Below are 57671 nucleotides of genomic sequence, written 5' to 3' on the forward strand. Positions count from 1 at the left end.
CCGTATTCCGGCAGTTCGAGATCGGCGAGCAGCCGGTCGAGGTCGACGGCCTCCGGGGACAGGCCGAGCCGCCCGAGGGATTCGATCAGGCTCTCGATGGTCGGGCGGAGACGCTTGCGCGCCATGCGGTCACCTTCGGCAGAAGCGTCTCACGCAAACCCTGACGCGGTCGGGGGCGTTCCGGATCCGATCCATGCGCGGAACCGCGCCCGGACGCCACTCCGAAACCGTCCTTGCGAGCGCAGCGAAGCAATCCAGCGGCGCCACGAGCCCCAACGTTGCGCGACACTGGGTTGCTTCGCTGCGCTCGCAAAGACGGGATCTCACGGTTGCCGGGCCGCCTCGGCGAGCCAGCCGCAGAAGGCCCGCACCGCCGGATCCTCCGCCCGGGGCTCCGGGACGTAGGTGTAGTAGCTCCGTGCCGGCAGAGACGGGCCCGCGAAGGGCAGGGTCAGGCGGCCGGCCGCGACGTCGTCGGCGATCAGCCGCTCGGGCCCCATGGCGATCCCGAGCCCGTCGAGGGCGGCCTGGAGGGTCAGGTAGAAATGCTCCAGCGTCACCGAGGCCTGCGGCTCCAGATCGGGCACACCGGCCGCCCGCAGCCAGTCCGGCCAGACCCGCGGGAGCGTCGCCGCGTGCAGCAGGGTGTGCTGCCGGAGCTGCTCGGGCTCTGCGAGGTGGAGGCGCTGCAGCAGGGCCGGGCTGCAGACGGGGATACGGCGTTCGGACAGGAACGGCTCCGCGCGATGGCCCGGGCGCGTCTCCGGACCGCCGCGGATCGCGACATCGAACGGCTCCGCGAGCTGCGCCAGGGGCACGTTGGAGGTCGTCAGCCGGACCTCGATCGCCGGGTTGGCCACCTGGAAGCCGGACAGGCGCGGGATCAGCCAGCGCAGGGTGAAGGTGGCGAGCGCATTCACGTGCAGCAGGCGGGGCCGCCCGCGCTCGACCTGGCGGGCCGTGGCCAGGGCGATCCGGTCGAGGGCGGCGCCGATCTCGGTGGCGTAGGCGACCCCCGCCTCGGTGAGGACCACGCGCCGGTTGTGGCGCGTGAACAGCGGCAGGCCGAGCCAGCCCTCCAGCATCTGCACGTGCCGGCTCACCGCGCCGTGGGTGACCCGCAGCTCGTCCGCGGCCCGGGTGAAGCTCCCGTGCCGCGCGGCCGCCTCGAAGGCCTTCAGGGCGTTCAGGGGCGGCAGGCGACGATGCACGGGTCAGGTTTCCTCACGCGAGCGTCAGCATAAGGCGTTTGTCAGCCCCCCGCCAGACCGCCATCCTGGATCGGAACCACGAAGGATGGCTGGATGTCCGTCGCGTCCGTTCCGACCGCGTCTTCCGAAACCGCGTCCCCGCCGGAGGCGCGGCGCACCCTCCTGGCCACCGGGGTCAACCACGCCCTGCACGACGGCTACACGGACCTGATCTACGTGCTGCTGCCGGTCTGGCAGGCGGAGTTCGGCCTCGATTACGTCGCCCTGGCCTTCCTCCGGTCGCTCTACAACGGCGCGCTGGCGGCGCTGCAGATGCCGGCGAGCCGCCTTGCCCAGGCCTGGGGCGCCCGGATCGTGCTGGTGCTCGGCACCGGGCTCAGCGCGGCGGGCTACGCGATCGCCGGCGCCTCGGGCGGCCTCGTCGGGCTCGGGGTCGGTCTCCTGCTCGGCGGCGCCGGCAGCAGCACCCAGCATCCCCTGGCCTCGGCAGTGATCGCCCGGGCCTACGGCGCGGCGGCGCGGGGGCCCCTCGGCACCTACAATTTCACCGGCGACCTCGGGAAGGCGGCGGTCCCGCCCCTGGTCGGGCTGCTGCTGACCCTGTCGGGCTGGCGCCACGCCCTCTGGGTGATCGCCGGCGGAGGCGTCCTCGTGGCGGTGCTGGTCGGGCGCCTGCTTCCGCGTGAGCCGCAGTCACGCAGCGCCCAGGCGGCCGCCAAGCGGGCGACCCGCCGGGTCGCGGGCGCATCGCCGCCCGGCGCGGGGTTCGGGCTCCTCGTCGCCATCGGCATGCTCGACAACGCCGCGCGGCCGGCCTTCCTGCTCTACCTGCCGTTCCTGCTGCAGGAGAAGGGTGCGGCGCTGACCACGGTGGGCCTCGCGCTCTCGCTGGTCTTCATCGGGGGCGCCCTCGGCAAGGCGGTGTGCGGGCGCCTCGGGGAACGCCTCGGCGTGACCCGGACCGTGATCCTCACCGAGACCGGGACGGCGCTCGCGATCCTGGCGGTGATCGTCCTGCCCCTGGCCCCCGGGCTGATCCTGCTGCCGCTCCTCGGCGTGATGCTGAACGGCACCTCGTCGGTCCTCTACGGGACGGTGCCGGAACTGGCCCCGGGCGGCCGGGTCGAGCGGGCCTTCGCGGTGTTCTACACCTGGACGCTCGGCGGCAGCGCGCTGGCGGCGCCGCTGCTCTACGGACGGCTCGGCGACGCGGCCGGCCCGCACTGGGCGGCGGTGGCGGCGGCCGGGACGGCGCTCGCCGTGGTGCCGCTGATGCTGGCCCTGGCGCCGCGCCTCGGGGCGGCGGACCGGCAACGGGCCTGAGGCGTGGCGGCGGGGCCGGGGGCATGGGAACAGGAGCACGGGGACAGGATCTGCCCGCGGGGACGGCCCGCGCGTCCCGCCCGGACGCCGCCTCAGAGGCGGCCCAGGGTGTTGACCCGGACGGCCTCGGACCGGCCGTCCACCGCGACGTCCCGGATCTGCGCCGGCGCCACGCGGGCCGCCTGATAGACCGCCTCCGACACCACGGCCACGCAGCCGAGGGTCTTGGTCAGGCCCTGGAGGCGGGCGGCGACGTTGACGGTGTCGCCCAGCGCCGTGAAGCGGGCATCGGTGGCGTCGCCCATCTCGCCGACGATGGCGAGGCCCGCATGCACGCCGATCCCGTACCGGAGCGTGTGTTCCAGATCGGCCGCCAGCAGCCGGTTCAGGGTGTCGACGGCGTCGGCGATGAGGTCGATCGCCCGCAGGGCGTCCTGGGCGGCCTGCCCGGGCTCGGTCTCCAGGCCGAACAGGGCGAGCAGACCGTCGCCGAGGAACTGGTTGGTCGAGCCGCCGGCCTCCCGCACGGCGTCGCCGACCGCGCCGAGGAAGCGGTTGATGATGAACACCGTGTCGTAGGGCAGGCGCTCCTCGGCGAGCCGGGTCGAGCCGCGCAGGTCGACGAACATCGCCACGATGAAGCGCTCCTCGCCGGATTGCGCCCGGTCGAGCAGGTCGGCCTGGCGCATCCGCGGCTGCGGCGGCAGCAGCGGCACCACGGCCATGTCGGTCTCGGGCCGGAACTGGCAGGCGAGGCGCACCCCCGGACCGGCGGCGATGCGCTCCAGGACCGACCGCTCGGTGCGGCCGGGACTGGGCGCGCCGTCGCTGCCATCCGTCACCCGGATGCGGCAGGTGGAGCATCGGCCGCGGCCGCCGCAGACGCTGGCATGGGGGATCCGGTTGCGCCGGCTCGCCTCCAGCACGCTGGTGCCCCGGGGGACCCGCACCACCCGCCCGTCCGGATAGCTGAGCCGGATCGTGCCGCGCTTGACCTCGGCGAGGGTCCGCACGCCGCGCGCTGCGACCACCGCCGCCACCAGGCCCGCATAGGTCCCGAGCAGCCCGTCCCGGATGGCCGCGAGCCGCGCGACCTGATCGGGCAGCCCGACATGGACCGGCTGGAGGGCCACCGCCCGCCACGCCGGATCCTGCGCCAGGGTGAGGATCATGCGGCCGCCCTGCGCGAAGCCCAGCAGCGACAGGACCGGGACCAGGACCGCGAGCGCCAGCAGCCAGGGCGCCATGCGCCCGAAGGCGGGCTTCAGCCGCAGCCAGAAATACAGGCCCATGCAGCCGTGGATCCAGGCCAGGACCAGGACCGTGATCTGCAGCAGGCCGAGCGTCGGCGAGGCGATCCAGAAGGCGTAGAGTTCCTGCGCGTAGCCCTTGTCGAGCCCCTCGGTGACGAAGGAGATCCGGGTCGCCGTGATGTGGCTGATGAGGAGCGTCGGGATCAGCAGGCCCGAGACCAGCTGCAGGGCCTCGGAGGGCCGCCAATGGAAGAAGCGGGCCGCGTAGAGCGCCTGGAGCCCGAGCAGCAGATGGAGCACCAGGGCGCCGTAGAGCAGCGTCAGGCCGACGGGATTGAGCCAGACGGCCGTGACGACGTCGAGGCCGTCCTCCATGGCGTCGAGGGAGATGTTGCCCAGGGCGTGGTTGAGCAGGTGGGTCAGCACGTAGCCGAACAGGACCAGGCCGCTGGCCAGCCGGAGGCGCCGCAGGTTCAGGCGGATCCGCGCGGCTTGCGTGGCGGATCGGGGTTGCGCGCCCGCATCGGCGGATCGAAGCGTCGCGATCGAGGCTGTGCGCACCATGCTGGGAGGTCCGAGGAGATCGGTTCTGGGCCCGCCATTCACGGTCCCTCGTACCAGCAAGACTTCCGCCGCGTCCGATTTATTTCCAATCGCCGGCGATCCGTGGAGTCCCGGACGTGAGGATCGCGCGTATCGACCGCGCCGGAGACCCGATGCTGGACACCTTCTTCGCCCGCAGCGCCGCCGCGGTGGCCTTCGACCTGATCGGCGCCCGCCTGTTCGTCGGCGCGGCCGGCGGGATCATCGTCGAGACCGAGGCCTACGACAGCACCGATCCGGCCTCCCACAGCTTCCGCGGCCCCACCCGGCGCAACGCCAGCATGTTCGGGCCGCCGGCCCATGCCTACGTGTATCGCTCCTACGGGATGCACTGGTGCCTGAACCTCGTCTGCGAGCCCGGCAGCGCCGTGCTGCTCCGGGCCCTCGCGCCCACCGAGGGGCTTCCCGCCATGCGGGCGCGCCGCGGCGTGGAGGAGCCGCGCCTGCTCTGCGCCGGGCCGGGCCGCCTCTGCCAGGCCCTCGGCGTCACCGACGCGCTGGACGGCGCGCCCCTCGCGGGGGCGCCGTTCCGGTTCGAGCCCCGCGCCGCGGGCGATCCCGGGGCCGTCGAGGTGGTCAGCGACCGGCGCATCGGGATCACCCGCGGCGCCGAGACACCCTGGCGGTTCCTGCTCGCCGGCTCCCGCTTCGTCAGCCGGCCGGTGCGGCGGGCCGAACCGGGGGCCGGGACCGCCTGAGGATCGCAGCGGCCGGAGCGGGATGTCCGGTCGCGGATCCGGGACGAGCCCGCGCGACCGGGCCGACGCTTCCGCAGGGGGGCGTCCGTCGGGTAGGACGGGGCCGAGGCGCGGGCGATCCGCCGGGCCTGGGCGCGCGCGGGGAGGGGCCATGGCGGCCAAGGATGAAGCGACGTGGCGGGTCGGCGTCCTGTTCTCCCGCAGCGGGGTGAGCGGCATCACCGAGACCGAGCACTTCCTCGGCACCGCACTCGCGATCGAGGAGATCAACCAGGCCGGCGGCGTGCTGGGCCGCCCGATCGAGCCGGTCTGCTACGACCCCGCCGGCGAGACCGACGCCTACCGCACCCTGGCCCGGCGAATGCTTGCCGAGGACGGGGTCGAGGTGGTGTTCGGCTGCTCGCTCTCGGCGAGCCGGAAGTCGGTGCTGTCCACCATGGAGCGGCACAACGGCCTGCTCTGGTACCCGTCGATCTACGAGGGCTTCGAGTACTCGGAGAACATCATCTACACCGGTGCGACCCTCAACCAGAACGTCTTCGCCCTGGCCGACTACCTCCTGCAGGAGCAGGGGCGGCGGATCTTCCTGATCGGGTCCGACTACATCTACCCGCGGGAATCGAACCGGGTCATGCGCGACCTGATCGAGGCGAAGGGCGGGACCATCGTGGGCGAGCTATACGCGGCCCTCGACGCGGACGACGCGGCCCATGCCGCCATGATCGCGGCGATCCGCGACGCCGCGCCGGACGCGGTCTTCTCCACCGTGGTGGGGCGCGGGGCCGAGCGGCTCTACCGCGCCTACGCGGAATCCGGCATCGACCGCGCCCGCTGCCCGATCGCCAGCCTGACCCTGGCTGAGGGCCAGATCCACGCGATCGGTCCCGAGCACTGCACCGGCCACGTCCTGGCGGCCCCGTATTTCGGGTCCCTTGCGAGCGAGGAGAACCGGCGCTTCGTCGCCGCCTTCCAGGCCCGGTTCGGGCCCGAGCGCCCCACCAGCATGTGGTCGGAGACCGCCTACGCGCAGGTCCATCTCTTCGCCCGGGCGCTCACGGAGGCCGGCACCCTCGACGCCGAGCGCCTCGGCGCGGCGGCCCTGCGCCAGCGCCTCGCGGCGCCGGAGGGCGACCTCGCCTTCGACGGCGAGACGCGGCACATCTGGCTCACGCCGGGCATCGGCGTCGCCCGGGCCGACGGGCAGTTCGACGTGGTCTGGCGGGCGCGCCGGCCCGTGCGGCCCGATCCCTACCTCGCGTGGTCCCGGTTCGAGACGAACTGGCTGGAGGAGGGTCTCGCCGCGTGACCGCCCCCGCCCGCAAGATCCTGGACGACCTGCGGCGCGCCCGCGCCCTCGTCATCCACCCCAAGGACGAGGAGGGCGCCGCGCTGCTGGAGCAGCTCGGTCGCCTCGGCTGCGCGGTCTCCCTGGCGTGGCCGCCGCCCGCCGCCCTGCCCGCCGACATCGACACGCTGTTCATCCAGCTCGACGACGCCCAGGTGATGCACCTGCTGCCGTCGATCGAGGCGCTGGAGCCGGCGGTCATCGCCATCGTGGCCTACGAGAGCCCGACCTCCCTGAAGGCGATCGCCGACGTCAATGCCCACGGCGTGCTCAACAAGCCGCTCCACCCGCGGGGCGTGCTCACCCAGTTCGCCCTGGCCCGCTACCGGCGCGGCTACGAGGGACGGCTCACCAGCAAGATCAACCGGCTGGAGGAGACCATGAAGGGCCGCCGCACCGTCGAGAAGGCGGTCCGGCTGCTCGTGGACCTGAACCGGATCGACGAGGACGCCGCCTACAAGATGCTCCGGGACCGGGCCACCGCCGCCCGCGTGCCGATGGCCAGCGTGGCCGAGAGCGTGGTCTCGGCCCACGAGGCGATGAGCGGTCTCGGCCTGCGCATCGCGTTGGCGGAAAAGACCTGATCGCAGCAGCCTGCCGCATTTATGGTCTTGCGGTCCGGTTCGGGGCGCGTATCGTAGTCTAACCGGGCAAGGTTGCCCCGCAGCAAGATTGCTGCATGACATCTCGGCTTTGAAGCCTCTGGTTCGCGGATGATCTTGTCCGCGCCCAGGGGCTTTTTGCGTTTTGGAGCTTTCATGATCCAAGCGAACGGTCCTGCGCGCCCGCCGATACGGGTGTCGTGCATCCAGTTCGCGCCGGACTTCGGCGCGGTCGACGCGAATCTGGCGCGGGCCTCCGATCTCGTCCGCGCGGCCGCCGCCGCGGGCAGCCGGCTGATCGTGCTGCCGGAACTCGCCAGCACCGGCTACGTGTTCGAATCCGCCGCGGAGGCCGCCGCCCTGGCCGAGCCGGTGCCGGAGGGCCCGACCACCCAGGCCTGGGCGGCGCTGGCCGCGGAACTCGGCGTGCACATCGTGGCGGGGATCGCCGAATCCGCCGGCGACGTCCTCTACAACGCCGCCGTGATCGTCGGGCCGGAGGGCTATATCGGCACCTACCGCAAGGCGCATCTCTGGGACCAGGAGAACGTGTTCTTCGCCAGGGGCGACCTCGGCTTCCCGGTCTTCGACACGGCGCTGGGCAAGGTCGGCGTCGCCATCTGCTACGACGGCTGGTTCCCCGAGACCTTCCGGCAACTGGCGCTCGGCGGCGCCGAGATCGTCTGCATCCCGACCAACTGGGTGCCGATGCCCGACCAGCCCGCGGGCGAGGCCGCCATGGCCAACACCCTGCACCGGGCCGCCGCCCATGTGAACGGCCTCTTCATCGCCTGCGCCGACCGGGTCGGCACCGAGCGCGGCCAGCCCTTCGAGGGGCAGAGCCTGATCGTCGGCCCCAAGGGCTGGCCGCTCGCCGGCCCGGCGAGCCGCGACCGGACCGAGACCCTCTCGGCGCTGGTCGATCTCGACGCGGCCGGCCGCAAGGACCTGAACCGGTTCAATTCGCTCCTGCGCGACCGCCGCACCGACATCTACGGCTGAGCCGAGATCCGTAACCCTTCCCGTCCGTCCCAAGGAGTTCGTTCATGGTGAAATGGTCCCTCGCCGGCGCCGCGGCGCTCGCCCTCGCCGCCACGGCCGCGCAGGCCGCCGACGGCAAGCCGATCGTCATCGGCATCCCGATCGGCCTGTCGGGCGCCAACAGCGTCGTCGCCCCCTCGGTGGTGCAGTCGGCCGAACTCGCCGTGGAGGAGATCAACGCCAAGGGCGGCGTGCTCGGCCGCAAGCTCGTCCTCGAGGTCGCCGACGACGCCTCCGGGGCGGCCGGCGCCCAGAAGGCCTTCGACAGCCTGATCTACCAGAAGAAGGTCGACGTCCTGATCTCCATGGAGACGAGCGCGGCGCGCAATGCCGGCCTGCCCGCCGTCACCAAGGGGAAGGTGCCGTACATCTACACCTCGTTCTACGAGGGCCATTCCTGCAACAAGAACATGTTCGTGGACGCCTGGGTGCCGGAGCAGCAGGTTCCGCCGGTGGTGGACGCCTTCAAGGCGCAGGGTGCCAAGACCTACTTCCTGATCGGCAGCGACTACGCCTTCGGCCGCGGCATGCTGGGCTTCGCCAAGAGCTACGTCGAGAAGACCGGCGGCAAGGTTCTCGGCGAGGAATACCTGCCGATGGACGGCAGCGACTGGACCGCGATCATCTCCAAGCTGAAGGAGGCCAAGGCCGACGCGCTGATCACCTCGACGGCGGGCGGCGCGCCGAACGTGACGCTGACGAAGCAGCTGCGCGGCGCCGGCGTGACGCTGCCCTTCGCCAACCTCGCGCTGGACGAAGGCACCGCCAAGAGCATGGGCGCGGACGCCGAGGGCGTCTACCTCTCGGCCTCCTACGTCACCGGGATCGACAGCGCGGAGAACAAGGCGTTCCTGGCGGCGATGCAGAAGAAGTTCGGCGCCGAGCTGCGCACCCCGAACGACCTCTCGGTGCCGGAATACGAGGCGATCTACCTCTACAAGGCCGCGGTCGAGAAGGCGGGCGGGACCGAGACCGCCAAGGTGCTGGAGGCGCTGCCGACGGTAAGCTTCACCGGGCCGCGGGGCACGATCACCATGAGCAAGCAGCACCACGCGCCGCTGACCATGTATCTCGGCCAGATCCAGAAGGACGGCACCGTGAAGGTCGCCGGCACCTTCAAGGACGTCGATCCCGGCGAGCAGTGCCCGAAGCTGCAATGAGGGGCGGGGCGCGACGCCTCCCTCTCCCCGCCCGGCGACGATGGCCGCCCGTCCGAGGCGGACACCGACGCCGCTGAACGAGCGCGACGCGCCCCCTCTCCCGTGCGGGAGAGGGTTGGGGTGAGGGATCGGAGGTTTCGGGATCGCGCGCCCCATCGCCGCGCGGTCAAGGTCGAGACTCTCTTGGAGAGGCCGCATCCCTCACCCTGTCCCTCTCCCGCACGGGAGAGGGGACCCGCGCCCGATCCTGAATCCGCGTTGCCAAAGCAGATGCGTGGATCGGCAGGCCCGCACAGGGGCGCTCATTGCGCCGGGCCTCTGCCGCTTTCGCCTCGTGATGACGGTCCTTCAACCGGAACTCCCCGATGCTGCTCACCCTCGACATCCTGACCACCGCGGCGATCCTGTTCATCGTCTCGATCGGCCTCCTGGCGATCTTCGGCGTGCTCAAGATCATCAACTTCGCCCACGGGGCGTGGCTGACGGTCGGCGCCTATTGCGCGGTGGTGACCGCCAAGCTCGGGCTGAATCCCTGGCTGGCGCTGCCGCTGGCCTTCGCGGTCGGCGCGGCGCTCGGCGGTCTCGCCGAGCACTTCATCATCCGCCCGCTCTACCGGCGGCCGCTCGACGCGATCCTGGCCACCTGGGGGCTCGGCATCGTGGTCGGGCAGCTCATCACCCTGGCCTTCGGCCGGGACGTCCAGCTCACCCCGAACCTGCTGGCGGGCACCGTCGAGATCCTCGGCGTCGACTATTCCGCCTACCGCCTCGTGGCTCTGGGCATCGCGCTGGCGATCGGCACCCTGTTCGCGCTGACGATCGAGCGGACCCGGCTCGGGCTCTCGGCCCGGGCGGTGATCATGAACGAGACCCTGGCGCGCAGCCTCGGCATCGACACGGGGCGCGTGCGCCTCGTCGTGTTCATGATCGGCGCGGGGTTCGCGGCGCTCGCCGGCGTCCTGCTGACGCCGCTCACCAGCGTCGACCCGAACATGGGCGTCGCCTGGCTGATCGGCGCCTTCATGCTGGTGATGGTCGCCGACGCCTCGTACCTGGCGCTCGCGGCGGCCTGCCTCGTCTTCGGGGCCGCGCAGGTCCTGATCAGCACCTTCGTGAGCCCGATCCTCGGCAGCATCGCCATCGCGGTGCTCGCCGCCCTCGTGCTGCGGATCAGCCCGAAAGGTTTCTCCCGTGCTTGAGACCCTGCCCGTCACCGAGCGCGCCGCCGCGGCCCCCCGCCGGCGGCGCCTGTCCCGCGCGGCGCCCGTCGTGGTCGCAATCCTGGCGGCGCTCGCCCTCTGGATCGCGCCGCTCGTCCTCGACACCTTCGCGGTCAACGTCCTGACCCGGTCGATGATCTACGCGGTGCTGGCCGTCACGGTGGACCTGCTCTGGGGCTTCGCGGGGATCCTGACCTTCGGGCAGGCGGCCTTCTTCGGCGTCGGCGCCTACGCCACCGCGATGATCCTCACCGCCTACGGGGCGACGCCGCTGGGGATCGCCGCGGCGGTCGCGGCGGCGCTCGTCGCGCCGGCCCTGCTCGGCCTCGCGGTGGGCTGGCTGTCCTTCTACCACCGCTCGACCCCGCTCTACGCCTCGGTGATCTCGCTGGTCGTCCCGATCGTCGTGGTGCAGCTGATCTACGCGGGCGGCGAATGGACCGGCTCCAGCAGCGGCCTCGTCGGATTCGACGTGCTGCCCTTCGAGAGCGAGGGCTATTTCCGCCTCGCGGCCCTGTTCCTGATCGTCGTCACCCTGGCGGCCTGGATCCTGGTCCGGGCCGATGCGGGCCGCGCCCTCGTGGCGCTGCGGGACAACGAGGCGCGCTGCGCCTATCTCGGCCTCAACCCGCGGCGCCTGCAGATCCGGCTCACCGCGGCTCTGGCCGCCGTCGCGGGGATCGCGGGCTTCCTGTTCGCCAACGCGTCGGGCGTGGTCGCGCCCGAGAATGCCGGCTTCCTGTTCGGCACCGAGCTGGTGATCTGGGTGGCGCTCGGCGGCCGCGGCACGCTGCTCGGCCCGGTGCTCGGCACCATCGCCATCGACTACCTCGCGGCGAACCTGTCCGGCGACCTGCCGTTCCTCTGGCAGCTCCTCCTGGGCACGGCCTTCGTGGCCATCATCATCCTGCTGCCGGGCGGCCTCGCCGACCTCGTCGGCCGCCTCTGGCGGGCGCTGCCGGCGGGCCGGCGGGAACCCGCGCCGCCGCGCCTCGTCGCGCGGGCGGCCGGGACGGACGCGGCCGCCTCCGCGACCCCCATCCTCACGGTCGAGAACCTCGCCAAGGCCTACGGCGCCCTGACGGTGCTGGAGGGCATCGACCTGGAGATCCGGGCGGGCGAGCTCGTCAGCCTCGTCGGGCCCAACGGCGCCGGCAAGACCACGCTGATGCGCTGCCTCAGCGACGGCACCGAGCCCTTCACGGGGGCGATCGCCATCGGCGGCACCCCGATCACCGGGCTGACGCCGAACCGCATCGTCGGCCTCGGGGTCGGGCGCAAGTTCCAGGTGGCGAGCGTGTTCGAGAGCCTGTCGGTGGCCGATTGCCTCCGGCTCGCCCGGGCATCCCATGACGGCCTGAGCCCGGTCGGGCAGGCGGAGACGCTGGGCCTGCCGCAGGCGGCCCTCGACGTCCTGCGCATGACCGGCCTCGACCGCCTGCTGACCCGGCCGACCCGCCTCCTGTCCCACGGCCAGAAGCAGGCGCTCGAACTCGCCATGGTGGTGGCGCTGGAGCCGCGGCTGATCCTGCTGGACGAGCCCACCGCCGGCCTGACCAAGGCCGAGCGCACCACCATCGGGACCGTGCTCAAGGCGCTCACCGCCGGGGGAAGGATCGCCGCCGTGCTGGTCGAGCACGACCTCGACTTCGTGCGCGAGATCTCGTCGCGGATCGTGGTGCTGCACCAGGGCCGCCTCGTCCTCGACGGCACGGTGGAGGACGTCGTCGGCTCCGAGCTGGTCCGGACCATCTATTCGGGAGGTGCCCATGGCTGAGGCAGCGGGTGAGGCAGCGGCTGAGGCAGTGCGGCGGAGCGAGCCGGCGGGCGCCGCCCTCGCCCTGGAGGGGGTGTCGAGCGGCTACGGAGCGGTCTCGATCGTGAAGGGCGTGTCCCTGTCGGTGGCGCCGGGGGAGATCGTGGCGCTGCTGGGCAAGAACGGCATGGGCAAGACCACGCTGCTCAAGACCATCCTGGGCATGGTCGCCCTGCGGGGCGGCGCGATCACCGTCGGGGGACAGGCGCTCGCCGGCCTGTCGCCCGCCCGGCTCGTGGCGCTCGGCGTCGGCTACGCGCCGCAGGAGCAGCCCCTGTTCCAGGACCTGTCGATCCGCGACAACCTGCGCCTCGCGGTCCCCTCCGACCGGATGCTGCCGGAGGCGCTGGAGCGGCTGTTCCGTCATTTCCCGTTCCTGAAGGACCGGCTGGCCCAGCGGGCCGGCACCCTCTCGGGGGGCGAGCAGAAGATGCTGATCCTCGGGCGCGCCCTGATGCTGCGCCCGCGCCTGCTCCTCATCGACGAGATCTCCGAGGGCGTGCAGCCCTCCATGGTCGAGCGCCTGCGCGGCGTGCTCGACGCCGAGCGGGCGGCGGGCGTGTCCATGCTGGTGGTGGAGCAGCACGTCGCCTTCGCGCTGGCGCTGGCCGACCGCTACGCCGTCCTCAAGCTCGGCGAGATCGTCGACAGCGGCCCCGCCAAGGCGCCGGACGCGCAGGCGCGCGTCATCGGCCATCTGGCGGTGTGAGCCATGAGCGAACTCAACACCTTCTCGATCGCCGCCCGCTGCCCGCGGACCGGGCAGCTCGGCGTCGCGGTGGCGAGCGCCGTCCCGGCGGTGGGCGGGCTCTGCCCCTACATCCGCGCCGGGATCGGGGCCGTCACCACCCAGTCCTGGGTGAACCCCTACCTCGCCGCCCGCATCCTCGACGGGCTGGCCGGCGGGCAGGCCCCCGACGCCGCCCTGGCGGCGGCGCTCGCCATCGACGACCGGCCGGACCTGCGCCAGCTCGGCCTCGTCGATGCGCGCGGGACCGGCGCGGCCTGGACCGGCGCCGGCTGCACGGACGCCGCCGGACACCGCACCGGGGCCGGCTACGCCGTGCAGGGCAACATGCTCGCCGGGACCGGCGTGATCGACGCCATGGCGGAGGCCTTCGCGGGGAGCGCCGCCTGCGACCTCGACGAGCGGCTCATGCGGGCGCTGGAGGCCGGCGATGCGGCCGGCGGCGATAAGCGCGGCAAGCAATCGGCGGCCCTCAGGATCGTCGCCGGCGAGGATTACCCGCTCCTCGACCTGCGGGTCGACGAGCACGCCGAGCCCGTCGCCGAGCTGCGCCGCGTCCTGGCCATCGCCAGGCGGCAGCTCGTGCCGTTCGTGGCCGGCATGCCCCGGAAGGACGGCCCGGCCGGCGCCCTGCCGGACGACGTCGTGGCGATGCTCCTGAAAGCGCCCGCCGAGCGGCCGGGCGCTGCGGCCGATGGCGGGGCTGCCGATGCGCCCGACCTCCTGCGCGACGTCATCGGACTGCGCCAGGAGCCCGGGCGGGTCGCGCACCTGCTGAGGCAGTTCGCGCCGGTGCTCGCCGAGATCGCCCGGCTCCGCGACCTCGACCTCGCGGACATCCATCCGCCGGTCGTCTTCGATCCGACCTTGCCGTACCGCCGGGGGCCCCATGACGACCGCCGTGACTGACGCCCTCTGGCCGTTGCCGATCACCGAGCTCGCGCGGCGGATCGCGGCGCGGGAGCTGTCGAGCGCCGACCTCGTCGGCGCCAGCCTCGACCGGATCGCGCGCCTCGACGGCGCCCTGAACAGCTTCGTCCACCTCTCGTCCGCGGCCCTCGACGCCGCGCGCGCGGCCGATGCCGAGATCGCTCGGTCCGGCCCGCGCGGCCCGCTGCACGGCATCCCGATCGCCATCAAGGACAACTACACCACGGCCGACATGCCGACCCGGGCGGGTACCGCCGTGGAGGCCCTGACCTTCCCGGCGGCCGACAGCCACGCGGTGGCGCGGCTGCGGGCGGCCGGCGCGGTGATCCTCGGCAAGCTGCGCATGCACGAATTCGCCTGGGGCATGGTCACGCCGCCGACCCGCAATCCCTGGGACCTCGACCGGGTGCCCGGCGGCTCCAGCGGCGGCTCCGGCGCCGCGGTCGCGGCCCGCCTCTGCCCGGCCGCCCTCGGCTCGGACACGGGCGGCTCGATCCGGATCCCGGCCGCCCTGTGCGGGGTCGTCGGCCTCAAGCCGACCTACGGCCGGGTCGGCCGGTCGGGGATCGTCCCGCATTCCTGGTCCCTCGACCATGCCGGGCCGCTGACCCTGACGGTGGCCGATTCCGCCCTGATGCTGCAGGCGCTCGCCGGCCCGGATGCCGGCGATCCCGCCGCCAGCGCGGCGCCGGTCCCCGACTACACGGCCGGGCTGGACCGGCCGATCCGGGGCCTGCGCGTCGCGGTGATCCGCAACCACTTCTTCGACGCGGTCGACGAGGACGTCGCCGCCGCAATCGAGGGGGCGCTCCGCTTCCTCGCCGGCCAGGGCTGCACGGTCCGCGACGTCGCGGTGCCGTCCCTGCGCCACGGCCTCGGGGCCATCTACGCCATCGAGCTCGCCTCCTCGACCGCCTATCACGACCGCAGCCTCGCCCAGGGCCACGTGGCGGGCTTTGCCGCCGACGTCCGCGACCTCGTGGAGATGGGCCGGCTCGTGACCGGGCCGGACTACCTGCGCGCCGAGCAGGTGCGGGCCCTGATCATGGACGAGATGGCCGCCGTCCTGGCGGAGGCCGACGTGATCGTCGGCCCGGCCTCGCCGCTGACCGCGTGGCGGACGGACGAGTCCGCGGTGTCGCTCGGCGGGCGCGCGGAGAGCGTGCTGGCGGCCTCCTGGCGGCTGACCTACCCGTTCAACCTCACGGGCCTGCCCGCGATCGCGCTGCCCTGCGGCTTCGACCGGCGCGGCCTGCCGATCAGCCTCCAGATCGCCGGCCGGCCCTTCGCCGAAGCCGAGATCCTGCGCGTGGCGCACCAGTACGAGCGGGCGCACGATTGGTGGCGCCGGGTGCCGCCCCTGGTCGGCTGACGCGGCGGGCCGGTCCTGCGCAGCTGAACCGGCCCGTTGCGATCGATTGCACGCAACCAATACCGCCTCTCATCGCAAATAGCCGCGCGCTGTACAGAGCGATGCGTGTGGAACCCTTTTTCCGTGGTTGCCGTTGCTGGGTTCGATTGAAACCAGGAGGCTACCAATGCGCAACATCATTCTCTCGGGTGCCCTGTTCGCGGCCCTGTGCGGCGCGGCGAGCGCCGAGGAGACCACGGTCATCCGCCGCGACGGGCCCGCCGTCGTCGACCACCGCGACACCGTCGTCGAGAAGCGCGAGGTCACCACCGGCACCGTCGATTGCGGTTCCAAGACCGTCCACAAGGAGGACGGCATGGGCAACTCCAAGACCGTCCACAAGGAAGGCTGCAACTGAGCCTCCGCGGCCCGTAACGCCCTGACGAGCCTGGAGATCTCAGCATGACCAACAAGCTTCTTCTGTCGCTGGCGACGGCCGGCCTCCTCGCCCTTCCGGTGGCCGCCCAGGCGCAGGGCACCCTGCGGGGCGCGGCCGAGGGTGCGGCGGTCGGCGCCGATGCGGCCGGCCCGGTCGGCGGCATCGTCGGCGGCGCCGTGGGCGCGGCCACCGGCACGGTGGGCGGCATCCTCGGTGTCGACGACCGTCCCCGGTTCCGCAGCTACGTCCGCGACCGCGGCGTGCGCTCCTACAGCTGGGGCGGCCCGGTCCGGGTCGGCACCGTGCTGCCGGAGGACAGCGTGACCTACTACGACGTACCCGACGAGTACCGGGTGCGTCCGGGCTACCGCTACACCATCGTGAACGACCAGCCCGTCCTGGTCGATCGCGGCCACCGCATCGTCGAGGTCATCGACTGATCGGAGGGGCGCCGGGATCCCGGCGCTCCATCAGGCAGGACGGCCCGTCCGGCATCGCCGCGGCGGGCCGTTTCGCGTCTGCAGGGCGCGGCCCGAGACGAGAGGACGAGAGATCGCGCGGGCATGGGCACGGGCGCTGGAGACGAGGCGCGACGGACCCCCCCCTCTCCCGAGCGGGAGAGGGCTGGGGTGAGGGACGAGAAGGATCAGGATCGAGCGCCCCGTCGCCGGTCAGCCGAGGTCGAGACTTTCTCGGTAAGGCCGCACCCCTCGCCCTGTCCCTCTCCCGCACGGGCGAGGGGGGGGCCGCCGCGCCTCACCCCCGCGTCAGCGCCAGTTCCGGCAGGTGCAGGGTGATCCGGTAGGCGGACGCGTCGTGGCTGCGCGTCACGGTCGCTTCGAGCTGGCGCAGGGACATCTCCACCAGCAGGGTCCCGAAGCCCCGGCCCGGCCGCGGTTCGGCCACGCGGGCCATGCGCTCGCACCATTCGAGGACGAGCCCCTCTTCCTGGCGGTCCCAGGTGACGGACAGCGCGCCGTCGTCGGACCCGAGCGCGCCGTATTTCACCGAGTTCGTCGCCCATTCGTGCAGGATCATCGCCAGCGACGAGACGTGCCGCCAGTTGATCGCCACGAGGGGCCCCTCGATCACCGTGGGGACGTGGTCGCGGTACGGGCGCAGGGTCGCGCCGATCAGGCCCGCGAGGTCGCTCATGCCCTGGCCGTCGGAGGGATCGGCCAGGGAATGTGCCCGCCCGAGGGCCGAGATGCGGTCGCGCATGTCGGTGGCGAAGACGCCGATCTCCCGGTGCGTGCGGGCCCCCGCCGAGATCATGCCGCCGATGATCGCGAACAGGTTCTTCACCCGGTGGTTCATCTCCCGCAGCATCAGGTCGCGGGTCTCGGCGAGCGCGTATTCGGGCGAGACGTCGATGCAGACGCCGACGATCCGCTTCCGGTCGCCGCTCCGGGTCAGGCGCCCGTAGCTGCGGATGTGCCGCAGCGCGTGATCGGCGGCGCGCACGCGGATGCGCGCCTCGAACTCGTCCAGGCCGTGCGCCGCTTCGGCGAGAGCCGCCTCGAAGCCGGGACGGTCCTCGGGCAGCACGCTGGCCGCCAGGGCGGCGGTGGGGTGCGGCGTGTCGGGAGTCAGGCCGAAGATCGTGCCGGCGGTGCTGTCGACCACGACGGTCCCGGCATCGGGGCTGTATTCCCAGACGCCGATGCCTCCGGCCTTCACGGCCAATTCCAGCCGCTCCCGCTCCGCGGCGAGCTGGCGCTCCAGGGACAAGGCCTCGGTGATGTCGGTGAGCACCAGGGTGGCGCCGTCGACGCTGCCGTTCTGCAGGCGGTAGGGCAGCACCCGCAGGGAGAGCGTCCGGTCCCCATCCCGGGTGGCGACGCGCCGCTGGATCACCGAGCCGCCGGCGCAGACCTCCTGGGCGTCATGCAGGTATTCTAGGCCGGCGAGCCGGCTCGACACGTCGGCGAGGGGACGTCCCCGGTCGGCCGGCTGCAGCGGGAAGATCGCCGTGGCGGCCGTGGTGAAGCTGCGCACCTTCAGGGCGCGGTCCAGCACGACCACGGCGAGATCGGTGGATTCGAAGAAGTTGCGCAGATCGGCATTGGCGATGGTGAGCTGCTCGACCTTGGTCTTCAGCTCGTCGTTGACCGTGGACAGCTCCTCGTTCGTCGACTGGAGCTCCTCGTTCATCGACATCATTTCTTCGTTGGAGCTCTTCAGCTCCTCGTTCGTCGTCTCCAGCTCCTCGACGGTGGAGCGGAGCTTGTAGCGCGTGCGCAGCAGCTCCTCCTCCAGCGCCTCGACGTGGTCGCCGCCGGCATCCATCTCGATCAGGTCGAGATCGTCCGCCGCCTGGAAGGCGCCGGTGTCGCGCAGGACGAGCAGCATCGAGCCGTCGGGCAGGGGATCGCAGATCAGCTCCACCGGCTGGACGCCGTATTCCGAGCGGATCTCCACGTCGCGGACGACCACGCGCTTGCGCGCATCCCGGGTCTGGCGGAGCAGCGGCCCGATCACGTCGCGCAGGCCCGGACGGGCCAGGGTGATCGCGCTGCTGCCGCCGGTCCGCGTGACCGGGAAGTCGAAGTAGCGGCTCAGGCGTCCGTAGGCGGCGATGATGCCGCCATCCTCGTTGAGCACCATGCTGGGCGGGGCGTAGCGCTCCATGACGCGGCGCACCGCGACGGTCTCGTCGGCGATCGAGGGCTCGCCGCGGCGCTCCTCGCGCGCTCCGCGCCGGGTCTCGCCGCGCCGGGCGCTCCCGGGCAGGTCGATCGGGTATTGCGGCGCGCCCGGCGGCCGCTCGAACAGGCGGGCGTGCTGGTCGATGACCGGGAAGAGGTGCTCGAACCGGCTGACGCTTTCCGAGGGCCCGAGGAACAGGTAGCCCCCGGGCCGGACCGCGTAGTGGAACAGCGGCACCACCGATTGCTGGAGGCGCTCGTCGAAATAGATCAGCAGGTTGCGGCAGGACAGGAGGTCGACCCGCGAGAAGGGCGGGTCCTTGACCAGGCTGTGGCTGGAGAAGCGGATCAGGTCGCGGATCTCGGCCGCGATGGTGAAGCGCTCGGCATGGGGGACGACGTAGCGCTCCCGCAGATGCGCCGGGATGTCGGCGAGCGCGGCGGCCGGGTAGGTCGCCTCCCGGGCGATCTGGAGCATGCGCTCGTCGATGTCGGTGGCGAAGATCTGGACCGCCGGCGGCAGGCCGAGGCGGCGGGCGGCGTCGGCGAACAGCATGGCGATGCTGTAGGCCTCCTCGCCGCTGGAGCAGCCCGGGATCCAGACCCGGATGTCCTCCTCGGGGTCGCGGGTGCGCAGCAGGGGCTCCACCGCGCGCTCCCGGAGGAGCTCGAACAGCTCGGCGTCGCGGAAGAAGCGGGTGACGTTGATGAGGAGGTCGCGGAACAGCGCCTCGCACTCGGTCTTGTCCGCCCGGACGCGGCCGAGATAGGCCCGGCCGGACTCGAGCCCGAGGACGTGCATGCGCCGCTCGACCCGCCGGACCAGGGTGGTCCGCTTGTAGCCGGAGAAGTCGTGGCCCACCGTCGCGCGGATGACCCGGCAGAGGTCGTCGATGTGGTCGGCGACGAGGCGGGCCTCGTCGTCGACGGCGTCGGTGCCCCGGCGGCGGAAGAAGCTCGTGAGGCAGTCCACGATCTCCCCCGGCGGCCGCACGAAGTCGACGAGGCTGGTGCCGACCGCCGAGAGCGGCATGCCGTCGTAGCGGGCGGTGTCGGGCTGCTGCACCACGCAGACGCCGCCATGCTCCTTGATGGCCCGCAGGCCGGTCGTGCCGTCGGCCCCCGTGCCCGACAGGATCACGCAGGCGGCGTTGGCCTGCTGGTCGACCGCGAGCGACAGGAAGAAGTCGTCGATCGGCCGGCGCAGGCCCCGCGGCTGGACGAAGTGGGTGAGTTCGAGGACGCCGTTCTGGATGACGAGGCCCCGCCCGGGCGGGATGATGTAGACCTTGTCGCCCGCGATCCGCTCCCCGCCCTCGCACTGGAGCACCTCCAGCTCGGTCTGCCGGTCGAGGAGCTGTGCCAGCATGCTCTCGTGGTTGGGGTCGAGGTGCTGGACGATGACGAAGGCCATGCCGGTCGGCGGCCGGGCGCGCGCCAGCATCTCCCGCAGGGCCTCGAGTCCGCCCGCCGAGGCGCCGATTCCCACGACGGGTCCGGCGAAGGGCGGGGCCGTCACCGTCCCGGCGCCGTCCAGGATCTCCGAGGCCTCGCCTCCGGGGGCGTTATGGAAATCCTGGTGCATCGAGATCCGCGAGCGTGAGCTTGGCCTGCGCGACCGTGGCGACCGTGTTGGCGATCGTCATCAGCGAGCCCTCGATGACGAGCCCACTCTCCGCAAGCGTCGGGGTCAGCCGGCTCAAGGTCCGGCCGAGTTCGGTATCGTAGGCGGAAAGCAACTCGGGTTGCGAGCGGCTGACATCGAATTGGGATGCGAAAAGAAAGCGCACCTCGCCCGAGATCGCCTTCAGTTTGGACATGTACAGCAGATTGACGAAGGGCTTCCCGTCCTTGCGGAAATTCAAGATCGGCGTGCGCACAGAGTCCTGCCGGTCGTTCTCCAGGAAGGCGTGGATCTTGGCCCGCGCCTCCCGGTTGTCGGCGTCGCGCTGGAGGAGGCGGCAATTGCGCCCGACGACCTCCGCGCCCGTATAGCCGGTGAGCTGGTGGAACCGCGCGTTCACCAGGAGCAGGACGTTGTCGTCGGTCGCCGCGGCCAGCGCCAGGGCGATGTGGGATTTCTCGAAGAAGGTGCTGAGTTCGGCCGGGATGGTCTGCGTGTCCACGGTAGCTTCCCTGTCGCCTCCGTTCGGCGCGGCCCGGCCGGTCGCCCCGCGTTCGCGCTGCCGGCCTCGGCGCGGGTCGACATTCCTGACGCGCAACCGCGGCTGCCGCTCTCCAATTCGGGCACCGCGCTGAGGCCGTCCTCATGGGCGCGTCGGATCGGTATGGCAATGACGCCCGACCCCGCCCGCCCGTTCCGCGCGGGCCTGCCGCACCCCGTGTCCGGCGGGGGCACCGACGTTCCGCCGGGCGCCGCCCGGTCCGGCCCGACCGCACCGCCCAGGATGCGGCCGCCTGGCGCCCGACCGCGGCCTCCGGATCTCAGCCCTCGCCCCCGATGATGCCGCGGATGCGGGTGGCCAGCGCCTCCAGGGCGAAGGGCTTCGTCATCACCTGCATGCCGGGGCCGAGATGGCCGTGGTTGAGGGCGGCGTTCTCCGCGTAGCCGGTGATGAACAGGACCTTCAGGTCGGCACGGTGCTGGCGGCCGGCATCGGCCATCTGGCGGCCGTTCATGCCGCCGGGCAGGCCGACATCGGTGATGAGCATGTCGATGCGCACGTCCGACTGGAGCACCTTCAGGCCCGAGGCCCCGTCCGCCGCCTCGATCGCCGCGTAGCCGAGGTCTTCCAGCACCTCGGTCACCAGCATCCGCACGGTGGGCTCGTCGTCCACCACCAGGACCGTCTCGCCCTGCTCGGCGCGGGGGGCGTGGGCGAGGTCGGGCAGGCTCGCCTCGGCCTCCGCCTCGCCGAGATGGCGGGGCAGGTACAGGCAGACCATCGTGCCCTGGTCGATCTCGGAGTAGATCCGGACCTGCCCGCCGGACTGCTTGGCGAAGCCGTAGATCATCGACAGGCCGAGGCCGGTGCCCTCGCCGATCGGCTTGGTGGTGAAGAACGGGTCGAAGGCCTTGGCGACCACGTCGGGGGTCATGCCGGTGCCGTTGTCCGAGACGCAGAGCGTGACGTACTGGCCCGGCTCCAGCTCGCGCTCCTGGGCGGCCCGGTGGTCGAGCCAGCGGTTGGCCGTCTCGATGACGATGCGGCCGCCCTCCGGCATCGCGTCCCGGGCGTTGATGCACAGGTTGAGCAGCGCGTTCTCGAGCTGGCTCGGGTCGACCAGCGTCGGCCACAGGCCGCCGGCCCCCACCGACTCGATCGCCACGGCGGGGCCGACCGTGCGGCGGACGAGGTCCATCATGCCCTCGACCAGACGGTTCACGTCCGTCGGCTTCGGGTCGAGGGTCTGGCGGCGCGAGAAGGCCAGCAGGCGGTGGGTCAGGGCGGCGGCGCGCTTGGCCGCCCCCTGCGCCGCGCCGATGTAGCGGTCGAGGTCGCCGACCCGGCCCTGCAGCATCCGGGTCTGCATCAGCTCCAGCGAGCCGACGATCCCGGCCAGCATGTTGTTGAAGTCGTGGGCGAGCCCGCCGGTGAGCTGGCCGACCGCCTCCATCTTCTGCGACTGGCGCAGGGCCTCCTCGGCGCGCATCAATTCGGCGGAGCGCGCGGCGACCCGCTGCTCCAGGGTCTCGTTGAGGCTGCGCAGCGCCGCGGTGACCCGGTCCCGCTCCGCCTCGACGGCCTTACGCTCGTCCACGTCGATCAGGACCCCGGGGAAGCTCAGGGGCGTGCCGTCCGGCGCATGGTCGACGCGGCCGTTCGCCTCCAGCCAGTAGTAGTTCCCGTCGGCACGGCGGACCCGGTACTGGTGCGCGTAGGCGCCCCCCCGGGCAATCGCGGCCGTGATGGCCTCGGCCAGGCCGTCGCGGTCGTCGGGATGTACGGTCTCCACCACCTGGGCGAGGCTCAGGCCCTCGCGGCCGAGGGCCGGATCGAGGCCGAAGCTGCGGGCGAAGGCCTCGTCGACGGTGAAGCGGTCGCTCGGCAGGTCCCAGAACCACGTGCCGATGATCGCGCCGGCCGCGAGGGCGAGCTGCACGCGCTGGATGTTGGTGCGGGCGAGCGCCTCGCTGGCGCGCAGCGCGTCCTCCGCCTGCCGGCGCGCCGTGACGTCCCGGAACAGCACCGAGACCTGACGCCGTCCCGGCGGCTCGACCCGGGCCGCCGAGACGTCGATGAAGCGGTCGGCCTGCGCGAAGAAGCGTTCGAACCGGATCGGGCGGCCGGTGCGGAGCACCCCGCCGTACAGGTCGAGCCACGCATCCGCGTCCTCGGCCGCGACGAGGCCGCGCAGGGTCCGTCCGACGATGTTGGGAATGCCGGTGTGGCGCTCGTAGCCCGGATTGGCCTCGATGTGGACGTAGTCGCTCAGGGGGCCGTGCGGGCCGTCGAAGAACTCGATGATGCAGAAGCCGTCGTCGATGGCGTCGAACAGCGTCCGGTAGCGCTCCTCGCCGGCGCGCAGGGCGTCCCGGGCCTGCCGCTGCTCGGTGATGTCGCGCGCCACCCCGGAGAACCGCACCGGGCGCCCGTGGACGTCGCGCTCGATCTCGCCCTGCCGCGCGATCCAGCGGATCTCTCCGGTATCCGGCCGCCGGATCCGGTAGGTGACGTCGCGCGGGGCGTCGCCCCGGCGCCGGCTCGCTGCCGTCGAGACGAGAGTCTGGTCCTCCGGCAGGATCAGGGCCTCGACGATCTCGGCCGGGTAGGTGCTGCGCTCCGGCAGGCCGTAGAGCCGGCAGAATTGCGGGGTCGGGTGCAGGAGCCCGTCGTCGACCCCCACGGTGAACAGGCCGATCCCGCCCGCCTCCTGCGCCCGCAGCAGACGGGCCTCGGCCTCCCGGAGCGCCCGGTCGGCGGTGTCGAGGTCCAGGCTGTCCTGGAGCACCGCCACGTAGCCGACATGGGCACCGGCCTTGTCGCGCAGCGGCGTCACCGAGCCGGACATCCGCCGGCGGCCGCCGACGGCGCGCAGGTGCCAGTCCGCGTCCGCGACGTCGCCCTCGTCCAGGGCCCTGCGCAGAGCGGCCGCGGGATGGCCCGCCGCCCGGTCCTCGGGCGTGAACAGCGCCGCGAAGGGCTGGCCGCCCATCGCCTCCGCCGTCCAACCGAGGATGTCCTCGGCGCCGGCGTTCCAGGCGGTGATGCACCCGTCGCGGTCGAGGGCGATGGCGGCGAACCGGGCGGCGCCGTCGGGGATCGGCGGCGCGCCGCCGGTGCCGGTGGTCGCCGCCCGCGCCCGCAATCCGGCGGCCTCCTCCTCCAGCGCGCGGGCGCGCCGCAGGAGCATGTCGGTCCCTGTCGCGTCCACGCTCAGGGTCCGGGCGTCGCGACGGGCTCCGCCGCCGGCCGCGCGGACGCGACGGGGCCGATCTGCGCGAGGCGGTCGGGGCTGGTCGCCGGGGCGGGGAGGGCCGGTGAATCGGGCACGGGACTGGCGCTGTGACAGAGGTGGCGGGTCGTGGGGGCCTTCTGCCGGAAACGGACCTGGGACGCCACGGGAACGCACCATAACGCGCGGAAACCGCCAAGGCTGCGTCGGCCGGCCCGCGAGGACCGGGTCAGTGCGGCTCGGCGAGGCGGCAGGTGGCGCCGCTCGCGCGGGGCCAGCCGTAGTAGATCGTCTCGGCCTGCACGTCGGCGAGGCCCACGACCTCCGGCACCGAGGCCTGCTGCGTGTCGAGCACCGCCCCACCGGCCCCCGTGAAGGTACACAGGACGGTCACGTTCGTCGCCAGGTCCGGACCGGTGTTGCGCAGGTTGACCATCGCCCGCTGCGGCTCGTGGGAATCCGGTGGCGTGTGGAGCCGGGTCTCGCGAAGGACGAGGGCGGCGTCGGCCCGCGTCGGCGTCGCGCACGTGACGATCAGGCCGGCCGCCAAGAAGGCGGCGGCCGGCCGCGACGTCCGAATCCTGCGCATGATCCGTCCCTCCCATCCTCGCGCCGGGGCCCGGCCCCCGCTTCGGTCAAACTTGGGAACCGGCATCCCGGTTCTCCGCGCGGTGCGTCCGGCGCTTCATACCGGGCTCAGTTGCGCAGCGGCTTGGCGTCGATCTGCATCCGGTAGATCGTCGTCGGGAACTTAACCGCCGAGGCCTCGCCGCCGTTCATCGCCGGCGTGCGGTTCATCTGCGCCGCCGGGATCCACAGGCCGCCCTGCTCGTCGATCCACATCGCGTCGACCCAGACGAGCCGCGGGTCCTGCACCAGGGTGCTCATCGTCCCGTCCGGCGCGATCTTGAGGATCCGCAGGCCGTCCGTGTCGCTCGCGTAGATCGTGCCCGCCGCGTCGATGGCGGTGCCGCCCGTCGCCACGGTGGCGGCGTGGAGCTTGACGTGCTTGGCGCGCTCGTCGTCGCTCACGGTCGCGTCGTCGAGATACCGGGTCTCGATGCTGTAGAGCGGCCCGGTGCAGGCCTGATAGTAGAAGGTCTTGCCGTCCGGCGAGACCTCCAGCTGGTCGGCGTGGATGAAGAGCAGCCTGCCCTGGTCGTCCCGGAGCACCCGGCCCTGGCCGGTGAGCGGGCGCTGCGCGATGGTGGACCAATGGCCGTCGAGCACCCGCCGCAGGCCGCCGGTCTCGCGGTCGAGGACGATCAGCCCGGGCTGGCCGGCATCCGTCAGGTAGATGTGGCTGCCGTTGAAGCGGAAATCGTCGATGAAGCTCTTCTCGCCGGTCGCCGCCTGCAGCGGATAGACCTTGCGCACGGCGTTCGTGGCGAGGTCGATCTGCACGAGCTTCGGGCCGCCCGGCAGCGGCGCCGCGCCCATGCCCGGCGCGCCCTTGTCGACCACCCAGAGGTCCCCGTCCGGCCCGATCCGGATGGCGTTGACCGCCACGAAGGCCTTGGCCGGATCGTCGCCCGGCTTCCAGGCGTTCCAGGCCGCGTCGGGGAACGGGACCGCCTTGCCGTCCCGCCACTCGCCGAGTTCGAGGCCCGTGTCCTTGCTCTGCCGCTGGAACGGGGAGAACAGCCGGCCGTCCGGGGATCGGGTGATGCCGTTGAACACGAGGCTGTCCGATTTCACCATCGGCTTGAGGGCGTCGGACTCGGCCGGCGCCTCGGCGGCGCGGCCGGGCGTGCCTAGGGCGGCGGCCAGCAGGAGGGCGAGGAGCGTGGCGCGCATGGCGGTATCCCGGTCCGATGGTGAAGCGTCCGGGCCGGTAAGCCCGCAGGGCGCGCGGTGTTCCCTGCCGATCCCGTCGGCCGCAACCGAACCTCCGACGCCCCGGCCCCGCCGGGGGCGCCTGCGACGCTCCGCCGGGGCTGGATCCTGCGAAAATGAGAACATATAATGAACAAACGACGCGGGCCGCACGGGGCGGCCGAGGAGGAGCGAGGGATGGCCAAGTACCGGTTCCACTGCACCAACGGCCTCGAATGCGTGTTCGATGCCCGCGGCACCGAGGTCCGCGCCGCGGCACGCCTGGTCGATCGGGCCCGGAAGGTCGCCTCCGACGTGCGGCAGTCGCTGGCGAACCGGACCGACTGGGCCGAGTGGCGGGTGAGCGTGCACGATCTCTCGGGCCGGCGCGTCCTGGTCCAGCCCTTCGAGGGGGCGTCGGGCCGCGCCAGGGCGGCCTGAACGATGGCGCCGCTCCGGACGGGCGCGGATCCGGTCGCCGGCGAGCCGGATCAGACGATCCGCCCTCTGAGCCTGTCCGAGTTCATCGGGCAGCGTGCGGCGCGGGCGAACATGCAGGTGTTCATCGAGGCGGCGCGGAAGACCGGCCAGGCGCTGGACCACGTGCTGTTCGTCGGCCCGCCGGGTCTGGGCAAGACGACGCTCGCCCAGATCGTGGCGCGCGAACTCGGCGTGAACTTCCGCTCGACCTCCGGCCCGGTGATCGCCAAGGCCGGGGACCTGGCCGCGCAGCTCACCAACCTGGAGGAGCGCGACGTCCTGTTCATCGACGAGATCCACCGGCTCAACCCGGCGGTGGAGGAGATCCTCTACCCGGCCATGGAGGATTACCAGCTCGACCTGATCATCGGCGAGGGCCCGGCGGCGCGCTCGGTCAAGATCGAGCTGCCGAAGTTCACGCTGGTGGGCGCCACGACCCGGGCGGGGCTGCTGACCACGCCGCTGCGCGACCGGTTCGGGATCCCGATCCGGCTGGAATTCTACGAGATCGACGAGCTGGAGCAGATCGTGGCGCGCGGGGCGCGGGTCCTGGGCCTGGGGATGTCGGCGGAGGGGGCCAACGAGATCGCCCGGCGGGCGCGGGGCACGCCGCGGATCGCCGGGCGTCTCCTGCGGCGGGTGCGGGACTTCGCCGTTGTGGCGGAGGCCGAGACGGTGACGCGGGCGATCGCCGACCGGGCGCTGCAGCTGCTCGACGTGGACGCGGCCGGGCTCGACGTGATGGACCGCAAGTACCTGAGCCTGATCGCGCGCTCCTTCGGGGGCGGCCCCGTGGGGATCGAGACGATCGGGGCGGCCCTGTCGGAGCCGCGCGACGCGATCGAGGACATCATCGAGCCGTATCTCATCCAGCGCGGCTTCGTGCAGCGCACCCCCCGCGGCCGCGTCCTCACCCGGCACGCCTACCGCCACATGCAGCTGCCGGAACCCGGGGCGGCCCCGGTGGCCGCCTGAGGCTGCGGCCCGACGGACGGCGGCCGTGCCGGCGGATGGCGACGCGCCGCCCGCCCGTCCCTCAGGCCCTGCGACGCACCGCGCCGGCGTCGTGGTCCATCCGCTGGAGCAGGTCGGCGAGGGGCATCGGCCGGCCGATGTGATAGCCCTGGACGTAGCGGCTGCCGTGCCGCCGCGCCACGTCCAGCTGGGCCTGCGTCTCGATCCCCTCGACGATCCCGTCGAGACCGAGGTTGCGGCACAGGTCCAGGATCGTGGAGATCAGGCTGCAGCCCCGGTCCGTGTTGATGTCGACCATGAAGCTGCGGTCGATCTTGATCTTGTCCAGCGGCAGGCGGTGGACGTAGCCCAGGCTGGAATAGCCCGTCCCGAAATCGTCGAGCGCGATCTTGATGCCGAGGCTGCGCAGGGCGGTGATGGCCGCCTTGGCGTGATCGAAGTCGCGCATCAGGGCGGTCTCGGTGAGTTCGAGCGTCAGCCGGCGCGGGTCGAAGCCGCTGCCCTGCACCGCGGCCAGGATCGCCAGGACGGTCTCCGGCGAGGCGAGATCGTGGGCGGAGAGGTTGAAGGACAGGCCGGTCTCGGGCGGCAGCCGCGCGCCGTCGGCGAGCGCCTTGCGCAGGAGCAGGAGCGTGACCGTGTGGATCATGCCGCAGCGCTCGGCTGCCGCGATGAACCGGTCCGGCCCGACCTGGCCCAGCGACGGGCTCGTCCACCGCGCCAGACCCTCCACGAAGGCGATCCGTCCCGTCTCCGTGTCGAGGATCGGCTGGTAGTGCAGGACCATCTCGGCGGCGAGGTCGGCCGTCCGCAGGGCCGTCTCCACCGCCTGCTCGGCATGGATGGCGTCCTTGTGCTCCTGCGAGAACAGGGTCGTCGCGCCGCGCCGCTGCTCCTTCGAGTGGTAGAGCGCGTAGTCGGCGCGGTCGAACAGGGCGTCCGCGTCGCGCGTGGCCTTGCAGAAGAGGGCGAGGCCGCCCGAGCAGCCCGTGACGACCCGGATGTCGCCGATCCGCGTCGGCTGCTGCAGCGCCGTGCAGATGCCGTCGCAGAAGGCGAGCGCCGCCGCGGCCCCTTCGGACGCTCGGAGAATCACGCCGAATTCGTCGCCGCCCAGCCGCGTCACCACCACGTCGGCGCTGGCGAATTCCGCGAGGCGCCGGCCGGCTTCCGCCAGGACGCGGTCGCCGACATTATGCCCGTAGGTGTCGTTGATCGGCTTGAAACGGTCGAGGTCGAAGATGGCCAGGGCGAAGGGCGCGCCCGCCTCCGAGGGCGAGCGGATCGCCTCGTCGAGCTTCTGGAAGAAGTAGCGGCGGTTCGGCAGGCCGGTCAGGCTGTCGGTCTGGGCAAGGCGCGCATTCTCCTCGGAGAGCCGGCTCGCCACGGCCTGGGACGCCACGAGGTCGACGAAGGCCCGGTAGTTGGTGTTGAGGGTCCGGACCATCACCACCGTCACGAAGGCCGTGTTCGCCGCGATGGCGAGGAAGACCTTGTTCCCGCTCGTCACGCAGCAGAACAGGAACACGCTCATGACGATGCCGGTCACCAGGAAGGCCGCGACCGGCAGATGGGTCAGGCAGAAGATGCAGGCGATCACCGTGACGGCCACGAAGATCGCCGCGTGGCCCTGCTCGTAGGGGCCGCCGAACCCGGTCAGGACCATCGCCCAGACCACGAAGACGATCGAGAAGAAGATCGTGAGCACCGTGGTCCGCCGCAGATGATGGACCGCCTGCGCCTCGCTCAACGTCTCGGGCCGCAGGCGCAGCCAGTGGACCCCGCGGATCAGGCACAGCGAGATCACGACCGCCGGAATGCCGAGCGTCAGGATGGCGGGCGCCAGGGCATAATGCGTCGCGGCGAGCGCGCAGGCATTGACCGAGAGCAGTCCGTAGAGGGACGGGACCTGTTTCTGCAGTTCCGCGAGCTGACGGATGGCGGTCAGGCCGCGCGGGGATTTGGTCAGCGCCGCGATCAGTGTCGACAGAGCGTGTTTCGGGCGGTTCATTGGATCTGCAGCTGCGCGATTTTCGCATTACTATTTTCCTTTCATTAAGGAGCCATTTAAGCGGCGCGCGCGGGCGGTGGTCAGGCACGACCCGGATTCGCGTCCTGGACAGCCCCGTCGCAACAGCCCCGGACGCTTGGCTCGCCGACCGGACTGATCTTCGATCGCGGCCGGCACACCGTGATGGACGGGGCTGGACCGTGATCCGTCTTGTTGCGTTGGACAAATCGTGAATTATTTACTGTATTGGTCTTTGGTTGCTGTGCGGCAATGAAACATTCTAGATCAATACAATTGTTCAGTTCCGCGCATTTCAGGTGATCCGGGAAGGCCTCCGATTGCCCGCAGGGCGCATCCCGGCGATGATCGTCGGGACGGCCGCCACGCGGCCGCCGGAACGTGTCTGGAGAGTGGTCGATGAGAATCCCTGCCCGTGCCGTCCGGCCCGCGATCCTCGTGGGCGGCCTGCTCGTGGCCGCCGGGCCGCACGGGGCTGCGGCCGGACCGGGGCGGCCCGAGACGATCCACGTGACCTTCGCCTGTCCGACGGGGCGGACGCTGGCCGTCACGTTCGTGAACGGCGCGGGGCCGGAGCAGGCAATCGTCCGGCCGGGCGACGGCGGCGCCGTCACCCTGCCGGTGCAGCTGAGCGGGTCGGGGTTCCGCTATGCCGACGCCACCCACGAGCTGCGGGGCAAGGGGCGGTCGGTCACGTGGACCGACGGGTCCGGCAAGCCCATCACCTGCACCGATCAGACGCCGGCCGGCTCCGGGCCGCGATAGGCGGTGCCGCATCCGGGCCGCCGGGTCCGGACGCGGATGCCTCCCGTCCGGTCACGCTTCGTGTCCCGGCGCGCCGGGCCATCGGGACGATCCGCGTCGCGGCGGCCGAGCGGATCCGGGCGGTGACCCGCCTGCCATCGGGGCGATCGCCCAGGAGGCCGGATTCGCCAGCCGCGTGCGGATGCGCCGCGCGATCCGCCGGGCCGCTCGCAATCGTCCGAACCCGCGGGGCCCGTCACGGGCCGGTCACGGGCCGGTCACGGCCCGGACATGGCCGCGTCATCGCGGGTCGCGCCCGTTGCGAGCGGCGCTCCCTGGCCCGGCCGCGCGCGACCCGCTAGGAACCGCCCGTCCCGGAGACCGAAGCGTCGGCGTCCGGCGGCGGCCCCCCTCGACGCGGAGAACGCCCTTGCCTGCGGCCCCGTCGCGCTTCGACGCCGTTCTCCTCGATCTCGACGGCACCCTCGTCGACAGCCTGGCCGATCTCCGGACGGCCCTCAACGCGACCCTGGCGCAGGAAGGCCTGCCGCCGGTCTCGGCCGCCGCGGTGCGGGCGATGGTGGGCGACGGCGCCCTGGCGCTGCTGCAGCGCGCCCTGCGGGCCTCCGGTGGCGACGCCGACCGGGCGGCGGAGCTGCTGCCGGCCTTCCTGGCCGTGTACGAGCCGATCGCGGCGGCCGGCACGGCCCTGTTCCCCGGCGCGGCGGAAGCCGTCCGCGCGCTCCGGGAGGCGGGCCTCGCGCTGGCGATCGTCACCAACAAGCCGGCCCGCGCCACCGGCCTGATCCTGGATGCGGTGGGGCTGACGCCGCTGATCGACACGGTGGTGGGCGGCGACACGCTGCCCCAACGCAAGCCCGATCCCGCGCCGCTCCGGGAGGCCCTGCGCCGGCTGGGGGTCGAGCCCGGCCGGGCCGTCATGGTCGGCGACATGCACCACGACATCGCGGCGGCCCGCGCGGCGGGCGTCGCCGCGATCCTGGCCCGCTACGGCTACGGGCGCCCCGAAGACGCAGACGCCGCCGACGCCGTCCTCGACGACATCGGCGGCCTGCGGGTCCTGATCGGGGCGCTGCCCGGGGCGCTGGCGTCGGGCCGCGCCCCGGCCTCCTAGCGCCTCGCCGCGAGGGCGCGGCGGCCGGAGACGCCCGGCGCCCGGGCGGTCCGTTCGCGGAGGGCGGCCGGCAGCGGCGCGAAGCGGGCCGCGCCGACGCGGTCAGGGCGCCGCGATGGCCTTCTCGACGAAGGCGATGACGCCGGCGATGTAGCGCTGGATCGGGATGCCGCGCTTCCGGTGCTTGGCCCGCTTCACGTACCAGTCCTGCAGGAGCGGCTTGATCAGCGCGGCGGTGAGATCGACGTCGGCGACCGCGAAGACGCCCGCCGCAACGCCGCGGGCGAGGACCTCGGCGAAGATGCGCTCCGTGGCGGCCTCGCTCTCCGTCGCCATCGTCCGGGCGGGGGCCGGAAACCCCTTCGCCTCCATGAAGGCGAAGACGAACCAAGGCTGCATCGCCTCGGTCAGGCGGATATGGGTCTCGATCAGCCAGCGCAGATGCGCGGCCGGATCCCCCTCGATCCCCGCGGGAGCCTGCCGCAGGACGGCCTCGGCCGTCTCGGCCACCTCGGTGAGGATCATCACCAGAAGCGTGTTCTTGTTGTCGAAGTACGAGTAGAGCCCGCCCATGCTGAGGCCCGAGGCCTGGGCGAGGTCGCGCAGGCTGGTCTCGTGGAAGCCCTGCCGGCTCGACAGCTTCAGCACCGCCTCGATGATCCGGGCGAGGTTGGCGGTGGCGACGTGATCCTTCCGGACGCTGATCCGGTCCCGGTGCCGCGCCAGGATCCGCGCGCAGATCGCCGCGGTCGCGTAGGCGTCCTTCGCCGGCAATTCGGCCGGACGGGCGGACGGGGGAGCGTCAGCGGGTCTCATCGATCCATCGTCGCGCGGGCCGGTCGGGGCGACGGCCGAAGACGGTCCCCGTCCCTTGGCCCGTTGCCAGTCGCCCTTAGCGCGTTGCCAGATCCGAATCCAGGCGATAAAAAGCGAGCGCTCGCTCGATTTTTATCGCCTGGGCCGGCACAGCAGGTGGGCTCATGGATTTCACCATCTCCCCGCGCGTCGAGGATTACCGCGCCCGGATCGCGGCCTTCGTGGACACGCACATCCTGCCGCTGGAGGCCGATCCGACGGCCTATGACGGCCACGGCAACATCAGCCTCACCGAGCTGGCCCGGCTGCGGGGTCTCGCCCGCGACCAGGGCCTGTGGTGCCTGCAGCTGCGGCCCGAGACCGGCGGCGCCGGTCTCGACAGGGTCGGCATGGCGGTCTGCTACGAGGCCATGAACCGGTCGATCTTCGGGCCGGTCGTGTTCAACGCGGCCGCGCCGGACGACGGCAACATGATGGTGCTGGAGAAGGTGGCGACGCCGGCCCAGAAGGCGCGCTGGCTCGCGCCGATCGTCGACGGACGGGTCCGCTCGGCCTTCGCCATGACCGAGCCGCATCCCGGCGGCGGCTCCGATCCGGGGATGATCCAGACCCGGGCCGAGCGGCGGGGCGACCGCTACGTGGTCACCGGCCGCAAGTGGTACATCACCGGCGCCGAGGAGGCCGCGCACTTCATCCTGATGGCGCGCACCTCCGACGACGCGCGCAAGGGACTGACCGCCTTCCTGTTCCACAGGGACCAGCCCGGCTGGCGGATCCTGCGCCGCATCCCGATCATGGGGCCGGAGGAGCATGGCGGCCATTGCGAATTGCTGTTCGAGGGCCTGGAGATCCCGGCCGAGAACGTGCTGATGAGCGAGGGCGACGGCCTCAAGCTCACCCAGATCCGCCTCGGGCCGGCGCGGCTGACCCACTGCATGCGCTGGCTCGGCCTGTCGAAGCGCTGCGTCGCGATCGCCCGGGCCTATGCGGCCGAGCGGCACGGCTTCGGCGTGCGCCTCGCCGACCGGGAGAGCATCCAGCTGATGCTCGGCGACCTCGCCATGCGGATCGAGATCGGCCGCCTCCTGGTGATGAAGGCAGCCTGGGCGCTGGACCAGGGCAGCTTCGCCCGCAAGGAGGTGTCGATGGCCAAGGTGCACGTGGCCAACCTCCTCCACGCGGCCGCCGACACGGCGATCCAGATCAACGGCGCCCGGGGCTATTCCACCGACACGCCGCTGGAATGGATCTACCGCTACGCCCGGCAGGCCCGCCTCGTGGACGGGGCCGACGAGGTCCACAAAATGGTGCTCAACCGCAATCTGGAGGCCGAGGGCGACGCCTTCTGGTCGTGGGGTGTCGGGGCGTGAGCACGGCCTCGTCCAGGCTGTCCGCTGTCCCATCCGCCGATCGGCCGAGTAAGCCATGGAGCCCAAGACGATGACCGATGTCGTGATCACAGGCGCGGTGCGCACCGCGATCGGCACCTTCGGCGGCGCGCTCGCCGGAACGCCCCCCTCCGTCCTCGCCGCCCGCTGCGTCGCGGAGGCGCTGCGCCGCGCCGGGACCGCGCCCGAGGCGGTCGGCCACGTGGTTCTCGGCAACGTCATCCCGACCGAGCCGCGGGACGCCTACATCGCCCGCGTCGCCGCCCTGGAGGGCGGGATTCCCAAGGAGGTGCCGGCCATGACGGTCAACCGCCTCTGCGGCAGCGGCCTGCAGGCGATCGTCTCGGCCGCGCAATCCATCCTGCTCGGCGACGCCGAGACGGCCCTGGCCGGCGGCGCCGAGAGCATGAGCCGCGCGCCCCACCTCCTGACCACCGGGCGGACCGGGTCGCGCATGGGCGATGCCGTGCTCGTCGACTACATGCTCGGCGCGCTGACCGACCCGTTCGGCAACGGCCATATGGGCGTCACCGCCGAGAACGTGGCCGAGCGCTACGCCATCCCCCGCGCCATGCAGGATGCCTTCGCGGCCGAGAGCCAGGCGCGCGCCGCCCGGGCGATCCGCGAGGGCCGGTTCCGCGATCAGATCCTGCCGATCGACGTGCAGCGGAAGCGCGAGACGGTGGCCTTCGACACCGACGAGCACCCGAAGGCCACGAGCGCCGACGACCTCGCCGAGCTCCGCCCGGCCTTCTCCAAGACCGGCAGCGTCACGGCCGGCAACGCCTCGGGGCTGAACGACGGCGCCGCCGTCCTGGTCCTGTCCAGCGCCGCGCAGGCCGAGCGCGACGGCGCGACGCCGCTCGCCCGGATCGTCGGCTATGCCCATGCGGGCGTGGACCCGTCCGAGATGGGCATGGGCCCGGTGCCGGCGGTGCGGCGCCTGCTGGAGCGGACCGGGCTGCGGGCGGGGGATTTCGACGTCATCGAGTCGAACGAGGCCTTCGCGGCCCAAGCCTGCGCGGTCTCCCGCGCCCTCGACCTCGATCCCGACACGGTCAACCCCAACGGCGGCGCCATCGCCCTCGGCCACCCGATCGGCGCCACGGGGGCGATCATCACCGTGAAGGCCCTCTACGAGCTGGCCCGGACCGGCGGCCGCTACGGTCTCGTGACCATGTGCATCGGCGGCGGTCAGGGGATCGCCCTGGCCCTCGAGCGCGTCCAGTGACGCGGCCCTGAACCCCCATGCTGGACGCAGGTCAAAGGACGGCGCTCTGCGCCTGGATCGGCCGGACCCTGGGGGCCGGGACGGTCACCCTCGACGACATCCGGCCGCTGACCGGCGGCTCGATCCAGGAGAACTGGATGCTGGCCTGCCGGGTCGACGGCGGCGAGCGGGGCTTCGTCCTGCGCAAGGACGCGCCGGCCACCATCGCGTCGAGCCGCCCGCGGGCTGAGGAGTTCCGGATCCTGCGCGCCGCCTTCGCGGCCGGCGTGCGGGTGCCGGAGCCGGTCGGATTCTGCGCCGATCCGGGCGTGGTCGGGGCGCCCTTCGCCCTGATGGGGCTCGTCTCCGGGGTCGGGCTGGGGCCGCGGGTGGTGAAGGACACGCGCCTCGGCGGCGACCGGGCGGCCCTGGCCGAGCAGCTCGGGCGGGAGCTGGCCCGGATCCACGGAATCCTGCGGGCCGATGGCCCCGGCCGCGCCGCCCTGGCGGACGACCTCGCCTTCCTCGGTGCGCCCGACGCGCATCCGGCGCTCACCGAGATCCGCACCCTGCGGGCGAATCTCGACGGGATCGGCGCCGTGCGCCCGGCCCTCGAATGGGGCCTGCGCTGGGCCGAATGCCACGCGCCGCCCTGTCCCGAGCCGGTCCTGGTGCATCGCGACTTCCGCACCGGCAACTACATGGTCGATGCCGAGGGCCTGACCGCGATCCTCGATTGGGAATTCGCCGGCTGGGGGGATCCGGTCCAGGATATCGGCTGGTTCTGCGCCGCCTGCTGGCGGTTCGGCCGGCCCGACCTGGAGGCCGGCGGCATCGCCCCGCGGGCCGCCTTCTACCGCGGCTACGAGGCCGAGAGCGGACGCAGGATCGACCCGGAGGCCGTGCGCTACTGGGAGATCATGGCGCATCTGCGCTGGGCGGTGATCGCCCTGGAGCAGGGCCACCGCCACGTCTCGGGCCAGGAGACGTCGCTGGAGCTCGCGCTCACCGGCCGGATGGCGCCCGAACTCGAAGCCACGATCCTGCGCGAGACCGCGCCCGAACGATGGGGAGCCCGATGAGCGCCGCCTTCCCGGACGCGCCCGCGGGCGCCGCCCTCCTGGCGGTGGCCCGGCAGAGCCTCCTCGACGAGGTCGCCCCCGCCCTGTCGGGGCGCCAGCGTTACGTCCTGCTGATGGCCGCCAACGCGATGGGCATCGTCCTGCGGGAGATCGAGCAGGAGGGTGCCGCCGCCGAGGCCTGGGCGCGGGTGCTTGGCGTGCTCTCCGCCGAAGGGGACGCCACCGAAGGGGACGCCGCCGAAGGGGACGCCGCCGAAGGGGACGCCGCCGAAGGGGACGCCGCCGAAGGGGACGCCGCCGCGCCGGCGGCTCTGGTCGCAGCCATCCGCGCCGGCCGCTGCGACGGCGACGCGGCGCTCCACGCGGCACTGGTCGAGACGACGCGGATCGCCGCCGGCATCTGGAAGGCGCCGGGATAGCGGCCCGCGGGTCGCGCAGGGCGTGCGGGTGCCGCCGCGGAGGCGGGCCGCGTGGCCCCGGCCGGTCTCCCGGCGTCCGCGTCCGGGGCGGGCGCGGGAACGACGGCCGCCACGACGGTGCGTTCCCTCAGTAGGTCCGGCCGGTGCGCTGGCGCCGGTCGAAGCGGCGGCCGACATAGGCGATGAGCTTCGGCACGATGAAGGCCGTCAGGATCTTGCGCAGCATGGGGGCCTCCTTCAGCGGGTGCGGCGGACGAGCCAGCCGGCCGCGAAGGCGAGCGCGGCCAGACCCAGCAGGGTGTTCGTGCGGTTGGCCTCGACCGTGCGGATCGCCTGCCGGCCGTAGACCGCGCCACGGCGGCGCACGTCCCGGGCGCGTTCGCGGCCCTCGCCGATGAGATGGTCGGCCCGCGTCCGGGCGGCCTCGGCCAGATGGCGGCCATCGTCGGCCAAATCCTCGGCCCGGTCGCGGGCGCGACCGTAGGCATACTGAGCGCCGCCGGCCACTTGGTTCACGGCGCCGCGCACTTGGCGGGCCGGGTCACCGGTCAGGCCGCCCAGGGCGGTCTGGGCGCGACCCTTGAGGTGACGGGACGCGCCACGGATCTGGTCGCGGTTCATGCTGCTCTCCTGTCTCGGGGTGATGGGACCTCGCCGGGGGGCTGCGGCGCCGGTGGCCCGGCGCCGCGGGATGAGGATCAGTGCTTGCCGGTGATCTTGTCGGCGAGGGTCTTGGCGCCGTCCTTGACGTCGCCGACGGTCTTCTGGGCCTCGCCCTTCAGCTCCTGCGCCTTGCCCTCGGCCACCAGCTTGTCGTTGCCCGTGGCCTTGCCGGCCGCCTGCTTGACGTTGCCGACCGCCTCGTTGGCCAGGCCCTTGATCTTGTCGGTGGTGCTGCTCATCGCGTGTGCTCCGTGCGGTTGGAGGGGGGGCGGGGATCCCGGCCGGGCGCGTTCCGCCCGCCGGGGATGGGCGGCGCCCGCATGGAGGCGCGGGCGCCGAGGGCGGTCAGACGCGCCGGGTCTCGTAGGCGCCGAGCAGGGTCGCGGGCTTCGGCGCGCCCAGGCGGCCGCCGAGGAAGGCCGCCAGGGCCCCGAGGATCAGCGCCAGCGCCGCGTAGAAGGCGCCCTGCGTGGCCGCCGACTTGGCCGTCACGGCCGCGGCCTCGGCCTTCTGCTTGGCGGTGGCCACCGCCTGGTCGTACTGCGTCTCGTAATCCTGGATCTGCTGGCGGGCCTGATCGACCGGGATGTTCTGCGCCTTGGCCAGGGCGTCGGCCGCGCGGGCCTCGGCCTGCTGCTTCTGCGACGCGTCACCCGTGAACAGCGCCTTGATCGCCGCCACCGCCGCGTCGCGGGCCGCCTGCGGGTCCTGGCCGGCGGTCTGCTGGCGGACCTTCTGCTCGATGCCGTCCAGCGGGTTCGAGATCTTCGCCAGCGACGGCGCCGCCGCCTGGGCCGCCGTCTGCACGGTGCCGCCCACGAGGTTGCCCGCGCCGCCGAGCGCCCCCGAGACCGTGCTCAGCGTGCCGCCGACCAGGCCGCTGGCGGCCGAGGTCAGCAGGTAGAGCACGACCAGCGTCGTCACCGCCCAGGACACGAGACCGTGCAGGGCGGCCGCGCCCGGCAGGGGCTTGCCCGAGAGCCGGCCGGCGATCAGGCCGCCGGCCAGCGAGGCGACGATGCCCGAGGCCACGAACCAGATGCCGGCGCCCATCGAGGCGGTGGAGGCGGAGGGATTGTCGGCCGCCGTCGTGCCCACCGAGGCCAGGCCCACCCCGACGCCGACGAGGTTCACGATCACCTGGGTGACCAGGGCGGTGACGGCGCCGGCGAAGATCGCCCCCCAGGACACTTGGTTGAGCAGGACGGCGCGCGTGTCGGCGTGCGCGTCCGGCGCGAGGGGCGTTGCTACGGTCTGGATGGTGGTCACGCTGTGTCACTCCGGTGGTGGTGGTCGTCGTAGGTCGTCGCAAGGGGGGGGCGCCGGTGGGGGCGTCGCCAGGGGACCTCGCGGTGGGGCGGCGCCGGCGAGGGGGCTCAGTCGCGGGCGCCTCATCCCGCGCGGAAGAGCCCTGGCCGCGCGGAAGATGAGGGCGGACATCGCCCGATCAATGGTCCGTCTATACCGGTACGGCAGTATTCATCCGTCAGGCCTGCTCAGCGGAAAGCCGTTCTCGCGCCCCCACACCACCGCCTCGCTGCGCTTGTGGATGCCGATCTTGCGGTACAAGGCGGCGCCGTGATTGCGCACCGTGTTGCGCGACAGGCCGAGCTTGCGCGCGATCGCGTCGTCGCCGAGCCCCGAGCAGATCAGGTTGAGGATCTGGCGCTCGCGCACCGTCAGGTTCGGCGCCGCCCCCTCGGCGGCCTCCCGGCCGGGGCGGCGCAGGGTCGCGAGCTTCTCGATCAGCCCGCGGCTGAACCACGACGTGTCGGCCATCACGGTCTCGATCGCGTCGAACAGCTCCCGCTCGGTGTGCTTGCGCTCGGTGATGTCCTGCAGGACCAGCAGGGCGAACTCGGCATCGTTGATGGTCACGCGCTCGGCCGAGACCAGGCAGTCGAGATTCGTCCCGCTCTCGTGGCGCAGGCACACCTCGACCCCGAGGACGTAGCCGTGCCGGTCGAGGGCGGCCTCGACCTGCAGGCGCTGCTTGTCGGCGACCCACAGCCCGGCCTCGTCGAGGCTACGCCCGACGATCCGGTCCTCGCCGTGGCCGAAGACCCGGCTGAACGCCTCGTTGATGCCGGTGACCTGGAACGTGTCCGCCCGCACCAGCACGGTCGGCACCGGCGTCATCCGGAACGCCTTGGCGAAGCGCTCCTCGCTCTGGCGCAGGGCCGTCTCGGCCTTCCGGCGCAGTTCGAGGTCGGCGAAGGTGAACAGCATGCACGGCTCGTCGCCCATCGCGATCGGCTGGCCGGCGACGATCACGAAGCGGCTGCCGCCGTCGGGCAGGTCGAGGCAGGCCTCCATCTGGGGGATCGTGCCGCCGGACTCGAGGCGCCCGACCGCGAGGTCGCGGTTGCGGGCGCCGGCCAGGACGTCGACCTCGTAGACGCTGCGGCCGATCACGGCGTCGCGGGTGAAGCCGGTCATCTCCAGGAAGCCGGTGTTCACCTTGACGTGGCGCAGGTCGGACAGGCGGGTGATCACCGCCGGGGCCGGGTTGGCGTTGAAGGTCCGCTCGAACCGCTCCTCGGCCTCGAACTGGTCGGAGACGTCCTTGAGGATCAGCGCGAGGCAGCTCGGCTTGCCGTCGCGGTCCGTGGCCACGAGGCTGCGCAGCGAGTGGACGAAATCCATCTCGGGCTTGTCGGCCCGGCGCACCTCGACCACGACATCGTGGAAGCGCTCGCCGGCGACGACGCGCTCGATCGGATACTGGTTGGGCGCGACGTTGTTGCGGTAGCGCAGGCAGAACCGGTCCCGGTACGCGTCCACGGTCGGCCCGAGCTCGTCGAGGCTCTCGGCGCCGTGCATCGCCAGGGCGGCGGCGTTGGCGTACGCGATGGTCTGGTCGGGCTCGACCAGGATCACGCCCTCGCTCAGGCCGGCGATGATCTGCCGGAGTTCATGCCTGTCGACGCCCGCCGTCACCGCTCTCGCACCCCATGCCGCGCTCGCCGCCCCTCCGGCAGCCGGGCACAAACGGGTTGCGCACAAGCAGGTTCCCTCACCTAAGTTATTTTCTTGGTATACACGCATCATCGACGCGAGCGTTTTGAGCCAAGGATTGATGCTCGGCCCGTCGAGGCGTTGTCTCGCGCAGATCGCCGGCGAACCGCCCAGCAGACCTGGGCGTGCCGAACGTGCGGATATCGACCGAACACCGGGCCAGAAGCGCCGGGGCCGGTGCGACCCCGGGGCGGATCTTCGCGACCACTGTTTAGAAGTTGCAGAAGTCGATGCCGCATCGCGTCCGGGGCACCGGCCGGCCCGCCTGCCGGCCGTGTCGGGCACCGTGGGCCGCGCCGCCTGGGCGGCGGGCCTTCGCGGAACTTCTCCTGACGGGAGCGGTCGGGCGTCCGGATCGGCGGCGTGAAAAAAGCGCGCCGTACTGGTACAAATCTCTCATTTGAAAGAACGTGTTAGGGGCCATATCGGGGCTGCGGGACGTGCCGTGGGGCCCCAGGCTTCCACGGCATCCCACCCCTTTGTCGAGGTTGTGCCGGGCGGATGGCCCTCTTGTCCGGCACGGCCGCGAGGCCGGACGCCCGCGCCACTCCGGGCGCGCGTCCGGCCCGTTGCCCTTTCAGGCCCGCAACCGATCGGCCCTGTCGATGATCCGGCTGCGGATGAACCGCGCCCGCGCTTCGAAATCACCACAGAGGAGACGATGATCCGACTTCGTGCTGCACTGCTCGCGCCCGCCCTGTTCCTCGCCGTCGGCGTTCCGACGGGAGCCTACGCGGCCAACCGGTTCGATGGAGCCTGGTCGGTCATAGCCACCGCGGAGAGCGGGAGCTGCACGGGGCCTTACAGCTACCCGATCGTCATCCGGGACGGGACCGTGGACGATGCCGGCGGCAACGGCGTCGACGCGTCCGGCCGGGCGGGCGCGGACGGCCGGATCACCGGCACTATCCGCAAGGGGCTCGCCAGCGTCCTGGTCTCGGGCCGTCTGCGCGGATCCGCCGGAACCGGCCGCTGGTCCCTGTCGGGGCTCGGCGCCTGTGCGGGCCGCTGGACCGCGCGCCGCACGGGATAGGGCACGGGGTAGGGCAGGGCCGCGGCCGATCCGTCGCGGGCCGACCCGCGACGGTCAGACAACCAGGATGGCCCAGCCGTGGGGCGGAAGGGTCACCCGGGCGCTCGGGCCGCCGGCTTCCGCGAGATCGCCTTGGCCGGCCTCGATCGCCCGGGCATCCGGGACCGGCAGCGGAACGGCCGCGTCGGCGAGGTTCAGGGCCAGCAGGACGCGCGCGGCGCCGTCGCCCAGCACGACCACGAGCTGCTCGTTGGCGAGGTGCAGGGTCCGTGTCCGCGCGCGGTGCAGCCCGGCATGACGCCGCCGCAGCGCAATGAGGTCCCGGTGCAGCCGGTAGATCGGCCAGCCGTACGGGGCGAGGTCCGCGGGCGTCGGCGGGAAGGCCGGCCGGATCGCGTCGTCGCCGCCGACCCGCTCCTCCTTCACGCCGCGGAAGGCCTGCTCGTCGCCGGCATAGATCGAGGGCGTTCCGCCGCAGGTCAGCAGGATCGCCAGGGCGTGCGGCAGGTGCCGGTCGTCCGTGAGCCGGCTGGCGATCCGCGTCACGTCGTGGTTGCCCACGAAGGTCAGGGGCGCGAACGTGTCGAGGCAGCCGTTGTGCCGGTCCAGGGCGTGGGCCAACTCGAACAGGTTGCGATCGTTGAGGGCGCTCCAGATCGCCTTCCACAGCTCGTACTGGGTCACCGCATCCATGCCGGTGTCCCGCACGAAGCGGGCGTAATCGCCGTGGATCACCTCGCCGACGATGTAGGCCTCCGGGTGGGCGATGCGGACCTGCCGCAGCACGCGCGCCCAGAAGTGCGGGGGGACCGCGTAGGCCGCGTCAAGCCGCCAGCCATCGGCGCCGCGGGCGATCCAATGGTCCATGACGGCGGCGACATGATCGGCGACCTGCGGCGCGTCGTGATTGAGCGTCACGAGTTGCCGATGGCCCTCGAAGCAGGCGTAGTCCGGCTCGATGCCCGGGCCGGAGCCCCGCGGCCAGGACAGCCTGAACCAGTTGGCCTGCCGGGCTTCGGGCCCGTTGCGCAGGACGTCCTGGAAGGCGGGATGGGCCCGCCCGACATGGTTGAACACCCCGTCGAGCAGGACGCGGAGGCCGCGGGCACGGGCCGCGGCGATCAGCGCGTCGAAATCGGCCTCATCGCCCAGGCGCGGATCGATCCGGAAAGGGTCGATCGTGTCGTAGCCGTGCGTGGAGGCCGCGAAGATCGGCCCGAGCGCCAGCCCGGACACGCCGAGCTCCACCGCGTAGTCGAGCCAAGCCTGCAGGTGGGAGAGGCGATGCACGACCGGTGCGGCCGGGTCGGCCCGGTCGGGGGCGCCGACGAAGCCGAGGGGGAAGACCTGCCACCAGACTGTCTGTTCGATCCAGGGCGCCACCCGGCCTCCGCCTGTCGTCAATCGGGAGCGAACCCCGGTCCGCCGCAATGGTTGCAGGGCCGCCGGTCCGGACGCGGCCGCGCGGCGTGAGACGGCCCGCGGTCGCCCATCCCTCCGCGCCCGCGGATCAGGCGCGGTCCGAGGGCCAGCAGGCTTGAGATCGGTGATCGGACAGGGGCGCAGGGCGCGAAAATCGCGGCCGGTTACCGCTAAGTCCTGGTTGCGACGGCGATATCGCCGCGTCGCCAGGATGCTGAATTGTCACCAGGAAGGCCTGGTGGAGCTGAGGGGATTCGAACCCCTGACCTCCGCAGTGCGATTGCGGCGCTCTCCCATCTGAGCTACAGCCCCGTCGAGGCGCCGGCCTTGTAGGCGCGGGCGGCTCAGCCTGTCAATTCCCTGTTTCAACGTCGCCCGCCGCGCGCCGCTCCGGCGCTGGGGTGCGGGCGCCCCGAGGATAGCGCGCGGACCTGCATGAACGCCCTGATCTGGCTCTTCGACACGGTCGTCCAGCTTTTCATCTATGTCCTCATCGCAAGCGCGGTTCTCAGCTGGCTGGTGGCGTTCAACGTGGTGAACGTGCGCAACCCGATCGTCGCGCAGATCGGCGAGGTGCTCTACCGGCTGACCGAGCCGGTGCTGCGGCCGATCCGCAACCTGCTGCCCAATCTCGGCGGCGTCGACATCTCGCCGATCATCCTGATCCTGCTGCTGCTGTTCATCAGCCGCCTGCTGCACGAGTACGCCGTGCCCGCAACCTACGTTTACGCGCAGTAGGACCGAACGCCCGTGAAGACGAATCCCGGCCGCTTCTTCGAGGATTTCCGCCTCGGCGAGACCATCCGCCACGCCACCCCGCGCACCGTGACGGTGGGCGACGTGGCGCTCTACACCGGCCTCTACGGGCCGCGCTTCGCCGTGCAGTCGTCGGACGCCTTCGCCCGGGCCATCGGCTACCCGAAGAGCCCGCTCGACGACCTGCTCACCTTCCACATGGTGTTCGGCAAGACTGTCCCGGACGTCTCGCTGAACGCGCTGGCCAATCTCGGCTATGCCGAGGGCGGGTTCCGGCGGCCGGTCTATCCGGGCGAGACGCTCTCCACCGTGTCGGAGGTGATCGGCCTCAAGGAGAGCTCGAACCGCCAGACCGGCGTGGTCTATGTCCGCTCGGTGGGCTCCGACGAGCGCGGCGAGACCGTGCTGAGCTATTGCCGCTGGGTCCTCGTGCGCAAGCGCGACCCCGAGGCGGCCATCGCCGAGGAGCACGTGCCGAGCCTCGCCAAGGTGGTCGACCCGCAGGATCTCGCGGGCGCCCTGCCGAAGCTCTCGGCCGCCGCCTACGACACCGACCTCGCCGGCAGCCCGCACCGCTTGGCGGATTACGCGGTCGGTGAGAAGATCGACCACGTCGACGGCATGACCGTCGAGGAGGCCGAGCACCAGATCGCCACGCGCCTGTTCCAGAACACCGCCAAGGTGCATTTCGACGGGCTGGCCGCCAAGGACACCCGGTTCGGCCGGCGCCTGATCTACGGCGGCCACGTCATCTCGCTCGCCCGGGCGCTGAGCTTCAACGGGCTCGGCAACGCCTTCGCCCTCGCGGGCATCAATGCCGGCCGCCACGTGGCACCGCTGTTTGCCGGCGACACGGTCTATGCCTGGAGCGAGGTGCTGGCCACAGCCGATGTCGGCCGCGACGATATCGGGCTCCTGCGCCTGCGGACGGTCGCCACCAAGAATCAGTCTTGCGGCGCCTTCCCGGACCGCGCGGGCGAAGGCTACGACCCGGCGGTGATTCTCGACCTCGACTACTGGGCCTTCGTCCCGAAGTAGGGGGCCGATCAGGGGGCCGCCTCCCGGCACCGCTGCGCGGCGGTGCCGGCAGAGACCGCCTCAGCGGATCCCGCCGCCGACCACGCCCGCCTCGACCGCCAGCGAGAGGCGGTCCGTGACCGCCCACTCGACGCCGACGCCCGCGACCGGCCGCACCGCGATGTCCTGGCGCGTGAACGGCAGCGACCCCGGGGTCGGCCCGACGCGCAGCGTCTGGTGCAGGGCCAGGGCGCCGGTCTTGGCGTAGACCAGCACGTCCGGCGCGACGAGGGTGCCGACCTTCACCTCCAGGGACCCGGCGAAGTCGTTGGAATAGGCGAGCCGCCCGAAGCCCGGCGTGAGGGTGCCGTCGAGCCCGGCCAGATAATCGAACCCGCCGCTGATGCCGTAGAGGATCGGGCCCTCCTGCCACATCCGGCCGCCCTCGAACCCGATCGTCGGGCCCGAATAACTGCCGAAATGCCGGGACGTGCTGACCGCGTAGCCGGTCGAGAGGCGCGCGTAGGAGCCGGTCCAGCGGCCATACGCGTCCTCGGGCATCTGCGGCCAGGCGAAGGAGGGCAGCGGCGCGAAGCCGACGGACGGCCAGAACAGCGCCTGGGCGGCGGCGGGACCCGCCGGGAGACACGCGGCCCCGAGCCCGAGACCGGCCCCGAGCGCGAGACCGGCCGCGAGGCGGCTGAACGGACGGGAATCGGCGCGTCTGATCATCCCGCCATCCTAGCCGAAGCTCCCCGCCCGCGACAGGCGGAACCCGCGCACCCGCGGGATCGTGCGCGGCGCGCCGGGGCCGGCGTGCTCAGCAGGCGGCGACGTTGACCGCGAGGCCGCCCAGGGAGGTTTCCTTGTACTTGGCCTGCATGTCGTGCCCGGTCTGGCGCATGGTCTCGATGACCTGGTCGAGGCTCACGAAATGCACCCCGTCACCGTGCAGCGCCAGGGAGGCGGCGGCCACCGCCTTGTTGGCGCCGAAGGCGTTGCGCTCGATGCAGGGGATCTGCACCAGGCCGCCGATCGGGTCGCAGGTCATGCCGAGATGGTGCTCCATGGCGATCTCGGCGGCGTTGGCCACCTGGGGCGGCTCGCCCCCGAGGATCGCGGCGAGGCCCGCCGCCGCCATGGCCGAGGCCGAGCCGACCTCGCCCTGGCATCCGACCTCGGCGCCCGAGATCGAGGCCCGGCGCTTGATCAGCCCGCCGATGGCCGCGGCGGTGAGGAGGTAGTCGCGGCCGCGCGACTCGCTCCAGCCGGGGCAGAAATCCACGATGTAGCGCAGCACCGCGGGGACGATCCCGGCCGCACCGTTGGTCGGCGCCGTGACGATGCGGCCGCCGGAGGCGTTCTCCTCGTTCACCGCCAGGGCGAACAGGCTGATCCAGTCCATGATCTCGTGGGCCGGACGGCTGTTGGACAGCCGGTTCGCTTCGAGCGTCGCGTGGAGCCGCTTGGCGCGCCGCCGCACCTTGAGGCCGCCCGGCAGCTCGCCGTCCATGCGCAGACCCCGGGCGATGCAGGCGAGCATGGCGTCGCGGATGGCATCGAGCCCGGCCTCGATCTCCGCGTCGGAGCGCAGGGCGCGCTCGTTGGCCATCTGGACCTGCGGAATCGTCAGGCCGGTCTCGGCGCAGGTCCGCAGGAGGTCGGCGCCGCTCTCGAATGGATACGGCAGCGCCACCGCGTCCAGGCCGGCGGTGCCGGGCTCGTCCTCTTCTTCCACGAAGCCGCCGCCCACGGAGTAGCAGACCACCTCGTCCAGAAGCCCGCCGGCAGGATCGTAGGCGCGAAAGCGCATGCCGTTGGTGTGGCGCGGCAGCACCTCGGTGAAGTTGAAGAGAAGGTCCCGCGTGCCATCAAAGGCAATGCCGGGCAGGCCGAGGGCGCCGGTCTCGGCGAGGGCCTGCGTGTAACCGGCCACGGCGTCGGGATCGACGGTGGCGGGCTCGTGCCCCAGGAGGCCGAGGTAGATCGCCACGTCGGTGCCGTGGCCGCGCCCGGTCCAGGCGAGGGAGCCGAAGATCTCCGCGCTCACCCGCGCGACGCCGGACCGGCCGGCGACGCGGTCGCGGAAGCGGCGCGCGGCGACCATCGGGCCGATCGTGTGCGAACTCGACGGGCCGATCCCGATCTTGAACAGATCGAAGGCGCTGATCATGGCGTGGCGTCTCTCCCTATCGGCCCGGGCCCCGGACGCGGCCCTGCAGGAAGCCGGCCATGCGGGTCCCGCAGGAACGCCCGCCGGGTCCGCGCCGCGGCCGCCGGCCGGGAGCCGACGGCGGGAGGCGTGATCGCGGCGCGGACGGGCGCTCAGATCTTCCCGTCGAGGCCCATCTGGTAGTACTTGTGCACGATCTTGTCCTGGTTCTCGAGGAGCCAGTCGATCGAGGGCTCGTTGGTCATGGCCTTGCGGATGGCCTCGGTCATGCCGCGGCGCTGGATGTCGAACAGCGCCTTGTGGTCGACATGCTGCGCCTCGATGACGCCGGGGCTGAGCCAGACCGAGCAGATGATGCCGAGATCGTTGGCCTTGTGCTTGGGGATGTAGCCCGCCCGCACGGCGTCGAGGACGCCGTTGGCGATGGCGAACTGCACGGTGCCCATCAGGATCGAGGTGTACTTGCTCTCGGTGACGCTGACCTTGGACACGCAGAGCGTGACCGGGCGGACCATGATGTCGGTGTTCAGCAGGGCGAAGACGCGGCTGTGGCCGACGACCTGATCGCCGGTCAGCGTGGCGAGGGCGGTGCCGACCGGCCCGTCGAGTTCGCCGATGATGACCTCGGGCTCCGAGGCGGTGTTGGGCGGCCCGCCCGCCACCAGGGCCTCGCCGGCCCGCAGGATGATGCGTTCGTTCATGCTGTCCCTCGTGGAGATCGGGCGATCCGGCTCTGCCCGACGGCGCGGCTCCTATCACCGGCCCGCCGCGCCTGTCGACGCGGACCCGGCCGCAGCCGCAGCCGCGCCGATCCGGCCGCGCACGGCCTTGCGCGTCGCGGTCGGTCCGCGCGCCGCCCGGGGCCGCTCCGAGGCGCAGGGGAGAGGGCGACGCAGGGGAGAAGGCGACGCAGGGGGGAGGGCGGCGGCCGGGCGCCGCCACCCGCCGCGATCAGTCGCGCACGACGACCTTGGTGCCGACCCGGACCCGGTCGTAGAGGTCGACCACGTCCTTGTTGGTCATGCGGATGCAGCCCGACGAGACCGCCGCCCCCATCGTCTCCGGCTCGTTCGAGCCGTGGATGCGGTAGAGCGAGGAGCCGAGATAGAGGGCGCGGGCGCCCAGCGGGTTGTCCTGGCCGCCGGCCATGTAGCGCGGCAGGTCCGGGCGGCGGGCCAGCATCTGCTGCGGCGGGCGCCAATCCGGCCATTCCTTCTTCATGGTGACGGTCTTGGTGCCCGACCACGAGAAGCCCTGCCGGCCGACGCCGACGCCGTAGCGGACCGCCGCGCCGCCGCCCAGCACGTAGTAGAGCCGGCGCTGGCGCGTCGAGACCACGATCGTTCCGGGCTTCTCCTTGCCGGTCCACGCCACGGTCTCGCGGGGGATCGCCTGGCTGCGGAAGACGTTGAGGAAGTCCGCGATGGGGCCCCTGTCCAGCGGGTTGGCCAGCGCGGGGGCGCTTCCAAGCAGCAACCCCGCGAGCCCGAGCAGCGCGATCCGTCTCGGCATGGTCTCCATCCTCCGTCCGTCGTGGCGCAGACCTTCGCGGTGCCCTGCGCGCATCGGGCGAGCCGGCCCGGACTTCACGGCAAGGTTGAGGCCGGGCCGTCGGGATGTGCACTTCCGGGCGTAGCTGTGTGCTGCATGCAACACTCCGCGGTCGCCGCGACGCCGTGGGTGATTGCGCCCGGCGACAGCCGTGCTTATCTCAGATCCGTGATCCGATCCGCCGCCCTTCTGGCCCGCCGTGTCGCGGCCTTGCCGGACCGCCTCGCCCGGGGCCTCGCCGTGCTGGCGCTGCTCGTCCTCGCGGCGGCCGCGATGGCCGCCGTGCCGGCACGGGCCCAATCCGCGCGGCCGGAGGGCCCGGCCTGCGCGATCACGAGCCCGCGCCTCTCGGTTCTGTCGGGCACGCCGGACGCGCAACCCGAGGCCAAGCGGTCCGTCTTCGGCCGCACCGATCTCTGCGCCGCCGACAGCGAGATCCTCACCGAACTGGGGCTGCCGCGCCCGCCGGTCGAGGCGCCGCGGCCCCGTCACACTCTTTCCGCATCGTTCGAATACAGGTCCGACATCCTGCCGGCTTCCGCGCCGGACGGTTCGCCGCACCGGCCTCCCCGCTTGGCCTGACGCGCGCCCCGGCCCTGGCGGCCGGCGAGGATGCGCGCCTGTCCTGATCTCCGTCCGACCGGCCTCGTGACCGGTCCCGAGATCTGCCACGACGATGCGCGGGTCCATGCTCCGCGCCAGCCTCAGCAGACGCATGTTTTCAGGAGCGTCGGAAATCGTGACCCGCACTCTGTCCGTCAGAACCTCATCCTCTCGCCGCCGTCCGGGCCGGGCCAGGACCGTCCTGCCCGCGGCCTTGCTTCTGCTCGGCCTCGCGGCCTGCAACCCGAAGCAGGTGGCCGCGCCGGCGCCGCCGGTGCCCGAGGTCGGCTTCGTCAAGGTCGAGCCCCAGGCGATCCCCTATCTCCGCGACCTGCCGGGCCGTGTCGCGCCCATGCGCATCGCCGAGGTCCGCTCCCGGGTCTCCGGGCTCGTGGTGAAGCGGCTCTTCGAGCAGGGCAGCCAGGTCAAGGAAGGCGACATCCTCTACAAGATCGACCCGGCGCCCTATCAGGTCGAGCTCGCCAGCGCCGAGGCGGCGCTCGCACGTCAGGAGGCCGCCCTCGTGCTGGCCCGGCAGCAGGCCGACCGGCTCGAGCAGCTGCTGACGCGGGCCACCGCCAGCCAGGCCCAGTACGATGCCGCCTTCGCGGCCAAGAAGCAGGCCGAGGCGGAGGTCGCCGGCGCCAAGGCGGCCCGCGACCGGGCGCAGCTCAACCTCGGCTGGACCGACGTGCGCGCGCCGATCACCGGCCGGATCGGCCGGGCGCTGCTCACCGAGGGCACCCTGATCGAGCCGGGCTCCACGGGGGCGCTCGCCACGATCCAGCAGCTCGACCCGATCTACGTCGACATCACCCAGTCGGTGGGCGAATTGAACCGCCTGCGCCGGGATCTCGCCAGCGGGGAGCTGGCGCGGCTGGAGGAGAACACCGCCAACGTTCACCTGATCATGGATGACGGCTCTCTCTACCCGCTGGCCGGCCGGCTCCTGTTCTCGGACGTCACCGCCGATCCGAGCACCGGCCAAGTGACCCTGCGGGTGCAGTTCCCCAACCCGCACGACGAGCTGTTTCCCGGCATGTACGTGCGGGCGCGGATCAAGCAGGGCATCGATTCCGACGCCATCGCGGTGCCGCAGCAGGCGATCCAGCGCACCGACGACGGCCGCGCCGAGGTCTGGGTGGTGCGCGCCGACGAGACGGTCATGCGCCAGCCCGTCGAGGTCGGGCCGGTGGTCGGGCAGAACTGGCTGATCCGCTCGGGGCTGAAGGCCGGCGAGCGGGTCGTGATCGACGGCTTCCAGAAGATCACCGTCGGCGCCAAGGTGAAGCCCCGCGACCAGACGCCGGTCCACGGCGAGACCGGTCCGAAGCACGATACCGACGAGGCCCCCGACGCCTCGGGTGACAAGGCGGAGGTCGCGCCGCGGGCCGCCGCCGTCCAGCCGCGCCACTGAGCCGGGAGAGCCCGATCATGGCACGCTTCTTCATCGACCGGCCGGTCTTCGCCTGGGTCGTGGCCCTGTTCATCTGCCTGGGCGGGGCCCTCGCCATCCCGAACCTGCCGGTGGCGCAGTACCCGGTGATCGCCCCGCCCTCCATCGCCCTGTCCACGGCCTATCCGGGGGCCTCGGTGGAGAGCCTCTACATCGGCACCACCCGGCTCATCGAGGATGAGCTGAACGGCGCGGCCAACATCATGAGCTTCGAGTCGACCACCGACTCGTTCGGCTCGGTGAACATCACCGCCACGTTCCAGCCCGGCACCGACCCGTCGCTCGCCTCCGTGGAGGTCCAGAACCGGCTGAAGCGCGTCGAGGCGCGCCTTCCGGCGGAGGTGCGCCAGCAGGGCATCCTGGTGGAGGAGGCCTCGGCCGCGACCCTCAACATCATCACCCTCGTCTCCAAGGACGGGTCGATGGACGAGGTGGGCTTGGGCGACTTCCTGATCCGCAACGTCATCAACGAGATCCGGCGCATCCCCGGCGTCGGCCGCGCGACGCTCTACTCCACGGAGCGGTCGCTGCGCGTCTGGGTCGATCCCGACAAGCTGCGCGGCCTCTCGCTCAGCGCCTCGGACGTCACCGAGGCGATCCGCAACCAGAACGTCCAGGTCGCGTCCGGGGCGGTCGGCGCCCAGCCGAGCCCGACCCGGCAATCGCTGACCATGCCGATCATCGTGAAGGGCCAGCTCGGCACCATCGAGGAGTTCGGCGCGGTCGTGCTGCGGGCCAATCCCGACGGCTCGAACGTGCGCCTGCGCGACGTCGCCCGGATCGAACTCGGCGGCGACGCCTACCAGTTCTCCACCCGCCTGAACGGCGGCCCCGCCGCCGGCATCTCGGTGACGCTCGCCCCCGACGGCAACGCCCTCGAGACGGCCCGGGCGATCCGCGCCAAGATGGTGGAGCTGTCCCAGTTCTTCCCGCCGGACCTGAAGTGGGACATCCCCTACGACATCACCCCGGCGGTGGAAGCCTCCATCGAGAAGGTGCTGCACACGCTGGTCGAGGCGGTGGTGCTGGTCTTCCTGGTGATGTTCCTGTTCCTGCAGAACATCCGCTACACCCTGATCCCCACCATCGTGGTGCCGATCGCCCTGATGGGCACCGTCACGGTGATGTGGATCTCGGGCTTCTCGGTGAACGTGCTCACCATGTTCGGCATGGTGCTGGCCATCGGCATCCTGGTCGACGACGCCATCGTGGTGGTGGAGAACGTCGAGCGGATCATGAACGAGGAGGGGCTGCCCCCCAAGGAGGCCACCAAGAAGGCCATGGGGCAGATCACCGGGGCGATCATCGGCATCACCCTGGTGCTGATGGCCGTGTTCATCCCGATGGCGTTCTTCCCCGGCTCGGTAGGCATCATCTACCGGCAGTTCTCGATCGCGATGGTGACCTCCATCGCCTTCTCGGCGCTGCTCGCCCTGTCGCTGACTCCGGCCCTCTGCGCGACCTTCCTGAAGCCGATCGAGAAGGGCCACGGCCACGCCAAGGGCGGCGTGTTCGGGATGTTCAACCGGTTCGTCGACCGGGAGACCGCCCGCTACGGCCGCGGCACCCAGTGGTTCATCCGGAAATCCGGCCGGGTGATGCTGGTCTACCTCGCGCTGGTCGCCGGCACCGCCTACGCCTTCGTGAACCTGCCGGAGGGCTTCCTGCCGGTGGAGGATCAGGGCTTCTTCACGGTCGACATCCAGACGCCCCCGGGCGCCTCCTACAACCGCACCCAGGAGGCGGTCCGCAAGGTCGAGGAGCACCTGCTGGCGCAGCCCGGCGTCGCCACCGTGACCATGCTCAACGGCTTCTCCTTCTCGGGCCAGGCCCCGAGCACCAGCCAGGCCTTCGTCACCCTCAAGCCCTGGTCCGAGCGCGACGCCAAGAACTCGGCCGCCGCCCTCGTCGCCGGCACCAACGCGGCGCTCGCCAATTACCGCGACGCCACGGTGGACGCCCAGGAACCGCCGCCCGTGGACAATCTCGGCAACGCGGCGGGCTTCTCGTTCCGCCTGCAGGACCGGGCCAACCGCGGCTACGCGGCCCTGCTCTCGGCCCAGGAGCAGCTGCTCAAGCTCGCGCAGCAGAGCCCGATCCTCCAGAAGGTGAAGATCGAGGGCCTGCCGCCGACCCCGCAGGCGGAGCTGGTGATCGACCGCGAGAAGGCGGCGGCCCTGGGCGTGAAGTTCGAGGACATCAACGCCACGATCCAGCTCAACCTCGGCTCGGTCTATCCGAACGACTTCCCCAACCGGGGCAAGATGCAGCGCGTCTACGTGCAGGCCGAGCAGCTCCAGCGCATGAACGCGTCGGACATCCTCAACTACGCGGTCAAGAACGCCGGCGGCACGATGGTGCCGATGTCGTCCTTCGCGGAGCTGAAATGGGGCATGGGGCCGAGCCAGATCGTCGGCTTCAACGGCTACCAGTCGGTGCGCTTCACCGGCGAGCCGAACCCCGGCTACACGTCGGGCGACGCCATCGCCGAGATGGAGCGGCTGATGCTCCAGCTGCCGAAGGGCTTCGGCTACGCCTGGACCGGCCAGTCCTACCAGGAGAAGCAGGCCGGCAGCCAGGCGAGCCTGCTGCTCGCCCTCTCGGTGCTGATCGTGTTCCTGTGCCTCGCCGCGCTCTACGAGAGCTGGGCGATCCCGGTCTCGGTCATGCTGGTAATCCCGCTCGGCGTGATCGGATCCGTGGCGGCCGTCTACCTGCGCGGCATGCCCAACGACGTCTACTTCAAGATCGGGTTGATCACGATCATCGGCCTCTCGGCCAAGAACGCCATCCTGATTGTGGAATTCGCCAAGGACCTCTGGAAGCCCGGAACCTCGGTGATCCGGGCGGCGGTGGACGCCGCCACGCTCCGGTTCCGGCCGATCGTGATGACCTCGCTGGCCTTCATCTTCGGCGTGGTGCCGCTGGCCATCGCCACCGGCGCCGCCTCGAAGAGCCAGCAGGCGATCGGCACCGGCGTGATGGGCGGCATGATCACCGCCACCGTGCTGGCGGTGTTCTTCGTGCCGGTCTTCTTCGTCGTCGTCATGCGCCTGTTCCGGCGCAAGGCGGTGGCGGAGGGCGAGCGGGCAGACGCGGAGACGCGGCACGAGCCGGCGCGGGTGGCGGCCGAGTAGGCCGGCGCGCTCGCGCCCCGGCCCATGCAACGCGCGACGCGCCCCCTCTCCCGCACGGGGGAGGAGGCGCGCGCTTCCATGCGCGAGGGCCGTCCCGGTCCCGCCTGCCGCGCGATGGCGGCGCCTCGGCCGTCGATCGAGGACGATAGGAGGCGGGAAAAACGCGTTCGGGCGGCCGAATAATGTCACTCACCCGCGACAGCCTCGGCCGCCGCCTTGTATACAGATGGTCCGAAGCTTGCTGACGCCGCGGTGGACACCGCCGGGGCTGCCGGCCGGTGGCGCATTCACGGTTCCGGAGATCCGCTTGTCCCGTTCGACCCTGAAGACCCTCGTCCGCGGCGTGGCCACGGGTGCCGTCGCGACGTTCGCTTTCGCGGCGTTGCCCGCGCAGGCCGCGAACGTCTTCCGTTTCGCCTTCCAGGGTGACCTGAAATCCCTCGACCCGTACTCCCTCAAGGAGAGCTTCACCGAGGGCATGCAGCAGGCGGCCTACGAATCCCTCGTCACCCTCGACAAGAACCTGAAATTCGCCCCCGGCCTCGCCGAATCCTGGGAGACGCCCGAGCCGACCCGCTGGCGCTTCCACCTGCGCAAGAACGTGAAGTTCCACGACGGCACGCCGTTTACCGCCGACGACGTGATCTTCTCCGCCCAGCGGGTCCGCGCCCCGGGCTCGAACTTCACCACCAACGTCCCGTCCGACGCCGAGTTCGTGAAGGTCGACGACTTCACCGTCGACATGGTGCTGAAGAAGCCGAACCCCATCGCCATCGCCCAGTTCCCGACCTGGCTGATCATGTCGAAGGCATGGTCCGAGAAGAACGGCGTCGTGCAGCCGACGCCGCCCAACGCCTCCAGCCCGAGCTACGCCACCCTCCACGAGAACGGCACCGGCCCCTTCGTGATCGCCGAGCACCAGCCGGGCGTGAAGACGGTGTTCAAGAAGTTCGACGGCTACTGGGGCAAGGTCGAGTCGAACCTCGACGAGGCGGTGCTGACCACCATCGCCAACCCGGCGACCCGCGTCGCCGCGCTCCTCTCCGGCGAGGTCGACTGGATCGACCCCGTGCCGCTGCAGGACCAGCAGCGGGTGAACGCCAGCGGCACCGCCACCGTGATGGCCGGGCCCGAACTGCGCACGATCTTCCTCGGCATGGACCAGGACCGGGACGAGCTGAAGGATTCGAGCGTCAAGGGCAAGAACCCGTTCAAGGACATCAAGGTCCGCGAGGCCTTCTACCTCGCCATCGACGAGGACACGATCGCCAAGCGGGTCATGCGCGGGCAGGCGGTGCCCTCGGCGCTGATGATCGCCCCGAGCCTCTACGACCGCGGCGCCGAGTTCAAGCGCCCCGCCACCGACCTGAAGAAGGCCAAGGAGCTGATGGCCCAGGCCGGCTACCCGGACGGGTTCTCGCTCACCATGGATTGCCCCAACGACCGCTACGTCAACGACGAGGCGATCTGCCAGGCGGTGGTCTCGATGCTCGCCCGCATCAACGTCAAGGTGAACCTCAACGCGCAGCCGAAGGCCAAGTACTTCGCCAAGGTGCTGGCCCCGAACTACGACACGTCGTTCTACCTGCTCGGCTGGACCCCGTCGTCGCTCGACAGCCACAACATCCTCTACGAGATCGTCGGCTGCCGGAAGCCCGGCGACAAGTCGGGCCGGGGCAGCTGGAACCTCGCGGGCTATTGCGATCCGAAGATCGACGCCATCGCCGACAAGGTCGAGGGCGAGACCGACAAGGCCAAGCGCGACGCCCTGATCAAGGAGGGCTTCGACGTCCTCAACACCGACTGGGGCTACATCCCGCTGCACCAGCAGGCGCTGGCCTGGGGCGTCTCCAAGAAGGTCCACCTGACCCAGCGCGCCGACAACCTGCTCCTGCTCTACTGGGTGTCGAAGGATCCGCAGTAGGATCCGGGCGTGCTCGCCTTCCTGCTGCGCCGGGTGATCCAGGCGGCCGCGGTCCTCGCGGTCGTCGGGCTCATCGCCTTCGCGATGTTCCGGTTCGCGGGCGATCCCGTGAACCAGATCGTCGGCCCCGACACCACCGTGGCCGAGCGGGCGGAGATCCGCAAAAATCTCGGCCTGGACGATCCCGTCCTGGTCCAGTTCGCCCGCTACGCCGGCAGCGTGGCGCGGGGGCAGTTCGGCATCTCCTACCAGTTCCGGCAGCCGGTGGCGCAGCTCCTCGCCGAGCGCATGCCGGCGACGCTGGAGCTCGCCTTCTGCGCGACGGTCTTCGCCCTCGTGGTCGGCGTCCTCATGGGCGTCTACTGCGCCCTGCGCCGCGACTCCTGGCTCGCCGGGCTGTTCCAGGCCGTCTCGCTCATCGGGATCAGCCTGCCGACCTTCCTGATCGGCATCCTCCTGATCTACCTCTTCTCGGTGACGCTCGGCTGGCTGCCCTCCTACGGGCGGGGCGACACGGTCCGGCTCGGCTGGTGGACGACGGGCTTCCTCACCGCGTCGGGGCTCAAGGCCCTGATCCTGCCCTCGGTGACGCTCGGCCTGTTCCAGATGACGCTGATCATGCGGCTGGTGCGCGCCGAGATGCTGGAGGTCCTGCGCACCGACTACATCCGCTTCGCCCGGGCGCGGGGGCTCACCACCCGCGCCGTCCACCTGCGGCACGCCCTGAAGAACACCCTCGTGCCGGTGATCACCATCGCGGGGCTGCAGCTCGGCTCGGTCATCGCCTTCTCGATCATCACCGAGACGGTGTTCCAGTGGCCCGGCATGGGCCTGCTGTTCGTGCAGGCCGTGCAGAACGTCGATATCCCGATCATGTCCGCGTACCTGCTGCTCGTGGCGCTGATCTTCGTGACCATCAACCTCGTGGTCGACATCCTCTACACGGTGGTGGATCCGCGCCTGCGGCTCTCGACCGGGCGGGCGGCGTGAGACCGGACATGACGCACCGTTCCGCTTGCCTGCCGCGCGCCATTGAACGGGACACGACGGTCACGCCCGCTTCGCAAGAGGCGCGGGTCCCCGCTCCCGTGCGGGAGAGGGACAGGGTGAGGGATGAGAACTGTCCGAATGGGGCGCGGCCTGTCGGCGCTTCGAGGGTGCGCTTCACTCTGAGCGGTCTCGACCCTCACCCCGACCCTCTCCCGCACGGGAGAGGGGGCAGGTCGCGCCTGCCAGGCCCGTCGGCGCAAGACGGTCGCGTTCTGGGTTGCCGCTATCGCTTCGCTCCGCTCGCAAAGACGACGGCAGCCGCCCCGAAGCTTTCCACCGGACACGGCGTGAAGGGCGACCGATGAGCGGATACGACCTCGACGCGGGCGATGCCCCGCCGGTCCCCCTGCCGGAGGCGGCGCCCTCCCGCCTCGCGCGCTGGCGGGATTCCGACCTGCTGGCGAGCTTCCTGCGCTCGAAGACCGCCATGGCGGCGCTGGTCGCCACGGTGCTGATGGTCGGGCTCGCCTTCGCGGCGCCCCTGATCGCCCCGCAGAACCCCTACGACCCGGCCCAGCTCGACCTGATCAACTCCAACCTGCCGCCGATCTGGCAGGCGGACGGTCAGGCGCCCTACTATCTCGGCACCGACGACCAGGGCCGGGACGTGCTCTCGGCGGTGCTCTACGGCCTGCGCCTGTCGCTGATCGTCGGCGGGCTCGGGGTGCTGACCTCCGGCGTCATCGGCATCGCGCTGGGTCTGATCGCCGGCTACGCGGGCGGCGTCCTCGACACGCTGATCATGCGGATCGCCGACGTGCAGCTCACCTTCCCGGCGATCCTGATCGCCCTGGTGGTGGACGGCGTCGCCAAGGCAACCTTCGGCAGCGCCCTCGACGTCGGGCCACTGATCGGGCTGATCGTGGTGTCGATCGGCCTGTCCTTCTGGGTACAGTACGCCCGGACCGTGCGGTCCTCCGTAATGGTCGAGAAGGGCAAGGACTACGTCCAGGCGGCGCGGCTGATCGGCCTGTCCTCCCCGGTGATCCTGGTCCGCCACGTGCTGCCGAACGTCACCGGCCCGGTCTTCGTCATCGCGACGATCAACTTGGCGCTCGCGATCATCACCGAGGCGACCCTGTCGTTCCTCGGCACCGGCCTGCCCGAGACCATGCCGTCGCTCGGCACGCTGATCCGCACCGGCAACCGCTTCCTGTTCTCCGGCGAGTGGTGGATCGTCGCCTTCCCGGGGCTGGCGCTGGCCGGGCTGGTCATCGCCATCAACCTCCTGGGGGATTGGCTGCGCGACGCGCTCAATCCGAAGCTGCAATGATGGGACATCGTCAGCGCGAGCGCAGCGAAGCGACCCAGGGCAGCGCGACCTCGGTGAACGCGGCGCCGCTGGATTGCTTCGCTCCGCTCGCAAGGACGGGGGCGCCCATCCGACGCCCGGTTGCCACCGGAGCCGCCACGCCATGACCGACACGATCCTCTCCGTGCGCGATCTCACGGTCGCCTTCGACACCCGCCGCGGGCCGCTCACCGCCATCGACCGGGTCTCCTTCGAGATCGGCCGCGGCGAGATCCTGGGCGTCGTCGGCGAATCCGGGGCCGGCAAGTCGGTGACCGGCTCGGCGGTGATCGGGCTGATCGACCGCCCCGGACGCATCGCCGGCGGCGAGATCCGCCTGCGCGGCGAGCGCATCGACAATCTCTCGCCCGAGGCCATGCGGCGGGTGCGGGGCAAGCGCATCGGCATGATCTTCCAGGATCCCCTGACCTCGCTCGACCCGCTGTTCCGGGTGGGCGACCAGATCGTCGAGACCCTGCGCACCCACACCGACCTGTCGGGGAAAGCCGCCCGCACCCGCGCCATCGACCTGCTCGCCGAGGTCGGCATCCCGGCCCCCGAGCGGCGGATCGACGGCTACCCGCACGAGTTCTCCGGGGGCATGCGCCAGCGGGTGGTGATCGCCCTCGCGCTGGCCGCCGAGCCGGAGCTGATCATCGCGGACGAGCCGACCACGGCGCTCGACGTCTCGGTCCAGGCCCAGATCATCACCCTGCTCAAGCGCCTCTGCCGGGAGCA

50 protein-coding genes and 1 tRNA gene (2 of these 51 running past the window's edge) are annotated in these 57671 nt (G+C 71.9%); 31 read left to right on the forward strand and 20 right to left on the reverse strand.

The window, feature by feature from the left end; all coding sequences use genetic code 11:
• Both MCBMB27_RS19130 and gcvA read right to left on the reverse strand, forming a co-directional pair.
• Positions 1–125 carry the 5' portion of a helicase-related protein gene (locus MCBMB27_RS19130; RefSeq protein ID WP_043759671.1) on the reverse strand. 2020 nt of this gene lie to the left of the window's left edge, so the window shows 125 of its 2145 coding nt (coding positions 1–125); it begins with the start codon at positions 123–125; its stop codon lies beyond the left edge, outside the window.
• A gap of 198 nt (positions 126–323) precedes the next feature.
• Complete coding sequence (gcvA, locus tag MCBMB27_RS19135) at positions 324–1211, reverse strand: transcriptional regulator GcvA (protein WP_075381058.1); 888 nt, start codon at positions 1209–1211, stop codon at positions 324–326.
• A 93-nt stretch (positions 1212–1304) separates the two neighbouring features.
• On the opposite strand from gcvA, the gene MCBMB27_RS19140 reads away from it, so the two are divergent.
• Positions 1305–2534 carry an MFS transporter gene (locus MCBMB27_RS19140; protein WP_075381059.1) on the forward strand — a complete coding sequence of 410 codons (1230 nt, stop codon included), beginning with the start codon at positions 1305–1307 and terminating at the stop codon, positions 2532–2534.
• A gap of 92 nt (positions 2535–2626) precedes the next feature.
• Here the strand turns inward: MCBMB27_RS19140 and MCBMB27_RS19145 are convergent, their stop codons facing one another.
• Positions 2627–4351 carry an adenylate/guanylate cyclase domain-containing protein gene (locus tag MCBMB27_RS19145; protein WP_075381060.1) on the reverse strand — a complete coding sequence of 575 codons (1725 nt, stop codon included), beginning with the start codon at positions 4349–4351 and terminating at the stop codon, positions 2627–2629.
• Between the two features lie 152 nt (positions 4352–4503).
• Between MCBMB27_RS19145 and MCBMB27_RS19150 the strand changes: the two genes are divergently transcribed.
• The 12 genes from MCBMB27_RS19150 (at position 4504) to MCBMB27_RS19205 (ending at position 16180) form a co-directional block, all read left to right on the forward strand.
• Positions 4504–5088: a DNA-3-methyladenine glycosylase gene (locus tag MCBMB27_RS19150; RefSeq protein WP_075381061.1), complete on the forward strand. Its 585-nt coding sequence runs from the start codon at positions 4504–4506 to the stop codon at positions 5086–5088.
• A 151-nt stretch (positions 5089–5239) separates the two neighbouring features.
• Positions 5240–6394 carry a transporter substrate-binding domain-containing protein gene (locus tag MCBMB27_RS19155; protein ID WP_043387289.1) on the forward strand — a complete coding sequence of 385 codons (1155 nt, stop codon included), beginning with the start codon at positions 5240–5242 and terminating at the stop codon, positions 6392–6394.
• Positions 6391–7017, forward strand: coding sequence for an ANTAR domain-containing response regulator (locus tag MCBMB27_RS19160; protein WP_075381062.1), 627 nt, complete (start codon positions 6391–6393; stop codon positions 7015–7017). The genes MCBMB27_RS19155 and MCBMB27_RS19160 overlap by 4 nt, the downstream gene beginning before the upstream one ends.
• A 174-nt stretch (positions 7018–7191) precedes the next feature.
• Positions 7192–8037, forward strand: coding sequence for a nitrilase family protein (locus tag MCBMB27_RS19165; RefSeq protein WP_075381063.1), 846 nt, complete (start codon positions 7192–7194; stop codon positions 8035–8037).
• 44 nt (positions 8038–8081) lie between these two features.
• Positions 8082–9236, forward strand: a complete 1155-nt coding sequence (locus MCBMB27_RS19170) for a substrate-binding protein (RefSeq protein ID WP_075381064.1) — start codon at positions 8082–8084, stop codon at positions 9234–9236.
• A 365-nt stretch (positions 9237–9601) separates the two neighbouring features.
• A complete protein-coding gene (locus MCBMB27_RS19175; protein WP_043387286.1) occupies positions 9602–10435 on the forward strand; it encodes a branched-chain amino acid ABC transporter permease in 834 nt (277 codons plus the stop codon).
• Positions 10428–12233: a branched-chain amino acid ABC transporter ATP-binding protein/permease gene (locus tag MCBMB27_RS19180; RefSeq protein WP_075381065.1), complete on the forward strand. Its 1806-nt coding sequence runs from the start codon at positions 10428–10430 to the stop codon at positions 12231–12233. The genes MCBMB27_RS19175 and MCBMB27_RS19180 overlap by 8 nt, the downstream gene beginning before the upstream one ends.
• Complete coding sequence (locus tag MCBMB27_RS19185) at positions 12226–12981, forward strand: ABC transporter ATP-binding protein (RefSeq protein ID WP_075381066.1); 756 nt, start codon at positions 12226–12228, stop codon at positions 12979–12981. The genes MCBMB27_RS19180 and MCBMB27_RS19185 overlap by 8 nt, the downstream gene beginning before the upstream one ends.
• A 3-nt stretch (positions 12982–12984) precedes the next feature.
• A complete protein-coding gene (locus tag MCBMB27_RS19190; protein WP_075381067.1) occupies positions 12985–13929 on the forward strand; it encodes a DUF1028 domain-containing protein in 945 nt (314 codons plus the stop codon).
• The gene (locus tag MCBMB27_RS19195) at positions 13922–15322 is read left to right on the forward strand and encodes an amidase (RefSeq protein ID WP_236952748.1); all 1401 of its coding nucleotides are present in this window, start codon (positions 13922–13924) and stop codon (positions 15320–15322) included. Before MCBMB27_RS19190 ends, MCBMB27_RS19195 begins: the two co-directional genes overlap by 8 nt.
• 166 nt (positions 15323–15488) lie before the next feature.
• Entirely contained in the window at positions 15489–15719 is a 231-nt protein-coding gene (locus MCBMB27_RS19200) for a hypothetical protein (RefSeq protein WP_043358016.1), read from the forward strand.
• Between the two features lie 44 nt (positions 15720–15763).
• Positions 15764–16180: a DUF1236 domain-containing protein gene (locus MCBMB27_RS19205; protein WP_043387275.1), complete on the forward strand. Its 417-nt coding sequence runs from the start codon at positions 15764–15766 to the stop codon at positions 16178–16180.
• Between the two features lie 316 nt (positions 16181–16496).
• Here the strand turns inward: MCBMB27_RS19205 and MCBMB27_RS19210 are convergent, their stop codons facing one another.
• From MCBMB27_RS19210 to MCBMB27_RS19230, 5 genes are all read right to left on the reverse strand, one after another.
• Complete coding sequence (locus MCBMB27_RS19210; protein ID WP_053610624.1) at positions 16497–19973, reverse strand: CheR family methyltransferase; 3477 nt, start codon at positions 19971–19973, stop codon at positions 16497–16499.
• Positions 19954–20514: a PAS domain-containing protein gene (locus tag MCBMB27_RS19215; RefSeq protein ID WP_043387271.1), complete on the reverse strand. Its 561-nt coding sequence runs from the start codon at positions 20512–20514 to the stop codon at positions 19954–19956. Before MCBMB27_RS19215 ends, MCBMB27_RS19210 begins: the two co-directional genes overlap by 20 nt.
• A 319-nt stretch (positions 20515–20833) precedes the next feature.
• Positions 20834–23725 (reverse strand): hybrid sensor histidine kinase/response regulator, encoded by a 2892-nt coding sequence (locus tag MCBMB27_RS19220; protein ID WP_210187528.1) that lies wholly within the window; start codon positions 23723–23725, stop codon positions 20834–20836.
• A 250-nt stretch (positions 23726–23975) separates the two neighbouring features.
• Complete coding sequence (locus MCBMB27_RS19225) at positions 23976–24335, reverse strand: hypothetical protein (RefSeq protein ID WP_043351061.1); 360 nt, start codon at positions 24333–24335, stop codon at positions 23976–23978.
• A gap of 107 nt (positions 24336–24442) precedes the next feature.
• On the reverse strand, positions 24443–25543 hold the full coding sequence (locus tag MCBMB27_RS19230) for an SMP-30/gluconolactonase/LRE family protein (RefSeq protein ID WP_075381070.1): 1101 nt from the start codon (positions 25541–25543) through the stop codon (positions 24443–24445).
• 216 nt (positions 25544–25759) lie between these two features.
• Between MCBMB27_RS19230 and MCBMB27_RS19235 the strand changes: the two genes are divergently transcribed.
• Both MCBMB27_RS19235 and ruvB read left to right on the forward strand, forming a co-directional pair.
• Complete coding sequence (locus tag MCBMB27_RS19235; RefSeq protein ID WP_043387267.1) at positions 25760–26002, forward strand: DUF6894 family protein; 243 nt, start codon at positions 25760–25762, stop codon at positions 26000–26002.
• Positions 26003–26005: 3 nt separating this feature from the next.
• Positions 26006–27016 carry a Holliday junction branch migration DNA helicase RuvB gene (gene ruvB, locus MCBMB27_RS19240; RefSeq protein WP_043759692.1) on the forward strand — a complete coding sequence of 337 codons (1011 nt, stop codon included), beginning with the start codon at positions 26006–26008 and terminating at the stop codon, positions 27014–27016.
• A 61-nt stretch (positions 27017–27077) separates the two neighbouring features.
• On the opposite strand, the gene MCBMB27_RS19245 is transcribed toward ruvB, so the two are convergent.
• Positions 27078–29027 carry a putative bifunctional diguanylate cyclase/phosphodiesterase gene (locus tag MCBMB27_RS19245; RefSeq protein ID WP_075381071.1) on the reverse strand — a complete coding sequence of 650 codons (1950 nt, stop codon included), beginning with the start codon at positions 29025–29027 and terminating at the stop codon, positions 27078–27080.
• A 417-nt stretch (positions 29028–29444) separates the two neighbouring features.
• Here MCBMB27_RS19245 and MCBMB27_RS19250 point away from each other — a divergent pair, with 417 nt between their 5' ends.
• Together MCBMB27_RS19250 and gph are read left to right on the forward strand one after the other, a co-directional pair.
• Positions 29445–29810 carry an MliC family protein gene (locus tag MCBMB27_RS19250; protein WP_043351262.1) on the forward strand — a complete coding sequence of 122 codons (366 nt, stop codon included), beginning with the start codon at positions 29445–29447 and terminating at the stop codon, positions 29808–29810.
• 409 nt (positions 29811–30219) lie between these two features.
• Positions 30220–30924, forward strand: coding sequence for a phosphoglycolate phosphatase (gene gph / locus MCBMB27_RS19255; protein WP_075381072.1), 705 nt, complete (start codon positions 30220–30222; stop codon positions 30922–30924).
• A 102-nt stretch (positions 30925–31026) separates the two neighbouring features.
• On the opposite strand, the gene MCBMB27_RS19260 is transcribed toward gph, so the two are convergent.
• Entirely contained in the window at positions 31027–31740 is a 714-nt protein-coding gene (locus MCBMB27_RS19260) for a TetR/AcrR family transcriptional regulator (RefSeq protein ID WP_075381073.1), read from the reverse strand.
• 164 nt (positions 31741–31904) lie between these two features.
• Here MCBMB27_RS19260 and MCBMB27_RS19265 point away from each other — a divergent pair, with 164 nt between their 5' ends.
• From MCBMB27_RS19265 to MCBMB27_RS19280, 4 genes are all read left to right on the forward strand, one after another.
• The gene (locus MCBMB27_RS19265; protein WP_043379413.1) at positions 31905–33110 is read left to right on the forward strand and encodes an acyl-CoA dehydrogenase family protein; all 1206 of its coding nucleotides are present in this window, start codon (positions 31905–31907) and stop codon (positions 33108–33110) included.
• Positions 33111–33180: 70 nt separating this feature from the next.
• The gene (bktB, locus tag MCBMB27_RS19270; RefSeq protein WP_075382032.1) at positions 33181–34359 is read left to right on the forward strand and encodes a beta-ketothiolase BktB; all 1179 of its coding nucleotides are present in this window, start codon (positions 33181–33183) and stop codon (positions 34357–34359) included.
• Between the two features lie 17 nt (positions 34360–34376).
• Positions 34377–35420: a phosphotransferase family protein gene (locus tag MCBMB27_RS19275; protein ID WP_043759698.1), complete on the forward strand. Its 1044-nt coding sequence runs from the start codon at positions 34377–34379 to the stop codon at positions 35418–35420.
• A complete protein-coding gene (locus tag MCBMB27_RS19280) occupies positions 35417–35839 on the forward strand; it encodes a DUF6285 domain-containing protein (RefSeq protein ID WP_075382033.1) in 423 nt (140 codons plus the stop codon). Before MCBMB27_RS19275 ends, MCBMB27_RS19280 begins: the two co-directional genes overlap by 4 nt.
• Positions 35840–36076: 237 nt before the next feature.
• On the opposite strand, the gene MCBMB27_RS19285 is transcribed toward MCBMB27_RS19280, so the two are convergent.
• From MCBMB27_RS19285 to MCBMB27_RS19300, 4 genes are all read right to left on the reverse strand, one after another.
• Positions 36077–36460: a CsbD family protein gene (locus MCBMB27_RS19285; protein ID WP_043350215.1), complete on the reverse strand. Its 384-nt coding sequence runs from the start codon at positions 36458–36460 to the stop codon at positions 36077–36079.
• A gap of 77 nt (positions 36461–36537) precedes the next feature.
• Positions 36538–36741: a CsbD family protein gene (locus MCBMB27_RS19290; protein ID WP_043350217.1), complete on the reverse strand. Its 204-nt coding sequence runs from the start codon at positions 36739–36741 to the stop codon at positions 36538–36540.
• A gap of 106 nt (positions 36742–36847) precedes the next feature.
• The gene (locus MCBMB27_RS19295) at positions 36848–37771 is read right to left on the reverse strand and encodes a hypothetical protein (RefSeq protein WP_043350219.1); all 924 of its coding nucleotides are present in this window, start codon (positions 37769–37771) and stop codon (positions 36848–36850) included.
• Between the two features lie 210 nt (positions 37772–37981).
• Entirely contained in the window at positions 37982–39442 is a 1461-nt protein-coding gene (locus MCBMB27_RS19300; RefSeq protein ID WP_043350222.1) for a helix-turn-helix transcriptional regulator, read from the reverse strand.
• Positions 39443–40181: 739 nt separating this feature from the next.
• On the opposite strand from MCBMB27_RS19300, the gene MCBMB27_RS19305 reads away from it, so the two are divergent.
• Entirely contained in the window at positions 40182–40553 is a 372-nt protein-coding gene (locus MCBMB27_RS19305) for a hypothetical protein (protein ID WP_053609382.1), read from the forward strand.
• Positions 40554–40607: 54 nt separating this feature from the next.
• On the opposite strand, the gene MCBMB27_RS19310 is transcribed toward MCBMB27_RS19305, so the two are convergent.
• The gene (locus tag MCBMB27_RS19310) at positions 40608–41936 is read right to left on the reverse strand and encodes an alpha-amylase family protein (protein WP_075381074.1); all 1329 of its coding nucleotides are present in this window, start codon (positions 41934–41936) and stop codon (positions 40608–40610) included.
• Between the two features lie 275 nt (positions 41937–42211).
• Positions 42212–42287 (reverse strand) — tRNA-Ala (locus MCBMB27_RS19315).
• 123 nt (positions 42288–42410) lie between these two features.
• Between MCBMB27_RS19315 and MCBMB27_RS19320 the strand changes: the two genes are divergently transcribed.
• Together MCBMB27_RS19320 and MCBMB27_RS19325 are read left to right on the forward strand one after the other, a co-directional pair.
• Positions 42411–42713, forward strand: coding sequence for a YggT family protein (locus MCBMB27_RS19320; protein ID WP_010684838.1), 303 nt, complete (start codon positions 42411–42413; stop codon positions 42711–42713).
• Positions 42714–42725: 12 nt separating this feature from the next.
• Positions 42726–43769, forward strand: a complete 1044-nt coding sequence (locus tag MCBMB27_RS19325) for a MaoC family dehydratase (RefSeq protein ID WP_075381075.1) — start codon at positions 42726–42728, stop codon at positions 43767–43769.
• Between the two features lie 60 nt (positions 43770–43829).
• Here the strand turns inward: MCBMB27_RS19325 and MCBMB27_RS19330 are convergent, their stop codons facing one another.
• From MCBMB27_RS19330 to MCBMB27_RS19345, 4 genes are all read right to left on the reverse strand, one after another.
• Positions 43830–44480 (reverse strand): outer membrane protein, encoded by a 651-nt coding sequence (locus MCBMB27_RS19330; protein WP_043759709.1) that lies wholly within the window; start codon positions 44478–44480, stop codon positions 43830–43832.
• Positions 44481–44568: 88 nt separating this feature from the next.
• On the reverse strand, positions 44569–45921 hold the full coding sequence (locus MCBMB27_RS19335) for an L-serine ammonia-lyase (protein ID WP_043759710.1): 1353 nt from the start codon (positions 45919–45921) through the stop codon (positions 44569–44571).
• A 152-nt stretch (positions 45922–46073) separates the two neighbouring features.
• Complete coding sequence (locus MCBMB27_RS19340) at positions 46074–46622, reverse strand: formaldehyde-activating enzyme (protein WP_043353007.1); 549 nt, start codon at positions 46620–46622, stop codon at positions 46074–46076.
• Between the two features lie 250 nt (positions 46623–46872).
• A complete protein-coding gene (locus MCBMB27_RS19345) occupies positions 46873–47433 on the reverse strand; it encodes a L,D-transpeptidase (RefSeq protein WP_043379390.1) in 561 nt (186 codons plus the stop codon).
• A gap of 207 nt (positions 47434–47640) precedes the next feature.
• Between MCBMB27_RS19345 and MCBMB27_RS19350 the strand changes: the two genes are divergently transcribed.
• From MCBMB27_RS19350 to MCBMB27_RS19380, 7 genes are all read left to right on the forward strand, one after another.
• The gene (locus tag MCBMB27_RS19350) at positions 47641–48054 is read left to right on the forward strand and encodes a hypothetical protein (protein WP_043379479.1); all 414 of its coding nucleotides are present in this window, start codon (positions 47641–47643) and stop codon (positions 48052–48054) included.
• 169 nt (positions 48055–48223) lie between these two features.
• Complete coding sequence (locus MCBMB27_RS19355) at positions 48224–49492, forward strand: efflux RND transporter periplasmic adaptor subunit (protein ID WP_051975938.1); 1269 nt, start codon at positions 48224–48226, stop codon at positions 49490–49492.
• Positions 49493–49509: 17 nt separating this feature from the next.
• Complete coding sequence (locus tag MCBMB27_RS19360) at positions 49510–52668, forward strand: multidrug efflux RND transporter permease subunit (protein WP_043379387.1); 3159 nt, start codon at positions 49510–49512, stop codon at positions 52666–52668.
• A 307-nt stretch (positions 52669–52975) separates the two neighbouring features.
• Complete coding sequence (locus MCBMB27_RS19365) at positions 52976–54592, forward strand: ABC transporter substrate-binding protein (protein ID WP_043759712.1); 1617 nt, start codon at positions 52976–52978, stop codon at positions 54590–54592.
• 9 nt (positions 54593–54601) lie between these two features.
• Positions 54602–55582 carry an ABC transporter permease gene (locus MCBMB27_RS19370; protein ID WP_043379385.1) on the forward strand — a complete coding sequence of 327 codons (981 nt, stop codon included), beginning with the start codon at positions 54602–54604 and terminating at the stop codon, positions 55580–55582.
• A 361-nt stretch (positions 55583–55943) separates the two neighbouring features.
• Entirely contained in the window at positions 55944–56915 is a 972-nt protein-coding gene (locus MCBMB27_RS19375) for an ABC transporter permease (protein ID WP_043354011.1), read from the forward strand.
• 142 nt (positions 56916–57057) lie between these two features.
• Positions 57058–57671 carry the 5' portion of an ABC transporter ATP-binding protein gene (locus MCBMB27_RS19380; protein ID WP_043354012.1) on the forward strand. It continues 367 nt past the right edge of the window, so only the first 614 of its 981 coding nucleotides appear in the window; it begins with the start codon at positions 57058–57060; its stop codon lies off the right edge, out of view.

This window comes from Methylobacterium phyllosphaerae (assembly GCF_001936175.1).
Lineage (GTDB): Bacteria > Pseudomonadota > Alphaproteobacteria > Rhizobiales > Beijerinckiaceae > Methylobacterium > Methylobacterium fujisawaense.

Coding starts and splice junctions, on each gene's coding strand:
- MCBMB27_RS19235 (WP_043387267.1), top strand. CDS start 25,760: ATGGCCAAGTACCGGTTCCACTGCACCAACGGCCTCGAATGCGTGTTC.
- MCBMB27_RS19175 (WP_043387286.1), top strand. CDS start 9,602: ATGCTGCTCACCCTCGACATCCTGACCACCGCGGCGATCCTGTTCATC.
- MCBMB27_RS19155 (WP_043387289.1), top strand. CDS start 5,240: ATGGCGGCCAAGGATGAAGCGACGTGGCGGGTCGGCGTCCTGTTCTCC.
- MCBMB27_RS19340 (WP_043353007.1), bottom strand. CDS start 46,622: ATGAACGAACGCATCATCCTGCGGGCCGGCGAGGCCCTGGTGGCGGGC.
- MCBMB27_RS19330 (WP_043759709.1), bottom strand. CDS start 44,480: ATGATCAGACGCGCCGATTCCCGTCCGTTCAGCCGCCTCGCGGCCGGT.
- MCBMB27_RS19250 (WP_043351262.1), top strand. CDS start 29,445: ATGAGAATCCCTGCCCGTGCCGTCCGGCCCGCGATCCTCGTGGGCGGC.
- MCBMB27_RS19260 (WP_075381073.1), bottom strand. CDS start 31,740: ATGAGACCCGCTGACGCTCCCCCGTCCGCCCGTCCGGCCGAATTGCCG.
- MCBMB27_RS19290 (WP_043350217.1), bottom strand. CDS start 36,741: ATGAGCAGCACCACCGACAAGATCAAGGGCCTGGCCAACGAGGCGGTC.
- MCBMB27_RS19185 (WP_075381066.1), top strand. CDS start 12,226: ATGGCTGAGGCAGCGGGTGAGGCAGCGGCTGAGGCAGTGCGGCGGAGC.
- MCBMB27_RS19165 (WP_075381063.1), top strand. CDS start 7,192: ATGATCCAAGCGAACGGTCCTGCGCGCCCGCCGATACGGGTGTCGTGC.
- MCBMB27_RS19275 (WP_043759698.1), top strand. CDS start 34,377: ATGCTGGACGCAGGTCAAAGGACGGCGCTCTGCGCCTGGATCGGCCGG.
- MCBMB27_RS19245 (WP_075381071.1), bottom strand. CDS start 29,027: ATGAACCGCCCGAAACACGCTCTGTCGACACTGATCGCGGCGCTGACC.
- ruvB (WP_043759692.1), top strand. CDS start 26,006: ATGGCGCCGCTCCGGACGGGCGCGGATCCGGTCGCCGGCGAGCCGGAT.
- MCBMB27_RS19305 (WP_053609382.1), top strand. CDS start 40,182: ATGATCCGACTTCGTGCTGCACTGCTCGCGCCCGCCCTGTTCCTCGCC.
- MCBMB27_RS19170 (WP_075381064.1), top strand. CDS start 8,082: ATGGTGAAATGGTCCCTCGCCGGCGCCGCGGCGCTCGCCCTCGCCGCC.
- MCBMB27_RS19345 (WP_043379390.1), bottom strand. CDS start 47,433: ATGCCGAGACGGATCGCGCTGCTCGGGCTCGCGGGGTTGCTGCTTGGA.
- MCBMB27_RS19265 (WP_043379413.1), top strand. CDS start 31,905: ATGGATTTCACCATCTCCCCGCGCGTCGAGGATTACCGCGCCCGGATC.
- MCBMB27_RS19205 (WP_043387275.1), top strand. CDS start 15,764: ATGACCAACAAGCTTCTTCTGTCGCTGGCGACGGCCGGCCTCCTCGCC.
- MCBMB27_RS19210 (WP_053610624.1), bottom strand. CDS start 19,973: ATGCACCAGGATTTCCATAACGCCCCCGGAGGCGAGGCCTCGGAGATC.
- MCBMB27_RS19230 (WP_075381070.1), bottom strand. CDS start 25,543: ATGCGCGCCACGCTCCTCGCCCTCCTGCTGGCCGCCGCCCTAGGCACG.
- MCBMB27_RS19140 (WP_075381059.1), top strand. CDS start 1,305: ATGTCCGTCGCGTCCGTTCCGACCGCGTCTTCCGAAACCGCGTCCCCG.
- MCBMB27_RS19335 (WP_043759710.1), bottom strand. CDS start 45,921: ATGATCAGCGCCTTCGATCTGTTCAAGATCGGGATCGGCCCGTCGAGT.
- MCBMB27_RS19375 (WP_043354011.1), top strand. CDS start 55,944: ATGAGCGGATACGACCTCGACGCGGGCGATGCCCCGCCGGTCCCCCTG.
- bktB (WP_075382032.1), top strand. CDS start 33,181: ATGACCGATGTCGTGATCACAGGCGCGGTGCGCACCGCGATCGGCACC.
- MCBMB27_RS19200 (WP_043358016.1), top strand. CDS start 15,489: ATGCGCAACATCATTCTCTCGGGTGCCCTGTTCGCGGCCCTGTGCGGC.
- MCBMB27_RS19320 (WP_010684838.1), top strand. CDS start 42,411: ATGAACGCCCTGATCTGGCTCTTCGACACGGTCGTCCAGCTTTTCATC.
- MCBMB27_RS19145 (WP_075381060.1), bottom strand. CDS start 4,351: ATGGTGCGCACAGCCTCGATCGCGACGCTTCGATCCGCCGATGCGGGC.
- MCBMB27_RS19225 (WP_043351061.1), bottom strand. CDS start 24,335: ATGCGCAGGATTCGGACGTCGCGGCCGGCCGCCGCCTTCTTGGCGGCC.
- MCBMB27_RS19150 (WP_075381061.1), top strand. CDS start 4,504: ATGCTGGACACCTTCTTCGCCCGCAGCGCCGCCGCGGTGGCCTTCGAC.
- MCBMB27_RS19285 (WP_043350215.1), bottom strand. CDS start 36,460: ATGAACCGCGACCAGATCCGTGGCGCGTCCCGTCACCTCAAGGGTCGC.
- MCBMB27_RS19360 (WP_043379387.1), top strand. CDS start 49,510: ATGGCACGCTTCTTCATCGACCGGCCGGTCTTCGCCTGGGTCGTGGCC.
- MCBMB27_RS19190 (WP_075381067.1), top strand. CDS start 12,985: ATGAGCGAACTCAACACCTTCTCGATCGCCGCCCGCTGCCCGCGGACC.
- MCBMB27_RS19280 (WP_075382033.1), top strand. CDS start 35,417: ATGAGCGCCGCCTTCCCGGACGCGCCCGCGGGCGCCGCCCTCCTGGCG.